Below are 56,926 nucleotides of genomic sequence, written 5' to 3'. Positions count from 1 at the left end.
GGCTCCTCGGCAACGAGTTCACTCAACGTCACCTGGAACACGCGCGCAAGCTCGATCAACGTGCCCACCGACGACTGCCGACTCCCTGACTCGATACGTGAGAGCTGCGTGGTCGACAGGCCGATCCGTTCTCCGAGGGCGGCCAGTGTACAGCCCCGTTCGCGGCGAAGGCTCGCAATCCTGCGTCCGATCCAGTTCTCGTCACTCGGATGGTCTGGCATGAAAGAAATGGTACGCACACCGACATTCTCAATGTTGCCTTATAGGTCACCGAAATTGCCCACAGGGTTGATTTGTCGGTGCCCGCCTGCGATGGTCGATCACGGACCATGGCAATTCGTTGATGGGAGCAGTGGTGACCGATACCGGTTCGGAACACCCGTCGGGCAGCCTGGAAGGTTTCGATCGAACAGCTGTCTCCGTGGTGGGCACGGGTGCCGCAGTGGCAGCAATCGTCCTGCTCGGCCTCGATCTGCGCTTGGTATTCGGCAGTGCCTCGGCGGTGCTCGCCGAAATTCGACAGTCCTACGCCCTCGGCTCCGGTTCGGCCGCACTACTGACCACCGCGCCGGTCCTGTGCCTGGGTGTTTTTGCCGTGGCCGCGACTCGGGCGGTTCGGCGATGGACCGTACCCGTCGTGCTGACCGGATGCCTGATGCTGATTCTCGTCGGGACAGCGCTGCGGGGCGCGCCATGGTGGCCGGTGCTGATGATCGGAACTCTGCTCGCTGGGATGGGCATCGCAGTGGCGAACGTTCTCGGTCCGGTGTTGATCCGACTGCTCTTCCCACACCGAGTCGGATGGATGACGGGGTTGTTCACCGCACTGGTCAGTGCCAGCGCAGGAATCGCCTCGGGAGCCACGATCCCGATCGACTCGTCGGTATTCCACAGCTGGCGAACGACTCTCATGGCCTGGGCGATACCGTCAGTCTTCGCACTGGCGGCCATGGCACTTCTCGCATGGCGGTATCGCCACGTCGACCACGCGACGACCTCCGCGACCCGATCTGCCGCGCCGAGGTGGCAGACCGCTGTTCTGCGATCATCTGTCGCTTGGGCGGTGACCGGATTCATGGGACTGCAATCGCTGCTCGCGTATTCGATGATTGCGTGGCTCCCCACGATCTACCGAGATCGTGGGCTCAGTGCCGAGAACGCGGGATTGCTGCTGACTGCGCTGTCGGTGTCGAGCATCGCCACGGCGCTGACTGTCCCCGTACTCGCCGCCCGCATTCGTCGGCAGAGTGTGCTGGCAATTGCTGTCGTCGCATTGTCCGTCGTGGGATTGATCGGTGTTCTGACAGGCAGTAACGAGCTGGCTCCGGTGTGGGCGATTCTGCTCGGATTCGGTCAGGGAGGCCAACTTTCGCTCGCTCTGACGCTCATCAATCTACGAGCATCGAATACTGCGACGGCAACGAGTCTGTCGACCATGGCGCAATCCATCGGCTACCTCGTTGCCGCAGCGGGACCGGTCGCGGTGGGGGCGATCCACAGCTCGACCGGCTCGTGGACCGCGCCCCTTCTCGCCCTGCTGGCGGTCATGATTCCGCTGACACTGTGCGGATGGCTGGCGGGGCGAGATACACCGGTGACGTCGGTCGATCAGACCGTCAACAAGGATTTGACGGCCAGCAAGTCGACCTGACGAATGACCGGCGGTTCTGCGAGAAGTTCTTGTTGCCGTTCGCGGAGAGATTTCACGATCGTGCCGTGGATGTGATCCTGGCGTCCGTCCTCGTCGGGGAAGGTGTCGTAGATCGCAAATCGATTGTCGTCCAGCTTGATCGCGTACCACGTTGTGGTCCCGGGTTCGTCGACTGCGTGAGCGTGCATTTCGGTCAGCCAGGTTTCCAGAGCATCGACGGTGTCGGGCTTCGCTGTGAGTGTGACCAGAAGGCCGACGTTGCGAGGTGCCACACGGATCGTCGTCGGCGGGGCCTGCTTCGGGGCAGGCTTCGCCGTGGGTCGGAAGGACGCGCCGGGGTGATCGTCCCGTAGCCGCGGTTGTCCGAGCACCAATTCACGTAGAGAGGTGGCCTCGGTTCGGTTGGTGTCGGGAATCAACCCACGACGACGGAGCTCGGGGGTGATCAATTCACCGAAGTCACGGAACGTCTCGAAGTTGGTGACGCGAGCGATGTTGAAACCGTCGACGTCGGCAACCTCGATCCACTCCTCGAAGTGATCGACGATGGTCTTCGGTGAGCCGACGATGCTTGCGCTCATTCCGCCGACGCACAGCCACTCCGCCAGTTTCCTCGGTGTCCATACCAATTCGCTGTCGACGCGAGTGAGCATGTCGCTGAATGCGCGGATGCCGTCGCCTCGGAACTGGTCCAACGGCTTGTCGGGGTCGGCTCCCGAGAGATCGACTCCGGTCCAACCGCCCCACAGTGCCAGTGCGGCATCGACCTGAGCATGCTTCTGGACCTGCAGCAGCTTCTCGTGGGCAAGTTCGTCGGTCTCGGCAACGATGGGGGTGAGCATCATGATGATCTTCAGGCTTCGCGGATCACGCCCCTGCTCGGCTGCGAGCATCCGGTACTGATCGACGATGGGCCGCACATCGTGCGGGTTGACTCCGACGAGGAACACCGCTTCTGCGTGCTTCGCGGCGAACTTGCGGCCCCGAGCCGACGCGCCTGCTTGGAACAGAAACGGGGTGCGCTGCGGCGAAGGCTCACCGAGGTGGGCACCGGGGACCGTGAAGTACTTGCCGGCGTGGTCGATGTCGTGCACTTTGGACGGCTCGGTGTACACGCCTCGCGCGCGGTCGCGCACCACCGCGTCCTCTTCCCACGAGCCCTCCCACAGCTTGTAGCAGACCTCCATGAACTCGTCCGCGATCTCGTAGCGCTCGTCGTGCGAGATCTGCTGCGTCAAACCGAGATTGATCGCTGCACTCTGTTGGTAGGACGTGACAACGTTCCACGCCACTCGCCCCTTGGTGAGGTGGTCGAGGGTCGTCATGGTCTTGGCGAACTTGTACGGCAACTCGTAGGTGGACGAGACCGTCGCCCCGTAACTCAGCGTCTTCGTGGCTGCGGCCATGGCCGAGATCGTCAACAGTGGATCGGCGACCGGAGCCTGTGCGGCGGTACGGAGTGCAGCGTCTCGATTGCCGCCGTACACGTCGTAGAAGCCCAAGACATCGGCGAGGAAGAGGATGTCGAACCCCGCGGCCTCCAACGTCTGCGCCAGTTCCACCCAGTACTCGATGTCGGTGTATCGGTGGGTCTGATCATCGGCATCGGTCCACATGCCTGGGTTCTGGTGCACCACGCACGCCATGTCGAAAGCGCTCAGAACGAGCTGCTTGCGTGCGGTGTCCGGCCCTGCGTTCATGTACGGCTCTTTCGATCGATGTGTCGTGTACGAGGTCGGACCTGCGGTAATCGCAGGAGGCTTCAGGCTTTGGCTGCGATGACGTCGAACGGCTGCACCGTCGGCGCTCGGTCCAGCAGCTCATCGGACAGTCGCGTCAATACCGGATGTGTGTCGGTATCCGATCTGTCCGAATACTCGGAGGAGTCGAAGATTCCGAACTCGGTGTTGGTGATTCGGTACGCGTACCACGTGGCGGTCTTCGGATCTCGAGCCACGGCCCCCAGCGCCTCGCCGAGAATGGCAGCGACCTCGTCCTGCTTTCCGTCTTTTGCGACGAGGTGAATCAGTGTTCCGCTGTTGAGCGCCATACGAGGGGAAAGTCCTCACTGTCGGGCAGACCAGGAGTCCACCACATCGATTCGAGCAGAGCATCAACCCCGAAAGTAACCCGCGCGCACGGACGCGGCCACCCTTCGAATCACTCTGATTCGAAGCCTGGCCACCGTGCACCGGGCGTGCGAAAGCGGATGGTGGCCTAGTCTCGAGGTCGATGCGCATTGCTGTGGTGGAGGACGACGACGGAGTCGGTGACGCGTTGGTGGACGCGTTGACCGAGGTGGGGCATGCCCCTGTTCGCATGCGCCGCGGTGCGGACGTGCTCCTCGGTCATCACCGGATGGACGTAGTGCTACTGGATCTCGGGCTGCCGGACATGGACGGACTCGAAGTCCTTCGTAAGCTACGGACCCTGAGTTCGGTTCCGGTGGTGGTGCTCACCGCGCGCGACGACGAGCGGTCGGTGGTGCGGGCTCTGCGCGCCGGCGCGGACGATTACGTGGTCAAGCCGGCTCGGTTGGGGGAGTTGCATGCGAGGCTCGAGGTGGCGGCGCGGCGTCGGAGCGCGACGATCGATGCCGGCGCAGACAGAGTGGTTCTCGGCGACATCGCCGTCGATCTCGTCGGCCGAGGGGTCGAAGTCGACGGACGAGACATCGCACTGACCACCAAGGAGTTCGACCTTCTGGCTCATCTGGTGACTCGACGCGGCGAAGCGGTCAGCCGGGAGCAGTTGATGGACGCCATCTGGGGTGACGCGTACGTCGCGATTTCGCGGACGCTCGATGTGCACATGACGGCCTTGCGTTCCAAGCTCGATCGGCCGGGCACCATCGTCACCATCCGCGGCTTCGGCTACCGCTGGGACAGTTGACGTGCGCCTGCGTGTACTGATGGTGCTGATGATCTACTCGACTGTCGTCGTGCTGGCGTTGGCGGTGCCGTTGGCTCTGTTGGTGGGCAGGGAGCGGGCCCAGAGATTCACGGAGAACAGGACAGCCGCCGCCACGTTTTTCGCCGATCTGGGTTCGCGAGAGGACTGGTCCGGTATTCCTCGCCTTCAGGAGTCTGTGCAGCGTTACACAAATCTGTACGACGAGGGAATCGCCGTCGTCGACCGCAACGGGCAGGCGCGTGCCTTGTCGGGTCTGGACTTCGACCGCGCCGACGTGCAGCAGGCCATCGCAGGGGCGTTGCGAAATCAGCGGGGTGACCTACCGTCGAGTCTGACTCCGTGGTCGCAGTCGACGGCGTTGATCACTGCCCCGGTCGGCGGGGGAACCCAGGTGGACGGCGCGGTGGTCCTCGAGGCGTCGACTACCCCGGCCCGTCGGGATGTCGGTACTGCCTGGATGGTGATCGCCGGCGGAGCTCTTCTCATTCTCGCAACGGTGGCAGTGATCGCTGTTGCGTTGTCACGTTGGGTTGTTCGGCCACTGACCGCGCTGTCGTCGCGCGTTCACTCGTTCGGTGGCAAGTTCCACGATCAGCTTCCGATCGACGAGGTCCCGAGCGCAGAGCCCGCCGCCTACGATGGGCCGCCGGAGGTTCGCGAACTCTCCCGAGCATTCGACGCCATGGCCGACGACGTGGAGGCAGCCACCGCGGCGCAGCGACGATTGGTGGCAGATACTGCGCATGCTCTCCGTAATCCGTTGGCGGCGTTGAGAATCCGAATCGATGTGCTCGGGATGCGAGTACCCGAGTCGGCAGCCGAAGTGCACCGTCGGACAACCCTCGAGGTCGACCGCCTCAGTGCCGTCGTCGAAGACCTACTCGTTCTCGCGGCCGCCGAAACACCGTCCGGCACCCGATCGACGGCGTGCGACCCCAGCACTGTCATTGCGGATCGGAAGGAGTTCTGGTCGAGCGCAGTGGCATCGGCGGGAATGAGTGTGGACGTCTCGTCGCGAGAGTCCGATGAGGACGGCCGAGTGCCGATGACGGAGGACGACCTGACTCGAATTTTCGATGCTCTGCTGAGCAATGCAACCAAGTACGCAGGGGCCGGTTCGGAAATCGAGATCGGCCGTCGGACATCGGACACCGACGTCACGATGTGGGTGTCCGATACCGGGCCCGGCGTGCCTGACGACGAGCTGCCGAAGGTCGTCGATCGATTCTTCCGGGCGTCGACTGCTCGCGGGGACGGAACCGGCCTCGGTCTGTCCATCGTCCATGCGCTCGCCGAGCGGGCGGGCGGATCCCTCCGGGTCGTGGCGCGTCGACCGTCGGGACTGAATGTGGAGATTCGGCTACCGAGGGTCGTTTCCTAAGGGAGTGTTAGGAATCGCGAAACAGCTTGGTTTCGCGCTGTGCTTGCCGTCACAGTAGGGGGACTTCGGTTGCCGACTGCCAGCCGGCAGCCCACCGCCCGCTGAATGTGGAAGGACCAGAGCATGGCCAACGAGGCCACGTCGATCTCCGGCTCGCCGCGATCGACCCCACCCATCTCGTCTCCCGCCGCCACTCGTCGCGCCGTGTACAACACGTTGCGCGGGTCGTCGGGCAACCTCGTCGAGTGGTACGACGTATACGTCTACACCGTCTTCGCGACCTACTTCGAGAACCAGTTCTTCGACTCGGCCGACAAGAACTCGACGATCTACGTCTACGGCATCTTCGCGGTCACCTTCCTGATGCGTCCGGTCGGTTCGTGGTTCTTCGGACGCTACGCAGATCGCAAAGGCCGTCGTGCCGCGTTGACGTTCAGTGTCTCGTTGATGGCGGCATGCTCGATGGTCATCGCGTTCACCCCCGGGCGGGAGAGCATAGGCGTGTGGGCCGCTGTCATCCTCATCCTGTGCCGTCTGGTGCAGGGGTTCGCCACCGGTGGTGAGTACGGAGCGTCGGCCACTTATATGTCCGAGGCCGCAACCCGTGAGCGTCGCGGATTCTTCTCCTCGTTCCAGTACGTCACGCTGATCGGCGGACACGTTCTGGCGCAGGTGACGCTGTTGCTGATGCAGGTCTTCTTCGAGCGGGAGCAGATCGAGGACTTCGGTTGGCGGATTGCGTTCTTCATCGGTGGCGTCGCCGCAGTGGTCGTCTTCTGGCTGCGCCGCAGTATGGACGAGTCGCTGACCAAGGACCAGCTCGAGGCCGTTCGTAGCGGAGCCGATCAATCTTCGGGATCCATGAAAGAACTGGTCACCAGGCATTGGCGTGCTCTCTTGATCTGCTTCATGGTGACGGCCGGTGGCACCATCGCGTTCTACACCTACAGCGTCAACGCACCCTCGATGATCAAGGCGGCGTACGAGGACCGCGGAATGACCGGAACATGGATCAACCTGTTCGGGCTGGTCTTCCTCATGCTGCTGCAGCCCATCGGTGGGTTGATCAGCGACAAGGTCGGTCGCAAGCCACTGCTCGTCTTCTTCGGCGTCGGCGGGGTGCTGTACACCTACGTACTCATCACCTATCTGCCGTCGGCCACGTCGGTGGTGCAGTCCTTGGCGCTGGTCTGCGTGGGTTACGTCATTCTCACCGGCTACACCTCGATCAATGCCATCGTCAAAGCCGAGCTGTTCCCCTCCCACATCCGTGCACTCGGCGTCGGTTTGGGATACGCGCTCGCGAACTCTGCCTTCGGCGGTACCGCTCCGTTGATCTACCAAGCTGCGAAGAACGGCGGGCACGTCGGCTGGTTCATCCTCTACGTGACGATCGTCATCGCCATTTCGCTTCTGGTCTACATCTTCGTTCTGCGGAACAAGACGGAGACCGTCCTCGACCGGGAGCAGGGGCGAGCCTTCGAGTGAACCGTGACGCCCTAGGGTGTCTGACATGACCCGGCCCGCAGCGTTGTTCTCTCGAAGAACAGCTCTGCGGGCCGCTGTGGTTTCTTCGGTGGCAGCTGCGATGGGAGCCTGCGCATCGGAACCGCCGCCACGGTTGCGTCTCGCCGCGGGCGAGATCGGCGGCTTCTTCTGGGAGTTTGCAGGCTTGTTGGCCGACGGTGCCGCAGAGGCCGGTGCAGCGGATATCGTTCCGTTGACGTCGGCGGGTTCCATCGACAACCTCGGGGCCCTCGGCACCGGACGGGCCGAGTTGGCGCTGACTCTCATCGACGCGGCGTACAGCGATCCCAGTGCAGATCTCGCGGCGGTCGGGTGCGTGTACGAGAACTACTTCCAGGTCGCGGTACGAGCGGACTCCGACATCCGGACCGCAGGTGATCTGCGGGGTCGCCGGGTGAGTATCGGAGCCACGGGGTCCGGTGCGACCATGGTGTCGCAACGTGTCCTCGACGCCGTGGGTGTGTCCGGATCAGCTGCGGTCGAACAGGTGCAGATGCCGATGAGTGCGGCGTCGGATGCATTGGCCGACAACGAGATCGACGCAGTGATGTGGGCGGGTGGATTGCCGACCCCGGCGTTCGCCGCGCCTCGAACCGCGATCCGCTTGCTCGATCTGGGAGCCGTCGTCGCTGATCTGCGCCGCGAATTCGGTACCGCCTACGAGGCGGTGCTCGTTCCGGCGAACGTGTACGGCGAGCATCCCGAGGTGACGACCGTCGGGATTCCGAACGTGCTCTTGGCGCACCCCGAGGTGCCCGATGCTGTTGTCGCGAAACTGGTGGCCGTGCTGCTCGATCGATCGTCCGCACTGGTTCCGGGGCAAGCGGTGGGGAGTCAGTTCCTCGACGCCCGCTCGCTCGTCATGACCGGCAGCATTCCCTTGCATCCCGGGGCCGAACAGGAATACCGCCGACGACACGGGTGAATGAAGGCGCTACGAGCTCACAACCTCGCAGCCAGCCGATGGTAGGCCGCATTCCATCGCAGTGTTTGCTGGAACCCGCGTGTAGTGGTGCTGGAATCGATGGCGAGCAGCTCGACCCCGATCATGTCCGAGAATGCCTCCAGTACGGGCAGACCGATGGCCGTGCTCAGGACAGTGTGGTGGGGCGCGCCGGCCGTCAACCACGATTCTGCCGACACCGACAACGACGGCTGTGGTTCCCACACTGCACATGCGACAGGTAGCTTCGGCAAAGCCTCGTCGGGTTCGACCACGTCGATCACGTTGGCCGTCAGGCGGAATCGCTCGCCGACGTCGGACAGTCCCACGACGACGCCGTGTCCTGGATCGGCTGTGAATCGCAGCCGCACCGGATCCTCGCGTCCGCCGATCGACAGTGGATGGATTTCCAATGTGGGGCGCGACGTCGTGATGGACGGGCACACCTCGAGCATGTGTGCGCCGAGGATCTTCTCCTCACCGGGGACGAGGTGGTAGGTGTAGTCCTCCATGAAGGACGTACCGCCGTCCAGTCCCTCAGCCATCACCTTCATGCCCCGCAACAACATCGACGTCTTCCAGTCGCCCTCGCCACCGAAGCCGTAACCGTCGGCCATCAGTCGCTGCACCGCCAATCCCGGCAACTGACGCAGCCCCCCGAGGTCCTCGAAATTGGTGGTGAACGCCTTGAATCCGCCGTCGGTGAGGAATTGCCGCAGTCCCGCTTCGACGCGTGCGCCGTAGCGGAGGGAGTCGTGCCGGTCCCCGTCTGTGTCCAGACTCGGGGCGATGTCGTAGAGCGATCGATATTCGTCGATGAGCTCGGAGACGGCAACATCACCGACGCTGTCGACTACTTCCACGAGATCGTTGACGCCGTACGTGTTCACAGAGACGCCGAACCGCAGCTGCGCCTCGACCTTGTCTCCCTCGGTGACCGCGACGTCGCGCATGTTGTCGCCGAAACGGGCCAGTTTCAGCGACCGCAACTCGGCCCGGCCGAGTGCCGCACGTGCCCACTGCTCCGCCCGCGTCCGTACCGATGGATTGTCGACGTGGCCTGCGACGGTGGTACGCAGTACGCCGACCCTGGATTCGATGTGGCCGAACTCTCGATCACCGTGCGCAGCCTGGTTGAGATTCATGAACTCCATGTCGATCGTGGACCACGGCAACGACATTCCGGCTTGGGTGTGCAGGTGCAGCAGTGGAACGTCCAGTGCATCGAGGCCTGCAATCCACATCTTGGCGGGGGAGAAAGTGTGCATCCAGGTGACGACGCCGATGCAGTCGTCGGCGGCGTTGGCCTCGCGCATGCACCGCAGGATGGACGAGGCGTCGAGCAGCACCGGCTTCCAGACCACCGAGACGGGAAGGGCCGCATCGAGTTTGTCTGCAATCTCCCGTGATTGGACTGCTACTTGCTCGAGCGTCTCGGGACCGTAAAGGCCTTGGCTGCCGGTGAGAAACCATACTTCGGACATGGAGAATGTACCTTCCGTGGAAAGAGTGAGTGGCGCCGGTCAGCGCTGGCCGTAGACGTTCTGATAGCGGTCGTACAGTGCATCGACCGAGGATCGCGGAATGGGAAGTGGTTGTCCCAGTTGATAAGCCAGGTGAACTGACCGTGCGACGTCCTCGCACATGACGGCTGCCTTCACAGCGGATCGGGCGGATGGGCCCACCGCAAAGACACCGTGGTTCTGCATCAGGATCGCAGGGGACCGACTGTCGGCGAGGGTGTCGACGATGCCGCGGCCGATCGAGTCGTCGCCGATGACGGCGAACGGACCCACCGGAATGTCTCCGCCGAATTCGTCGGCGCACATCGTGGTGACGACCGGAATGGGTTCTCCTCGTGCCGCCCATGCGACCGCATAAGGCGAATGAGTGTGCACCACACCGTTGATGTGGTCGAGATGGCGATAGACGTATGCCTGTGCCTCGGTGTCCGACGACGGCGAGTGGTCGCCTTCGACCACTCGACCGTGCAGATCGCACACCACCATGTTGTCCGGCGTCAGATCGTCGTAGGAGACGCCGCTCGGCTTGATGACCATGAGGTCTCGACCGGGAACGCGCGCGGACACGTTGCCCGCCGTCCACACGACCAATCCGTAGCGCACCAATTCCGCATGCAGTGCGCACACGTCCTTGCGGATTTCCGCGACGACCTCGCGAACATCGTCGACAACTGTCATTTCGCTTCCAGCTTCCTGGTCAGGGCTGCGCGTCGAAGTGATCGCAGCCGGCGCATGGTCGGTACGTCCCGACCGAAGCGATCGTGCAGTTCCAGATAGATCTCGTACAGCGAGTCGTATGCTTCCGAGCGGGCCTCGTCCGGAACGAATGCCCCGCGGCGAACCTTGCCCATCGATTTCGATGCCACCGGCACGTCGGGATAGCAGTCGGCGGCGACTGCAGCATGGATTGCGGAACCCAGGGCAGGTCCCTGTGCGGAAGCGATGACCGACAAGGGCATTCGCAGTACATCCGCATAGATCTGCATCAGCAACGGGTTGCGGGCAAGCCCGCCCGCCACCACGAATTCTTCGACCGGAACGCCGCTGTCGCGGAAGGTCTCGACGATGACGCGGGTGCCGAACGCCGTTGCTTCCAGCAAGGCGCGGTAGGTGTCCTCCGGCCGCGTCGCCAGTGTCGATCCGATGACCAGACCGGACAGCTCGTGATCGACCAGGATCGACCGATTTCCGCTGTGCCAGTCCAGGGCAACCAATCCGTGCTCGCCCACGTCCTGTGTCTGAGCGAGCCGAGTCAGGTGCTCGTGGACCGACTCACCGGCTGCGGCAGCTGCCTCACTGTAGGACGCGGGAACCGAGGTGCGCGTGAACCATCCGAAGATGTCGCCGACGCCGCTCTGTCCTGCCTCGTATCCGAAGGATCCGGCGACGATACCGCCGTCGACCACCCCGCACATACCGGGAACTTCCTTCAGCACAGTCGAACTCATCACGTGACACGTCGAGGTCCCCATGATCGCAACCATCCGGCCCGGTTCCACTGCACCCGCTGCGGGCGCGGTCACGTGCGCGTCGACGTTGCCGACCGCAACGGCGATGCCCTCTGGCAGCCCCGTCCATTCAGCAGCCTCGGCGGTCAACGTACCTGCGCGAGCACCCAAATCGCCCAACGGCTGATCGAGTTTGTCGGCTACGAAAGCGGCGAAGCCCGGTGCCAGCTCGGAGAGGAAGTCCACGGACGGGTAGTGCCCGTCCTGGTAGATCCCTTTGTATCCGGCGGTGCAGGCGTTCCGCACATAGTTTCCGCACAGCTGCCAGACAATCCAGTCGGCTGCCTCGACCCACCGGTCCATGGCCCCGTAGATCTCGGCGTCTTCCTCCAGAATCTGCAGGGCTTTGGCGAATTCCCATTCCGAGGAGATCAAGCCGCCGTAGCGGGGGAGCCAGCTTTCGCCGCGTCGGGCGGCCAGTTCGTTGATGCGATCGGCTTGTCCCTGTGCCGCATGGTGTTTCCACAGTTTGACGTATGCGTGTGGTCGGTCGGCGAATCGCGGGTCTTCGCTCAGCGGGGTGCCGTCCGCGTAGGTGGGCACCATGGTGCATGCGGTGAAGTCGGTCCCGATTCCCACTACCTGTTGCGGGGAGATGCCCGCAGCAGCCATCGCAGCGGGCACCGCGCGGCGGAGGACGTCGCGATAGTCGTCCGGTACCTGTAGAGCCCACGCGTCGGGCAGTCGGACGGCACCGCCCGGCAGAGTTTCCTCGAGCACAGCGTGTCGGTATTCGTGCACGGCAGATGCGATTTCGGCACCATCGGACACGCGGACGACTACGGCACGGCCGGAGAGAGTGCCGTAGTCCACTCCTACCGTGTAGCGGTCACTGGACATGCGATTCTCCTATTTGTGGTGCACTGGTGCTGGACGAGCGGACTACGAGTTCGGGTTCGATGGAGGCCTCGGGCGGGGCGGTGTCGTCGAGTGCCGCGCGCAGGACATCGATTGCGCGTCTGCCGACTTCGGTGAAGTCCTGCCGGATCGTCGTCAGTGGTGGGATCAGGAAAGCGGCTTCGGGGATGTCGTCGAACCCGACGACGGCGAAGTCCTCGGGCACACGACGCCCACTCTCGTGGAATGCACGCAACAGGCCGAGGGCCATCTGGTCGTTGGCGCAGAATGCGGCGGTGACGGTGTGGTCTTCGGCGAGGCGAAGCCCGTTTTCGTAGCCACTGCGTGCGGACCAGTCACCGCGGAGGACCGGAGTCCACGGTAGCCCGGCGTCGTCGAGCGCATCCTGCCAACCTTGTTCGCGCCCTCGCGATTCGGTCCATCCCTGTGGGCCGGACAGATGCACGATGCGCTCGTGGCCTGCCTCGATCAGGTGCCGCGTAGCCAGCCGAGCGCCGCCGATCTGATCGATACCCACGGTCCACGTCGAGGTGGCGGGGTCGCCCTCGACGACGACGACGGGAACGACGGACTCTTCGGATCGGGCGGCGGCCACCGCGTCGTCGGTTGCGGCGATCAACACGATGCCCTCGACTCCTTGGTCGTGCAGGTGATGCAGTGCGCCGACCAGTTCGCCGTGGGTGAGCGTTGCGAGACTGACCGCGCTGACGGAGAATCCAGCGTCACGTGCTGCGCTCTGGACGGTGCGGTGCGTGGTGCTCGGCCCCCAGAAACCGCCCTTGGAGCCGATGATTCCGATCGAGGCGGAGCGCTTGGTGACCAGTGCCCTGGCCGCGCGATTCGGACGGTAGCCGAGTTGATCGATGGCGTTCTGAACTCGGTCCCGTGTTTCGGGACGCAGATTGTTCTGGCCGTTGATCACTCGCGACACCGTCTGGTGAGATACCCCGGCCAGTCGGGCGACGTCGGTCATGACGGGTGCTTTGCCGTCGATCCCCGTGTTGGTCACTTCTTCCTCGCTGTCAGCAGGCGCTGGGCGACGACGAACACGAGGAGCAGCACTCCGATCGTGATGCGCGTCCACCACGAGCTCAGGGTTCCGTCGAATGCGATGAAAGTCTGTATGGCACCGAGGATCAGGACTCCCACCAGTGAGCCGAGGACGTACCCGCGGCCGCCGGTGAGCAGTGTTCCGCCGATCACCACCGCGGCGATGGCGTCGAGTTCCATGCCGACGGCGTTGAGGCTGTAACCCGACAGAGCATAGAACGAGAACAGCAGGCCGGCGAGCGCCGCGCAGAATCCGCTGATGGTGTAGACGCCCACTTTCACGGCCGCCACCTTGAGGCCCATCAGCAGTGCGGACGCTTCGTTGCCGCCGACGCCGTAGACCGAACGTCCGAAACGAGTGCAGGCCAACACGTATGCAGCGATCGACACGGTGATCAGTGCTATGACCACGCTCCAGGTGATCGTGTAGCCGCCGGGTAGTTCGATGACGGCGAAGGCGATGGACGAGAACGTATCGTCGGTGATCGGGATGGATTCGACGCCGATCATGTAACACAGACCCCGGGCGAGGAACATGCCTGCGAGCGTGGCGACGAACGGTTGGATCTGCAGGTAGTGGATCAGTGCGCCCATGACGGTGCCGAGCACGGCACCGCACAGCAACACCACGGCCATGACCAGCAGTGGCGGCCAGCCCAATTGCAGTGTGCGCGCAGCGATCATGGTCGACAGGGCGACGACGGATCCAACGGACAGATCGATTCCGCCGGTGAGGATGACGAAGGTCATTCCTACCGCCAGGACGATCAGGAACGAGTTGTCTATCAGCAGTGAGAGAAACACCTGAGGATCGGCGAAGCCGCTGTAGCGAAACTCTCCGAGTCCGAACAGACCGATGAACAGAGCGAACGTGGCGATGACGGGGAGAAAACGAGACGGTGGGGAGTACCGCTTCACGCGGTCCCAGGCCGACGGCGTGGGACCCGGCGCTGCCGAGGTGGTCGTGGGGGGAGCAGTCATGAGGTCGCTCACGGTCGTACCGCCTTGGAGGAGTCGGTGCGGAACCACGTCCGCAGAGATGCGCGGGCTCGCGGTGACTGCAACAGACAGACCACGATGATGACGACCGCTTTGAACAGGTAGTTGGCCTCGGACGGGATGCCGACATTGGTGATGGTGCGGGTGAGGGTGCCGATCAGCAGGGCACCGACCACGGTGCCGGCGATGGAGAACCGGCCGCCGGTCAGAGCCGTTCCGCCGATGACGACAGCGAGGATCGCGTCGAGCTCGATCCACTGGCCGAGGCTGTTCGCATTCACCGAGTTGGTGTTCGCGGCGATGATCAGACCGGCCATTCCCGAGCACACTGCGGCGAACACGTAGACCGTCCAGACGATCGTGCGTGACTGGACCCCGGCCAATCTGCTCGCCTCCGGATTGATCCCGACGGCCTCGACGAGCATTCCCAGCGCAGTGCGTCGAGTCAGCAGTGCGGTCGCCGCCACCACCGCGAGCGCGATGATCAGTGCCAGTGGCAATCCGAGGAGCGTGCCCGACGCGAGCTTGCTGAACGCCGGGTTGTTGACGGTGGTGATGTTTCCGTCGGTGATCAACATGGCGAGCCCGCGGCCGGCGACCATCAGAATCAGCGTCGCGATGATGGGTTGAATGCCGAAGACCGACACCAGAAGCCCGTTCCACAGACCGAGCAGCAGGCACGCTCCCAGTGCCCACACAACGGCCATGATCATCGTCGTCGTGGCTCCCTCGTCCGGTGCCGCAACAATTCGAGTGCACGCAACCGCGGCAGCGATGACGGCCACTGCGCCGACGGAGAGGTCGATTCCGCGAGTTGCCACCACCAGCGTCATGCCGACGGCCACCAGGATGAGCGGCGCGGAATTGCGCGCAATATCGACGACGTTTCCGAACAGGCCGCCGTTCTCGATCCTGATGTCGAGAAAATCAGGTGTGACAACGACATTGACCACGATCAGGGCGATCAACGCCAGCAGCGGCCAGAGGACGGGCTGAGAGAACGCGGCGCGCACGCGGGCGGGTGCGGTGGCCGACGGTTCGAGGGTGCGGGTCATGATGCGACATTCCTGTCGGTGGTCGGAGTGGTGGCCGCGACGGGCTCGTCGGTGCGGACCCCGGCGGCGATGGTGGCGAGCACGTCGCCGACCGTTACACCGTCATTGATTCGCTCGTCGATCTTGCGGTGATCTCGCATGACCACGATGCGGTCACTGAGACGCAGAATCTCTTCGAGCTCCGCGGAGATGAACACCACCGACATTCCGCGCGCGGCCAGATCGGCTACCAGAGTCTGTATCTGTGCCTTCGCGCCGATGTCGATGCCGCGCGTCGGTTCGTCCAGAATCAGCAGCTCGGGTTCGGTGATGAGCCAGCGGGCAAGGAGCACCTTCTGCTGATTTCCGCCGGACAGATTGCGCATCAACGCGTTCGGGTCGGCGGGTCTGATGTCGAGTGCGGTGATGTACTCCTGGACGAGCGCGCTGCGGGTGGAACGAGGGATGGGACGAAGCCACCCACGCTTGGCCTGCAGCGCGAGCAGCATGTTGTCTGCCACCGTCAGATCGGCCACGACGCCGTCGGCCTTGCGATCTTCACTGGTGAGAGCGATACGCTGGTCAGCGGCCTGGCGTGGGCTACGAATGCGGTGCTTGGTCGAATGCACTTCGATCGATCCGGAGTCCGATCGATCGGCTCCACCGAGCAGGCGAGCGAGCTCGGTACGGCCGGACCCGAGCAGACCTGCGATGCCGACGACCTGTCCGGCGTGCAGACACAGATCGGTTGCTTCGAGTGCGCCCTTGCGGCCGATACCCAGCACTTCCACGACGGGCGTCTGTTCTGCAGGGACGAGTACTGGCTCGCGGCTGTCGAGTTCGCGCAAGGTGTCCAGCTCTCGCCCGATCATCAATTCGACCAACTCGAACTGTGGAGTGTCGGCAACCAGGCGTTCGGAGACCAGCTTTCCGTTGCGCAGGATCGTCATTCGGTCGGAGATACGGTAGATCTGATCGAGGAAATGCGACACGAACACGATGGACGTACCGTCTGCCCGAAGCCGTTCGATGACGGAGTGCAGAGTTTCGACCTCGTCCTTGTCGAGACTCGAGGTCGGCTCGTCCAGAATGAGTACGCGGGCATCGACATCGACCGCACGGGCGATGGCGACGAGCTGTTGCACAGCGATCGGGTGATCGCCGAGTACCGACGACGGCTCGATGTCGAGCCCGAGCCGATCGAGAGTCGTTCGGGCACGGCGGTTCATTGCACGCGTGTCGATACCGCCGATGGCACCCAACAGTTTTCCGGGGAGGCGTCGGGGCTCGCGGCCCAGGAGCATGTTCTCTGCGACAGTCAGATTCGGAAGAAGGTTCACTTCCTGGTAGACGGTGCTGATACCTGCAGCCTGGGCCGCGCTCGGAGTAGCGAACTCGTGTGCGGTTCCGTCGATGGTGACGGTTCCGCGGTCGATCGAGTAGACCCCGGTCAGTGCCTTGATCAACGTCGACTTACCGGCACCGTTCTCACCCATCAGTGAATGCACTTCGCCGGGGAAGAGTCGCAACGACACCCCGTCGAGGGCTCGGACGGCGCCGAAGGTGATGGAGATGTCCTTCATCTCCACGAGTGGAATCGGTTCCGCGGTGGGAACCGGCCCCGCGGTGGGAACGGCATCGGTATGCATGAGTCGACTTTCAGTACTGGCGGTCGGCGAGTACTGCTGCCGCCTGGTCGGGCGTGAACGTGGTCTCCTCGGTGACGACCCTCTTGGGAACGTCCTCGCCCTTGACGACCTTGTCGGTGAGCTCCATCAGCTGCGGTCCGAGAAGCGGGTTGCACTCGACGATGAAGTCGATCTTCTTGTCCGCGAGCGCTTGCATCCCGTCCTTGACCGCGTCGACGGTGATGATCTTGATGTCTTTCCCGGGTACCAGCCCGGCGGCTTCGATGGCTTGGATCGCGCCGAGGCCCATGTCGTCGTTCTGCGCGAAGACGACGTCGATCTGGCCACGGTTGGAGTTGAGGAACGACTCCATCACCTGCTTGCCGCCGTCACGGGTGAAATCGCCGGTCTGTGAGGCAGTGATGGCGATGTTCGACTGGCTGCCGATGGCGTCGCGGAATCCCTCGGCCCGATCGATGGCGGGCGCAGCACCGGTGGTTCCCTGCAATTCGACGACGTTGATCTTGCCGTCGCCGGTGGTATCCGCAGTGGCGCTGTTCTGTACCAGCCAGTCGCCTGCCTTCTTGCCCTCCTCCACGAAGTCGGAGCCGAGGAACGTGGCATACAGAGAATCATCGGTGGTGTCGACGGAGCGGTCGGTGAGGATCACGGGGATGTTCGCGCGCTTGGCTTCCTGCAGAACCGGCTCCCATCCCGTCTCGACGACGGGGCTGAAGGCGATGACATCGACCTTCTGCTGGATGTAGGTGCGGATTGCCTTGATCTGGTTTTCCTGCTTCTGCTGTGCGTCGGAGAACTTCAACTCCACGCCGGCTGCACTGGCTGCGTCCTGGATGGAAGTGGTGTTGGCCGTGCGCCATCCGCTCTCGGCTCCGACCTGGGAAAAGCCCAGCACCGTTGCGCCGTCACCGCCGCCTCCGGCTGCGTCGCCGCCGCCTCCGCTACTGCACGCGCTCAAAACGATCGCACCACTCAGGATGAGCGCGCTCGCCGCGAAAATTGTCTTCGACGCCATGGTGATCTCCTCAATGTCGCCACTCCGCTGTGACGTGTGCAACACAGTGTGAGCGTTAACATCCGATGGCGTCAAGGCTTGGAACGAGAATTTCTACAAAAATTGTGAACGCTCACTCAGGCCTGGAGGGCGGAGAACCTCCACTCGATCACGGATCGGTACGTCCGGCCCGGGCGTAACTCCGCCGACGGGAAACTCGGGTGATTCGGCGAATCGGGGAACAGCTGAGGTTCCAGCGCAATGCCGTCCCCTTGGCGCAGCATCGAGCCGCGCCGGGACACATCGCTGCCATCCAGGAAGTTGCCTGTGTAGACCTGCACGCCGGGCTGATCGGTCCACAATTCCAGTGTCGTTCGACTGCGCTCGGAGCTCAGGATCGACGCACGCCGAAGCCCCGCACCGTCGATGACAAAATTGTGGTCTATTCCCCGGGCGGTCAGCAACTGCGGATGAGTGGCTCGGGCAAGGTCTCCGACCCGTCCGGGCCTGCGCAGATCCAGCGCGGTGCCGTCGACGGAATCGACAGCACCGGTCGGGATTCCCTCGGTGTCGACCGGGGTGTACGTCGAGGCGAACACCTGCAGGGTGTGCTCGTCGATGCCGTGGCCGTCGAGGTCGAAGTATGCGTGCGACGTCAGGTTCACCACCGTCGTCGCGGTGGTCGTTGCCGTCAACTCCAGCCGCGCACTGTCGAGCGTGACGGAGAACTGGGCCCGCGCACGGACTTCGCCCGGGTAGCCCTGATCGCCGTCGGGACTGATCAGCTCGAAGTCGACCGAATCCGGTGATCGGCCGATCACGGTCCAGTGTCGTGAGTCGAAGCCGCCGGTTCCGCCGTGCAGGTGGTTGGTGCCGTCATTGATCGTCAGTTGCACAGGTTGCCCGTCGATCTCGAGCCGCCCGTCCTTGATTCGGTTCGCGAACCGTCCGACAGTGGAGCCGAAATAAGCTGTGGACGAGTGTAATTCGCGCTCACCGGCTAGGCCGACCAGAACGTCGCGTCGTTCGCCGTCACCTCCCGTGACCGACATTCGTTGGAGTGTCGCACCGTAGGGGAGTACCTCTACTTCCACTCCGGGCGCGCTTCCGATGGTGATGGTCTCGTTGTGATCGTCGTCGGTGGGCACCGGTCGACGATAGCGCCGTGGAGCGGTACCGGTCCGCTGATTGCTGCGCACGGCGGGCGGCGCTCTCTGCATTCGCAAGTGCGCATACTATGGTGTGATGCAGGCCACATCGTCCTGCGCTCACTGTCGAATGTGTACGAATTCTGTGAGCGCACAAGCGGTCTCGGTCTGTCGATCGCAGCAGGGCACCGTCGAACAGGAGAAATCGTGGCAGACAACAGAGCAGTGACGTACGCCGGCCCAGGGAAGGTGGAGGTCCAGGACATCGCTTTTCCCGGCCTGGAGCTGACCGATGGACCCGGAGTGAATCCGGCCAATGTCGGTCGAAAATGCGAACACGGTGTGATCCTGAAGGTCGTCTCGACCAATATCTGCGGCAGTGACCAGCACATGGTGCGTGGGCGCACGACGGCACCCGAGGGGCTCGTACTGGGCCACGAGATCACCGGCGAAATCGTCGAGGTCGGACGGGATGTCGAATTCCTGAAGGTCGGAGACATCTGCTCGGTACCGTTCAATATCGCGTGTGGACGTTGTCGAAACTGCAAGGAGCGCAAGACCGGCATCTGCCTCAACGTGAACCCCGATCGACCCGGGTCGGCTTTCGGGTACGTGGACATGGGTGGTTGGGTCGGGGGTCAAGCCGAGTACGTCATGGCACCGTACGCAGACTTCAACCTGTTGAAATTCCCCGACCGGGACCAGGCGTTGGAGAAAATTCTGGACCTGACGATGCTGTCCGACATCTTTCCCACCGGATTCCACGGAGCGGTCACCGCAGGAGTGAAACCCGGTGCGACGGTCTACATCGCCGGTGCGGGGCCGGTCGGCCTCGCTGCTGCAGTCGGTGCGCAACTGCTCGGAGCGTCGGTGGTGATAGTCGGCGACATGAACGCAGACAGGTTGGCCCAGGCGCGAACCTTCGGCTGCGAGACCGTCGACGTCGGCAAGGGTGCACCGCAGGATCAGATCGAACAGATTCTCGGCGTTCCCGAGGTCGACGCCGCGGTGGATGCGGTGGGCTTCGAGGCTCGCGGTCACGGCGGAGATTCGTCCCACGAGGCACCGGCGACGGTACTCAACTCGCTGATGGAGATCACCACGGCTGGTGGTGGCATCGGTATCCCCGGGCTGTACGTCACCGGCGATCCGGGCGGCGTGGACGAGGCTGCGCAGCGTGGCGCTCTCTCGCTCAGCCTCGGTACCGGTTGGGCCAAGTCGCTGTCGTTCGCCACCGGGCAGTGCCCCGTGATGAGCTACCACCGAGAATTGATGAATGCAATCCTCAAGGAACGGGTTTCGATTGCCAAGGCCGTGAATGCCACGGTCATCACGCTCGACGATGCACCGCGCGGCTACCGCGAATTCGACAGTGGTGTTGCGCAGAAATTCGTCATCGACCCGCACGGGATGATCGCCGGCTGACAGCGTCCGACCCAGCAGTCGTTCGAGCCACCATCGCGAGAACGCGACGGTGGCTCGAACGTTTTGCTGCACAGAGTTCGGCAGCCGTTCGGGCCACCTATGCTGGGGTGATGTTCCTACTCTTCGGTTTCGGCAGCAAGCGCAAACACGTCGGAACGGGCGCAACGCGAAACTGCCCGCGGTGCCACAACACAACCCAGTGGGCGAGAATGAAGCAGTACCAGCAATTCACGCTGTTCTTCGTTCCGGTCGCACGCTGGAAGCGCACCGAATTCGAGGAATGCGGAATCTGCGGAGCTGCCACCGAGGTGTGAGGAACGCACGTCACGCCGGTGCCAACACGACCGCCGAGTTGTGTCCGCCCATTCCCAATGACGACTTCACAGTCAATCCCGTTTCTGCCGTGGTGAATCCGTCGAGCAGCAGGGGGTGAGCATCCGAGACCTGCGGGGCCGCGGGAACGAGTCCGCATTCGAATCCCATGACCGCCGACAGGGTTTCGATCGCCGACGCCGCACCCTGGCAATGTCCGGTCAATGGTTTCACCGAATACACCTGCGCGCGGGACTCGAGCACCGATTGCAACATCTCCGTCTCTGCTGCATCGCATTGCGCGGTGCCGGGTCCGTGCGCATTGAGGTAGCGCACCTGGCGTGGTGTGACCCCGGCGTCGGCCAACGCCTCCTCGAAACAGGCTCGTACGTGAGTGAGTGAAGGGTCGATCGAGGTGGCGTGGAACGCGTCGTGGGTCATGGAGCCGCCCAACACTCGGGCGTACGAGGCAGTGCTTCGATTGGACAACACGAAAGCCGTTGCTGCTTCGCCCATTCCGAATCCTCGACTGCCTTCCTGGAATGGCCGGCAGCCCTCCTGGGGCTCCACGTCGACGACGCCGACGCCGAGCTTGACGAAATGATCGATGTTCTCCGGCGTCAGCGACAGATCGGTGGCGACGAACACGACGTCGTCGACGAAGCCGGTATCGAGCCACATCTTGGCGGTCAGCAGGCCGGCATTACCCGATGCGCACATGGCCGAGACATTCATGGCCGGGCCGTGAAAACCGTATTCCTGCATCAACAGCGACACCGGCGTCGACGGCATCAGAGTCAGATAGTCACGAACTCGGCGCTCACCACCGTCCTCCAGGTAGAAGTTTCGCCACTCGTCCACTTCGCCGAGGACGACGGCGTGGATCAGACCGACACGTCGCCCAGGTCGCCAACCACGCGTCATCGCGTCGTCGATGGCCTCGCGAGCGGCCCCACGAAGCGCCCGTCCGAATCGGCTGCCATCGGCGTGGTCTCCGCCGTCGGGTACTTTCGCCAGCCACACCGGATTTTGGCCGGGTCGGGCGCGATCGTGATGCAGGGTGGCTGCCGCCTTGCCCGTGGACAGGCCGTTCCACAGAGCGTCTGTGCCCCAGCCGTAGCCGGACACTGCACCGATCCCGGTGATGTCGATTCCCTGAGTACTCATCTTCGATTTCCGTTTCTATGCGAGGTAATCGAACCGGAGTCGGCTCGCTCCTCGATTTAGCCTCCGAAACCGGTATACGGTCCAGTCGAGAACGGGATGTTCGTTGCATATCGGGCATCGAACTCCACGGAGCCACGATCTGGTGGTTCAATCGGGTGTTGACCGTCTGTCTAGGAACGCGAGGACCGAGCATGGCCCCAGGGGAGCGCGAGAGCGTCGGCGACCCTGACTCGAGTCCCGCGTCGCCTGGATTGGCTGACCGCTACCGGGTTCTAGTCGAGCATTCACCGGACGCGATCGGTGTTCACCGACGTGGCACGCTCGTCTATCTGAACCCGGCCGGAATGCGGTATCTACGCGCCGACACCGCCGACGACGTCATAGGGCGGCCGATCGAAGACTTCATAGCTGCCGAGTCGATAGGGCCCATGTTCGAGCGCATCGCCGCTCTCGGCACTCACGGCACGGCAAGCGCAGCGTCCGAAGCAACGGTGCTTGCACTCGACGGGACGACACTGACCATGGAAGCAGTGTCCGTGCGCACGGTGTGGAACGGCGAGCCGGCGTTCCAGGTCATCCTGCGAGATCTCACCGAGCACAAGGCCGCACAGAAGGCGTTGCGGTATCAAGCCGCCTTGGTCGAGCATGTCAGCGATGCCATCGTCGGTGTCTCGTCCGACGGCCTGGTGTCGAGTTGGAATCCCGCAGCCGAGTCGGTGTACGGCAGGTCTTCGGACGACGTTCTCGGTCGCAGCGTCTCGTACGCAGTTGGCGTTCCGTGCGATCCGGCCTCGATTCTGCGGGCCGGTGGACAACTGTGCGAGTCGCATCGTCGCGGCGACGGCACTGCGCTGGCGGTGGTGGTGTCCGCGGCTCAGATGCCCGACGGCTGGGTGTTGGTGTGCGCCGACCGAAGCGCGGTGCAACGGGCCGAGGACCACTACACCGCGGTGGTCGAATCACTCGAAGCCGGGGTCGTCGTGCTCGATCACACCGGCCGCATCGAGTCGGCGAACCTCGCGGCGAAGACGATCCTCGACCTTCAGGTCGGGGCCGAGACGGCAGCTCGGGCGTCATCCCTCCCATTTCGGGTGTATGGCACCGACGAGAGTCCGATTCACCCGTTCGAGCACCCGGTCGCCGTGACGAGAAAGACCGGTCAGCCGAGCCAAGCGGTGATCGGCGTCGAGCGTCGACGAGACGGCAGGAACTTCTGGCTGTCGTTGACGGCGACGATGCTGACTTCGGGCAGCCAGGCCCCCTCCGTAGTCGCGACGTTCGTCGACATCACCGATGCCTACCGGATGAACATCAAGCTCGAACATGCCGCGACGCACGACGATCTGACCGGGCTGCCGAACAGGCCGCTGATTTTGGCGCGGCTCGACGAAGAGCTGGCCCGGCCGGCTCGCGACGGCGCGATGGCAGTGCTGTTCATCGACCTCGACAACTTCAAGACGATCAACGACCTGCACGGACATATTGTCGGCGACGCTGTGCTCGGCGTGGTTGCCGCGCGTCTGACCAGGGCGCTCCCGGCGGACGCCTTCGTCGGACGAATCGGTGGCGACGAGTTCGTGGCAGTGGTTCCGCATCGAGCGGGCACCGAGGCCGACGATGTGCGTGCCGAACTCGCCTCTCCCATCACGACGGCGGGACGGGTATTGACGGTGACGGCGAGCATCGGTGGTGTCACCGTCGATCGAGACGACAGCCGTAGTGCGTTGGACATTCTCGACGACGCCGATCACGAGATGTACCAATCCAAGACCGTGTCGCAGTATCTTTCGCATCCTTGACCGAACGGTGACAATGTTTCCGCCTGCGACGAAAGTTGTGCGTGGTGCGCATGGGTCGTACATACTGCTTCGGTGATGCCGAACGTCAGAAAGTGTGTAATCGCCGTTCCGATGGTGATCCTCGTCGTGGCCGGGCTCCTGTTCGCCTCTGCGGGCACCGGGGCCGCCGCGCCGTCCGCGTGGCGCTACACGATGGTGGCGTTCAGCAACGACAGCGATCGCGACATGGATGTCTACCAATCCAGCGACGGGACGGACTTCACCACCCTGCAGGCCGGTGCTTACCGACCGCCTACCGGTGTGGTGCGCGACTCGAGCATCTTTCGGCACACCGACGGCATGTACTACGTGACCTATACAACGGGCGGCGGGGCGGACATCGGTCTTGCGCGCAGCACCGATCGTGTCAATTGGACGTTCGTGGCGAACCTTCCGATCCCGTTCTGCTGTCTGCTCCTACCCGGTACCGGAGCAGGTACCGGCTCGGCAGGCTCCTCGGAACTTCCGTCACTGTCGCCGTTCACGACCAAGGCCTGGGCACCGGAGTGGTTCGTCGAGGGTGACCGCGTCAGCATCATCGTGTCGTTGTCTGCCGGCGGAGGGTTCGTTCCGTATCTCATGACGGCGACCGATCCCGGCCTGACGACGTGGAGCTCCCCGGTTCCGTTGACAGGGATCATCAACGACCACATCGATACCACGGTGGTGAAGGCGGGAGCTCTGTACCACGCATTCACAAAGGGCGAGAGCCAGAAGGTCATCGAGCACTGGATCGCACCCTCGCTCGGTGGTCCGTACGTTCTGGACCCCACCTTCCGAGACTTCGGTCCATTGAAGGAAGGGCCCGCCGTCGTCGAGTTGCCCGACGGTACCTGGCGGCTGTACTACGACGACTACACCAACCAGAAGTACTTGTACTCGGACAGCAAGGACTTGGTCGGCTGGTCCGAACCGAAGGAGCTCCCGGGCCTGTCCGGAACCGTGCGCCACATCGGCGTGATGCGAGAGCCGGCCTGACGCACGCTCACTCGTCCGATCCCGAGAGTGCTCTGAGCCCGGCTGCGACGAACTCCCCGGTGGCGTTCGCGGCGTTACGGGCGCCGGCCCCGGTATCGGAACCCGAGAGCGCGCGGTGGGTGATGCCCTCACCGATCACGCCGAGCTTGAAATTGGCCAGGGCCAGGTAGAAGCCCCAATTCTGCAGTTCACGACCCGATTCCACTGCGTACCGTTGTGCGAGGTCGTCGGCCGAGGGATATCGGTCGCTGGTCCATGCCGCGTCCGCGCCCAGGACCGCATCGAACACGGGTTGACGGTAGATGCACATCAGCGCGACGTCGGTGAGGGGATCGCCGAGGGTGGACATCTCCCAGTCGACCACTGCGGCAACAGAACCGACGTCGTCGGCGTCGAGAATGGTGTTGTCGACGCGATAGTCTCCGTGGACGATGGACGATGCCGAGTGCGTCGGTATCGCTGCCTCCAGCGCCCGGTGAAGTCGGTCGACATCGGGTAGATCGCGGGTCTTGACGCTGTGCCACTGACGAGCCCACGTCGCGACCTGACGGGAGACGAAGCCGTCGGGTCGTCCGAAGCTGCCGAGGCCTACGGCAGCGGGGTCGACGGCATGCAGCCTGGCGAGCACCCGGACGAGCTCGGCGGCGTTCGCTGTGACCTGCGTGTCTGTGAGATCGGAAAGATCCTCACGCGTACGGACAACTCGTCCGGGAACGAACTCGACGACGGTCATCGGCGCACCGAGAACCGAACCGTCTCGATCGAAGGCAACCGTCTGCGCCACGGGAACGTCGGTGGATGCAAGAGCCGCGGTGACGGCCCACTCGCGGGCCATGTCGTGCGCCGAGGGCGTGAGCCCGCTGGTGGGCGGTCGACGAACAACCCATGTCGAAGTGTCGTCGTATGCCTTGTAGGTGAGGTTGGAGCGACCACCGCTGATCATCTCGACCGACAACGTGCCATCGAGCTCGATGTTGTTCTTTCGCAGGAACCGTTCCAGCGCATCGCGATTCATTCCCGGCAGTTCGCTCACGACTGTGCCTCCCGCGCGGCGCGCTTGGCGGCACCGATCGTCCGTTTGGCGATGGCCCAGCGGTGTACCTCGGACGGACCGTCGTAGACGCGGAAGGGTCGCACTTCGCGCGAGAGCCTCGCCAGCGGAAGATCGTCCGATACTCCGAGCCCGCCGCACATCTGGATGCTGCGGTCGACGATTCGGAAGATTGCCTCGGCGGCGAACGTCTTGGCGATGGACGTCTCGTTGCTCGCGTGTCCACCCCGGTCCAGCTCGAAGCATGCCTTGATCAACAGTGCGCGGGTGGCCGCGATGTCGATCTCGTTGTCCGCGACCATCTTCTGAACCATACCGAGGTCGCCGAGCTTGCTGCCGAATCCTTCGCGCCGGGCCACCTGTGCCACGGCGATATCGTGGGCTCGCCTGGAGGCTCCGAGCCAGCGCATCACATGGGTCATGCGGGCCGGCCCCAGACGCACCTGGGCGTAGGCGAATCCCTCGTCGACGGCCCCGAGCACGTTCTCGTCGGGCACGAATACGTTCTCGAAGAACACCTCGCAGTGTCCGCCGATCATGGCCTTGTCCAAAGTGCCAATGTGTCGGCCGACCGTGATGCCCGCAGTGTCGGCGGGGGCCAGGAACATCGTGGCACCCCCTCGATCGCCGGGCTTGCCGGAGGTTCGGGCCATGATGATGAAGAACCCGGCTCCGTCGGCACCGGTGATGAACCACTTGTGCCCGTTGATCTTCCATCCACCCACGACCCGTTCGGCTGCGGTGGTCAGGGCTGAGGGATCGGAACCGGCACCCGGTGCGGGTTCGGTCATTGCGAAAGCCGAACGCACGTCTCCGCGTGCGAGGGGCGCGAGAAACTGCTCCTTCTGCGCCGCCGACGCGATGTGCGCGAGCATGTGGACGTTGCCCTCGTCCGGGGCACCGAGGTTCAGTGCGATGGGTCCGAAGAGTGAATAGCCGGCTTCCTCGAACACCGGGGCGCGGTCACTCATCGACAGGCCGTGGCCGCCGTATTCGACAGGCGCATGTGGCGCGAAAACGCCGGCTTCTTTCGCGGCCGCCTGCATCTCGACGCGAAGTCGGTCACCGCCGGCATCGGTGACGTTGCCCAGAAACTTGTCCTCGATGGGAAGCACGTGGTCTCGAGTGAATGCGCGAGTCCGGTCGATCAGCTTCTCGATGTCCGGGTCGTACGTCAGATCGATGGCCACCATGTGCTCCTTTTCAGTACCGACCGAACACTCGCTCGGTTCCTCGAAGGTTGGCACAACTGCCCGCCCGGGTCAAGGAACCCGGATCGGGCCCCTACTCGTGTATCCCGGTCACGGCACCGACCGTCCGTCGGGCGATATCGAGATACACGGCGACCAAGTCGCCTGGTGCCAAGGGTCCATCGGGGCGGTACCACGTGGCGACGCCGACACACATCGTGGTGACGGCGCGACTGGCGTCCCTCGGGTATGGACTGTCGAAAAGGCCTGATGCGACGCCGTCGGCGACGATCGCATCGAGCACACGTTGTTCGTCGTCGCGCTTGGCGATGTACGCGGTGCGATTGGCCGACTCGAGGCTGCGAATTTCCGTCGAGCACACGAAGGCGGCGTCGCGACGATGAATGTGGAACAGCAGCAAGGACTCCACGACCGCGTCGAACCGATCGCTCGGCGATGAACCTGCGTCGGCCTCGGCCGATCGAGTCCGGTCCAGCAATTCGTCCATCGACGCATCCATGATGCCGACCAGCAGGGCCTGCTTCGACGGAAAGTGGTGGTAGAGGCCGGGAACGGACAGGCCGGCCCCCGCAGCGATCTGCCGCACCGACGTCCCGTGGTAGCCCTGCTCGACGAACATCTTCAGCGCCGACGCCAAAGCTGGGGAAAGGCTCGAGCCCTCGTACATTCGCCAGTTGTGGGTCGCGGTCATGCGCTTACCGTAGAGGCTGACTCGAGTACGGTCGGCCCGTACACATTGGGTTGACACGAAAGTTGTGATCCGCAACACTGTTGAAACGCAGACCGAGCGAGTGTTCGGTCGGTCCATCCGGGCCGATATTCTGCTCGACCGAAAGGGCCATCCATGACCCTCGACAGAGCGACCGGGCCTGCAACGGTTCTCGACGCCTGGCGTAGCCGAGTGTCCGATACCCCGGACCGGCCGGCGTTGGCGTACTTCGACGCCGTGCTCACTGTCCGCGAGGTGGACGAGGCATCCGATGCACTCGCCGCGGCCATGATCGATCGAGGAGTGGCGCAGGGCGATCGCGTCGGCATCTATCTGCAGAACATTCCGCAGTACGCCTTGACCTTCCTCGCGCTGTGGAAGATCGGGGCGGTCGCGTTGATCCTCAACCCGATGTACCGCAACCGTGAACTTCGCACCTTGATCGACGATGCAGAACCGATCGCACTCGTCTGCGACGAACACGATCTCGATGCTGTGGGGGCGACGTTGCGCGGCAGTTCGATCCGACTGATCGTGAGCACCAGCGGACTGGACCTGCAGGCACGCAACGACCCGCGAGTCTTCTCGTCCACGTCGCGCGTGACGCCACGGCCCGACGACGATCTGATGGGCCTGATCGACAGCTACCGTGGCCGATCCATCCCCGAGTTCGATCCGCAGCCGGACGATCTCGCGCTTCTGGCGTACACGTCAGGAACCACGGGTCCGCCGAAAGGCGCGCAGATTTCGCATGCGAACGCATTCGCGACTGCTCTCGATTTCGGGGAACGGGCCGGTCTCATCGACGGCGACGTCGTGTTCGCCGTTGCACCGCTGTTCCACATCACGGGTGCGATGCTCGACGCGGCGGTCGCGCTGGTGCGTGACTGCAAGCTCGTCTTCGCTCATCGCTTCGACGCCGCGGTCACGCTGGACGCATTCGTCGAACATCGGGTCACGTACACGATCGGGTCGATCACCGTATTCAATGCGATCTCCGCGGCAGCAGGTTCGACTCGCGCCCACTTCGAGTCGGTGAAGGCGTTGTACTCCGGTGGCGCGCCCATTCCGCCGGCAACGGTCACCGCGTTCGAGTCCGCCTTCGGCTGCTACATCCACAACGCCTACGGAATGACCGAAACCACGGCGGGCGTCATCGCGGTGCCGCCGGGCTCGCGTGCGCCGGTGGACTCCGTGAGCGGATCGTTGTCCGTCGGGTTTGCGCTACCGCGCGTGACGCTACGTACGCTCGACCCCTCGGGGGAGCCGACGGCTGCGGGAATCGCCGGGGAACTGGAGATTTCGGGTCCGCAAGTGGTCTCCGGATACTGGCGCAATCCCGACGCGTCCGAGTCGACGATCCCAGAGGGGCGTCTGCGCACAGGCGACGTGGCGATCATCGACGAACACGGCTGGGTGTATCTCGTCGACCGGCTCAAGGATCAGATCAACGTGTCGGGATACAAAGTGTGGCCCCGAGAGGTCGAAGATGCACTCTACGAACATCCAGCGGTGTTCGAGGCCGCTGTGGTGGGCAGGCCGGATGACTATCAAGGGGAATCGGTGGTGGCATACGTGTCACTCCGACGCGACGCCACCACGACGCCGGATGAACTGATGGCCTTCGCGCGGGATCGTCTTGCCGCGTACAAGCGTCCGAAATCCATCCACATCATCGACGAGCTTCCCAAGACCCAGACCGGGAAGATTCGACGTTCAGCACTCAAACCTGTTCCTGTGGAAAACTATTCGATCGAAAGTGGCACTCCATGACCGTCGGATCATCGCGCGACACCCGCTCTGCACCGGATATCTCCTCACGGAAGAAATCACTGTTCGCCAGCACGATAGGCAACGTACTCGAATGGTACGAGTGGAGCGCCTACGCGGTGTTCGCCCCGTTCATCGCGGCGGCCATGTTCAGTCAGGCCGATCCGGTCTCGGCATTGTTGTCCACGCTGGCGGTGTTCGCCGTCGGATTCCTGATGCGGCCTCTCGGCGGCATCGTGTTCGGACGGATCGCGGACAAGAAGGGCCGTAAGTTCGTCCTCGTCACCACGATGCTCATGATGGCAACCGGCAGCCTGCTGATCGGCATCATGCCCACCTACGGTTCGATCGGGGCTTGGGCCTCGGTACTGCTGTTGCTTGCACGCGTCATGCAGGGTTTCGCGCACGGGGGCGAGTCGGCGACGGCGTATTCCTACGTCGGCGAGATCGCGCCTCCGAACCGACGTGGCATGTGGGGCAGCGTCGCGTTCGTCGCCATCTTCGGTGGATCGGCTCTCGCATACACAGTGGGTGGCGTCATCACCTCCACGCTGTCGGATTCTGCTGTCGGGCAATGGGGTTGGCGTATCCCCTTCCTGCTGGGTGCACTCCTGGCGCTGTTCGCTCTCTACCTGCGCAAGAACATGGACGAGAGCGAGGTGTTCGACTCGGAGCAGAACAAGGTCGAACAAGTACCGATCGCGCGCAAGACCGTCGTGAAGGCGATCGTGTTGATGATCGGAATGACGTCGGGAATCACGGCGGCGCACTACACCTGGACCTCGTACGTCTCGACCTTCGCCATCACGCAGCGCGGGATGAATCCCGACACCGCGTACTGGATGCTCGTCATCGCACAGTTGATAGCCCTGGTGTCCCTACCGTTCTTCGGTCGTCTCTCGGATTCGATCGGTCGACGGCCGATGCTGGCCGCATTCGCCGTGCTGATGTTCGTGCTGCAGGTCCCGCTGACGATGCTGATCTCTACGCAGTGGTGGACACTGCTGCTCCCGTCGACGGTGGCGCTGCTCGTCATCGCCGTCCCGGCCTCGATTCTGTCTTCGACACTGTCGGAGAGCTTTCCCACCCGACTCCGCACGCAGGCAATCGGATTCGCCTACTCGTTCTCGGTAGCGGTGTTCGGCGGAACGGCGCCGTATCTCAACCAGCTGTTCCTCGGGTTGGATCTGGGTTGGGTGTTCGGCGTGTACATCATGTTCCTGGCTGCTCTGACCGGCGTCGCCTGCTTCTTCATGAAGGAGACCAAGGGGATTCGACTCGAGGATGTCTGATCCGTCCCCGGCCGGAGTTTGCTCCTGACGTGGCGTGAGGTTCTACCGTTGCCTGCATGAACAGCAGCGATTCGACCACCTGGGGTATCGGCGACGTGGCCCGTCGGACCGGCGTCACCGAGCGGACCCTGCGTTACTACGAGGAGCTGGGTCTGCTCGCGCCGGTCCGGGACGGGGGAGGCAGGCGCCGGTACGACGGCGGAGATCTCGCTCGGCTGTACCGGATTCGACTGCTTCGAGAATTGGGCACTCCGCTTGCGGACGTCGATCCGGAGGCAGGGGATCTTCACCACCTGACGCGGGAGCATCTGGCCGACCTGGACCAACGGATGGCCGAGCTCGCTCGTGTGCGAGAGCGCGTTCGGGCCGTGGAGGACCGACTCCTTCACGGTGCTCGCCCGGGCGACGACGCCCTGCTGGACCTGCTCTCCGGCCTGTCGACCGACGAGCCCGCGGTCACTCGCCGGACCACGTTGCTGGTCTACCGCGACATCGCAGCAGCCCATTCCTACCTCGTCGACGTGCTGGGGCTGGCTCCCGGACAGATCGAATACGACGGCGACCGAGCAGTCCACGGCGAGGTTCACGCCGGTGACGGTGTTGTCTGGTTGCACCGCGAGGCCCCCGAACATCGGATGGTGTCTCCACTGACCACCGGCGCGGTCACCGCGTCGCTTGCGATCCTCGTCGACGACGTCGATGCCCACCACGCTCGCGTGGCGGCAACCGGGGCAACGATCGACTACCCGCCCACCGACATGCCCTACGGCGTTCGTGAATACAGCGTTCGCGATCCCGAGGGACATCTGTGGTCGTTCCAGACGCCGCTCGTGGAACCGGCGGCGTCCTGATTTCACCGACAACCGTGCCGAATCAGCCGATCGGGGAGCCACGTTGGGCAGTCAGCGCCTCGGTCACCTCGGCCGAGATGGCGGCCTCGCCGAGCGCATTGGGGTGCAACGGCACGAACTGATCTGCGAACAGCAGTGGTTCCACCCACCGCACTCCGACGGGTTGGCATGCATCGTGCCCCTCGGACACCACGGACATGTCGACGAAGGTCGTGTCGGTGTCGGCCGCTGCCTGGCGGATGGCATCGTTCAGCGTGGCCTGGAGGTTGCGCAGATACGGAACGTCGCCGAGTGCGACGGGGACCGACGGTTCGCACGTGCTCGCGGCCGGGATGAGCCATGGGTAACCGATGATGATCACCTCTGCCTCGGGCGAACGAGTATGTATGTCTCGCAACGCCTGTCGAACAGCCGGCAGCGTGCTGTCGAGAATCTTGTCGTCGAAGCTACTTCCGTTCTGCTGCGTGCACGGATCGAATGCACCGGCGTGGGTTGCGAGTGCACTCACGCATGCTGCGATCGCTCCCGAGAACACGCTGTTGTCGTTGCCACCGATCATCGAGGTCACCACATCGGCCGATGGCGATAGTGCATCGAATTGCGCTCGTATGCCCTCGAATTGAGGGGAATCGAAGTCGTCGGTGGCCGCACCGCCGCAGCTGACATCGGTGAGGCTGTAGCCCTGCTCGCGTGCGACGAGATGAGCAAAGTTGCGTTCCGACTGGAGGCACCTCAGTGGCATGTTCGGCGCCAGCGGCAGCACGCCGTTGCCGGCGCTGAAGCTGTCGCCGAGGTTGACGTACTCGATGGGCGACGCTGTTGCATGGGAGGGGATCGCCAGCGCGACACTGACGGACACGACAAGTCCGAGCCCGAACCGCTTTGTCCTGGTGCGCACTACTGACCCCCATGATGGCCGGATATTGCTCGGAATCGTACCGCTGTCCAGCCATGTGAGGATCGAGCGAGGACGACGATCTCGAACGACACGCCGAGGAGATCGCGAAGTGCCCTAGGTTGAGATCCATGAGAACAGCAGATGCCACTCGTCGACGCCTCCTGCTCCTGCTGACCGTGATCGGGTTCGTTGTCCCCAACTCGTTCGTCGTCGCCTACTTCAAGGAGCACGGCGTCAGTCGCGACAGCGCAACCGCATTCTTCGCGGACTGGGTCGCCTCGACTCCCACTCGTGCATTGACCGCCGATCTGGGAATCACGAGCATTGCCTTCGGGGTCTGGTCCCTCTGGGACTCGAAGGACAACGGAGTCAAGCACTGGTGGTTGGTGCCCGTCGGTACCGGTTCTGTGGGGATCTGCTTCGCAGCACCGCTGTACCTCCTCCTGCGTGAGTATTCGCGGTAGTCCTGGTCCATCAGGGCTTACTGCTCCACCGCTTTATGCTCGTGTCCGGTACCGCAGCCGCGCGTGCCCCTCTCCGAAGGACGTGTTCCCATGACCGATGACACGCTGGCCGATTTCGAACGAACCGAGTTCACCGCAGACGGGCGCACGGCGCCTGTCTATCGAATCGGCACCGGGCCGGCGGTCATCGTGATGTCCGAAATGCCGGGCATCACGCCGAGGGTTGCGGACTTCGCGCGGACCGTCGCCGGAATCGGATGTACCGCGATCGTCCCGCATCTGTTCGGCGTCGACGGGAAGGACCCGCTGACCGCACCCCTCGGACTGCTCGGTACCGCTGCCACCATGTCCCGTGCCATGGTGCCGGCGTGCATCAGTCGAGAGTTCACCATCTTGGCCACCGGCAAGTCGTCGCGGATCGTGGTGTGGCTACGTGCTCTGGCGGCCGAGGAACACGAGCGGTGCGGCGGACCAGGCGTCGGTGCCATCGGAATGTGCTTCACGGGCGGGTTCGCCCTGGCGATGGCCGCCGACGATCGATTGATCGCACCGGTGCTGTCGCAACCGTCCCTTCCGTTCGCGGCATCGAAGTCACGCAGTCGTTCCATCGACATCAGTGCCGGCGACCTTTCGAAGGTGAAAAGCCGTTGTGCTGCGGGAGATCTCACTGTTCTCGGTATGCGGTTTCAGGGCGACAAGATGTGTCCCCCTGCACGGTTCGAGTTTCTGAGGGAACAACTCGGCAACGCATTCGTGTCGGTGGAATTGCCCGATTCTGCGTTCAACCCGGAAGCATTCGGGCCGCCACACTCTGTCGTCACGGAAGGACTCATCGACGAGCCGGGTCAGCCGACCCGGCAGGCTTTGGACCAGGTACTCGACCTGTTCCGCAGTAAGTTGCTCGCAACGCCGTGAGGTCCCGCGGCGCGAACACGATGCGAAGCCGAAGGTCGAATTAACGGCTACGGAATGGTGGCCTGCAGAACCGCCTCTTTCCGTCGATCCTGTGGAGTGCTAAGCGCTGTCGTCGGTCGAGTCGGTCCACTGTTGGACCCCACGAGACGATGGCTCCGCGCTCAGCGGTAGAACTTGGAGAGCGGGAAACCAGTGACTCCATATAGGGAAGTGTGTCGTCCATGACCGATGTTGAGAACGTGACCGTATTCGGAACCGGAGTGCTCGGTTCGCAGATCATGATGCAGGCTGCCTACCACGGAAAAACCGTTGTGGGATACGACATTTCCGACGAACTACTTGCCAAGCTGCCGGATCGCTGGGAATGGATGCGCGGATACTACAAGCGTGACCTGAAGACTTTCGACGAGGCGCGATTCGACGAGGCCATCGAATCCATCACGACCACCACCAGCGTCGCCGAGGCCGTTTCGGACGCCGACCTGGTGATCGAAGCAGTTCCGGAGGATCTCGACCTGAAGAAGAAGGTCTGGTCGGATATCGGCGCGTTCGCTCCGCCGAAAACTATCTTCGTGACCAACTCGTCGTCGCTACTGCCCAGCAGTTTCGCCGAGGCCACCGGGCGGCCGGAAAAGTTTCTTGCATTGCACTTCGCCAATCTCGTGTGGCGGTACAACACCGGTGAAGTGATGGCAACTGCTGCAACAGATCCTGTCTACTTCGATGTCGTATCGATCTTTGCTTCGGAGATCGGTCTCGTTCCCGTTCCGGTCCGAAAGGAAATTCCGGGATACGTGCTGAACAGTCTTCTGATCCCGCTGCTGCAAGCAGGAGCCAACCTTTACGTCGGTGGGGTTGCCAATCCGGCGGACATCGACAACGTGTGGCGCATAGCCACCGGGGCACCCGCCGGTCCGTTCCAGATATACGACACTGTCGGCTTCAACGTCGCAGCACATATTGCGCGCGCACACGGTGGCGAGGATCAGGTCAAATTTGCCGACATTCTGCAAAAGGGTATCGACGCGGGAAAGACCGGTCTCGGGGACGGTGAAGGCTTCTACACGTACGACTCCGACGGTCAGCGACTGGATGCTGTCGAGTCGTGGAACATCAACTGAATCGCTCGACCCCGCCTGTCAGAGGTACGGATCCGCCCAGGCGCTGATGATCCGACCGGCACGAGCTGCTTGATTCTTGCCGGTGAGAAGGTGATTGGCCCCCTCGAGCGAAACGAAGCTCCGGGGGTGGCGGGCGGCCTGGAAGATCTCGCTGGCGTTGTCGATCCCTACCGTGTTGTCGGTGGGGGAGTGCATGACGAGTAGAGGTCTCCGCAGGGTGGTGATGCGCTCGCGCAGGTCTGCTTTGCGGACGTCGTCGACGAACTGTCGTTTGAGGGTCAGCGCTTTGCCGCCGGCGTGGAACGGCGCTTCACCCTCGTCCTGGATCCGATGAATGAGTGCGTCGTAGTTGTGCTCGACATGCGCGGGCTGGAACGGGGCGGCGACGATGGCGACCGCTTCGACCGTCGGACAGTCGTGCGCCGCAGCAATGGCCGCCGAGCCGCCGAAGGAATGGCCGACGAGCAACTTCACCTCGCGACCGGTCGCGTTCATGAACTCGACGGCCTTGACGGTGTCGTGCACCTTGTTCGAGAATGAACCGTCGCCCCAGTCGCCCTCGGAGTGGCCCAGACCGAGGTTGTCGAAGCGAAGCATTCCGATGCCGTCGGCCGCGAGCTGCTTGCACATTCGGTTCGCCGCCGGGCAGTCCTTGCCCAGCGTGAATCCGTGAGCGAATACGCCCCACCCTCGCGCCTCACCCTCGGGAACATCGACCACGCCTGCCAAGGTGGGTCCGGTTGCGCTGGAAAACGTGACCTGTTCCGACATACCGGTCATCCTAATGGGATCGACGACTCGGGCTCGAGTAGTCAGGCACGGTCGCGTGTGCGCATGACCACCGACGACGCTGGGTTCAGCCGAGCCGGGTCAACCGAGTTGGCGCAATTGGATCGCAGTATCGAGGGCCAGTCTGTGCCAGGCCGATCGCGGATCACGGCCGGTCAGTTCCTGAGCCCGGCGCAGTCGGTAGCGCAATGTCTGCGGGTGCACCTGTAGTCGAGTGGCGGCAGCCGTTGCCGTACCGGTGGAGATGAAGGCCGAAAGGCCTTGCAGAATATGTTCGTTCGCTGCATCTGTCAGTGGGCCGAGCACGCTACGTACCACCTCGCTCGTGTCCGCGGTGGGGCGCGCGGTCAGCAGTGCCAGCAGCTGACCGTCGCCCTGATCGAGCAGTGCCCGGTCGTCGAACGCGTGATCCGGTGCGGTGTCCAGTGCTTCCGAGGCGAGTCGCCACGAACTGCTGATACCGGCAATGGTCGATCTCTCCACGAGACATCCGCGCAGCAGCAGATCTCGACACGCGAGGTCGGCCTCGGCGCGGTGGATCGATGGTGGCAACAACACGATCGCGCGTTGCTCGCGCCGAGTGCACAAGTAAGTCCGCTGACCCGACGTCGCGGTGCGGTCGGGCGGGACGAGTCCCACAGCGAGAACCAGCGATTCGACGGTGTCGTCGGACATGGGTCGGCCTGGATCGGTCGATTGCACCACGAGCAGATTCGGGTGCGTGGGCAGCTTCAGGTCGAGTTCGCGGGATCGATCCGACACCGTCCCGGGTGAATTGTGTCTGGCAGCCAGCAGGTCGTCGAGCAACGCAGCGTGCGCCTGCGCACGGTTGGATGTGAGCTGTTCACGCGCAACGACGTACGCGCCGATGATCTCCTCGGAGATTGCGTCGAGTGCGTCGAGCACGCCCAGGCCGAGTTCGGCGATGTCCGGTGGTTCGAGTGCATCGAGATACTCGGTTGTCACGTGCCGGACGAACACGCTCGACGCGACTCGATACGCACGCAGCACATCGGCCAGCGGGCGCCCGTCTGCTGCGCGTGCGGTACCTATCGCGCGGAATCTGCTGTGGTCACGGTCGTCGATCGTTCGATCGCCATGCGCCCACAGGGCCATCAACCGCCTCAAGGACCAATACGCGATGGCCTCGACGTCGGCCAACTGTGCACCCTGAAGCGATCGGTAGACCGGGATCGCGTCGCGAATCGCGTGCACCGCCGATGCGACGACGGGGCCCAACTCCGACTCGATCTTCGCGACCACGGCGACCCGCGCTGGGTGCATCGATCTACCTCTCACAATTGTCAGCAACTGATAAATCGTATAGTCATTCGAGTCGATTTGCTTGAGTTCCGGCACCGACGACAGCACAGTCGAGGGAGACAGCCGGGTCGAGCAGAAGAGTGGGGCAATGGACGCAGACGTGATCGTGGTGGGTGCGGGGTTGGCCGGACTGGTGGCAACCGCCGAATTGGCCGACGCCGGAAAGCGTGTGCTCCTTCTCGACCAGGAGCCCGAGCAGAATCTGGGTGGACAGGCGTTCTGGTCACTCGGCGGGCTGTTCATGGTCGACACTCCGGAACAGCGACGCATGGGTATCAAAGATTCGGCCGAACTGGCCTGGCAGGACTGGCTCGGCACCGCGACATTCGATCGGGGTATCGACGATCCCGCCGGCGAGGATTATTGGGGCCACCAGTGGGCACGTGCCTACCTCGATTTCGCGGCAGGGGAGAAGCGGTCCTGGCTGCACGCGCAGGGCGTGCGGTGGGTTCCTGTCGTCGGCTGGGCCGAACGCGGCGGATACCTCGCCGACGGCCACGGCAACTCGGTTCCACGCTTCCACTTGACCTGGGGCACCGGGCCGGGCGTCGTCGCACCGTTCGAGCGTCGTGTCCGCGAGGCCGCGGACAAGGGACTGGTGCGCTTCGGTTTTCGTCATCGCGTCGACGAGTTCGTCGTCAGCGCAGGGGTGGTCGAGGGAGTGCGCGGCGCAATTCTCGAACCCAGCGCAGCCGAGCGCGGTGCGGGTAGTACTCGCGTCGAGGTGGGGCAGTTCGAGTTGCACGCCGGTGCGGTGCTCGTTACCGCGGGCGGTATCGGAGCGAACCATGATCTGGTGCGGGAGAATTGGCCGGCTCGTTTGGGAACGCCTCCGAGATCGCTCATTTCGGGAGTCCCCGAACATGTCGACGGCCGCATGCTGGGTATCACCGAGAAGGTCGGCGGACGTCTGGTCAACAAGGACCGGATGTGGCACTACACCGAGGGCATCAAGAACTGGAACCCGATCTGGAAGAACCACGGAATCAGGATCATTCCAGGACCGTCGTCGATGTGGTTCGACGCGCGTGGTCTGCGTTTTCCGGCCCCCAACTTCCCGGGCTTCGACACCCTCGGGACGTTGAAAGCCATCCAGGACAGCGGGTTCGAGTACTCCTGGTTCGTCCTCACCCAGAAGATCATCGAGAAGGAATTCGCGCTGTCGGGGTCGGAGCAGAACCCGGACATCACCGGTAAGAACCTCAAGCTCGTGCTCGGCCGAGTCTTGCCCGGTGCCAGTGAACCGGTCGAGGCGTTCAAGAAGAACGGCGAGGATTTTGTCGTCGCCGACACCCTCGATGAACTCGTACAGGGAATGAACAGGGTCACCGGCGAGCACCTGATCGACGTGGTCGATCTGCGGCGGCAGATCGAGGCTCGCGACCGCGAGGTCGACAATCCGTTCACCAAGGACTTGCAGGTCTCCGCGATTCACAATTCCCGTCGTTCGCGCGGGGAGCGGATCGCCCGTACCGCGTCGTTGCACAAGATCCTCGATCCCAAATCGGGGCCGTTGATTGCGGTGCGGTTGAACATCATCACCCGAAAGACATTGGGCGGCATCCAAACCGACCTTCAAGGCCGCGTCCTCGACGGCAACGGGCACGCGATCGACGGCCTGTGGGCGGCAGGTGAGATCGCCGGTTTCGGCGGCGGCGGTGTGCACGGGTATCGCTCGTTGGAAGGAACGTTCCTGGGCGGGTGCATCTTCGGTGGCCGGCAGGCCGGACGCGCGCTCGCTGCGCAGGCGTGACGGTGTTCCGACGCTTCGGTCGGCCCCCGCTGCCGGGGCCGTCGGAGATTGCCACCACCGCTTCGGCAACTCCTCGCTCGCCGGTGACGGTGTCGTTCCTCGGTGTCAGCACGGTGTTGTTCGACGACGGTGAATCCGCGATTCTCACCGATGGGTTCTTCTCGCGCCCGTCGCTGGCGAGAACCCTCGTGCTGCCACTTCGTTCCGACATGCGGCGGATCGATGCTGCCCTGCACAGAGCAGGCATCACCTCGCTCGACGCTGTGCTGTGTGCCCACTCGCATTACGATCATGCACTCGATTCAGCGGCGGTGGCTCGGAGAACCGGGGCGGTTCTGGTCGGTGGTTCCTCGACCGGTTTCATCGGGCAGGGTTCGGATCTCTCCGACGACCGCATCGTTTCGGTCGAGAACGGTGAAACGACCGAGCACGGAAATTTCGTCGTCACCTTCTTCGAATCCGTTCACTCGCATCCGGATCGAGCGCACGGGGAGATCGAGCGACCACTGAGCCAGCCCGCTCGGGTGAGCGAATATCGATGCGGTGAGGCGTGGTCGATGCTGGTCGAACACATTCCCAGCGGCCGGACCGCACTCGTCCACAGCAGCGCCGGTTTCCGGGTCGGCATGCTCGATGGAAGCCACGCCGACGTGGTCTATCTATCGATAGGCCAACTCGGCCGGCAATCGCGAGCGTTCATCGAGCAGTATTGGCGGGAGACGGCCTCGGTCGTCGGTGCCCGGCGCGTGGTTCTGACGCACTGGGACAACTTCTTTCGGCCTGTGCACAAGCCCCTGCATCCACTCCCGTACGCCTTCGACGATATGACTGCCTCGGTCGCCGTGCTGGCCGACTGTGCGCGGAGAGACGGAATCGTTCTCGAGCTACCGACGCTGTGGCGACGTGCGGACCCGTGGGCCTGACAGACCGCGTCAGCCCGCCTGATCCTCGATCGAATCGACGATCGTTCGTGCGCACAGAACCGGGTCGTCGATCATCGGAACATGGCCGACGTCCGGCGCGGTGACGAACCGGGCTCGAGGCAGGCGCTGTCGGGCAATGGGGACGAACTCTGCGGGTGGAAAGATGCGATCGTGAGCCGCCCACGCGACGGTGACCGGGCATGGCAGGTCGACGAGCGGGTCCATGCTTTCGCGGGTGTTCAGTAGTTCGTACGCTGCGTCGCACCCGACGAGATCCTGAAACGATCGCACGGCTTGCTGCGGCGTCATGCGCTCTCCATGGACTGCGATGTCGCGCATGGCAATTCGGCGAGCGAGACCGAACCTCATCAGCGCAGGGGCCAGACGACGAGTCGCGTCGGCCAATCTCTTGGTACGGATCAAGGTGGCTCGGCTGGCACCCGGCTTCTCGTCCCTTTCCCACAGTCCCGCAGGTGAGAATGCACAGACCGAGCGTGCGCGTCCCCGTCTCGCCAGTTCGACGGCCATCCATCCGCCCATCGAATTTCCGGCGATGTGTACTGCACCCAGGCCGCGCTCGTCGAGTTCGCGTTCTGCAGCATCGGTGACGGCGGCGATTGTCGCTTCACCGGCGAGCGCCGGGCCTCCACGATGACCGGCCGCGGTGGGAGCAATGACATCGAACCGTTCGGCCAGCAGTGGCACGACGTCGTCCCACGCTGCTCCCGACATGGTGACGCCGTGCAGCAACATCAACACAGGCTTGTCGTTCATCGACCGAAGTGTGCCACGCGTGTCGTCACCTGCGCGGGCAGGGGATCATTCCTCTGCCCGCCTCGTGGGGACCTTCGGTCACAGATCTTCCAGGGCGACCAGGCCGTCCTGTAGTGCTCTGGCGACGAGCGACGCTTTGGTCGGCGCAGCCCGACCGACACCGGCATACTTCGCGCGAATACGGGACAGATGGGTATTCACCGTGCCCAACGCAATATGCAGCACCGCGCACACTTCTTGCTTGGAGTCGCAGCGCAACCAGGCTCCGAGAACTGCGATCTCTCGGGTGGTCAACCCGGGATCGGCGAACTCGACCGGCTCCTGCGGCACCCGAGGCCTACCGTTGCCGGGGTTTGCGGTGGTTCGGGAGCGCACCGCCGACGCGCTTCGTCGAGGCGCAAATCGTTGTGACGGGTGAATCGACGCACCGGACTCGATCTCGAGCGTCATGGTCGTCACCCCTGTGTTCGTGTTCTGCATGGCATCCGACCCCCGCTGTCCGTCTTGGGTGTTTCGATCATCCGACCACGCTTCGAAATATGAAACAACACCACCATGTTCGAGGATCACTACAGAATTGGATATCCATATCTATCGGGCTTTATAGACTTATAAAACTTTAGCGCGAGATGTGTGTTGATATAGTCATCTATCCATCAGGTCGAACATCCGTAGGCGGTTGTCGTTGAGCTCGAGATCCACACCACGCGAACAATTGCTCCGAGCCGGTTCCCGCTTGCTGACCGATCTCGATATGACGGTGCTGGCTCGATCGCTGTCCATTGCAGCGGTGGTGGAAGAAGCAGGACTGTCGCATCAAACCTTCCACAACGCGTATCCAGGCTCTTCCCGCACCGGCGAGCGCGGCGGCAAGGAAGCGTTCATGGAAGAACTGCTCGCACACGTGACGTTGGAGTACTCATCGTCCGATGACGTCGCCGAGCTGCCTTCCTCGGATTTCGCGGCTTATTTCGAACAGCTGACCTCTGGGCTGCTGCGTAGAAGAATGATCGGTGCCATGATCGCCTCCGATCACGCCGGAGCGCGGTCCTCGTTGGCACCTGAGTTCGATGCCATGGATCATGCGGTGGAGGGCACGGTCCGGCGCAAACTTCGTGCTCTCGGTGGTTCGGTGAGAACGCCACTGACGGTGGCCGACCTCTCGACAGTGTTCGTCGCTCTGCTCGACGGGCTTGCCTTCCGTGAAAGTCTCAGCCCGGGAACGATCTCCGCGGAACGGGTGTCCACGGCCATCGATTCGTTGCTGGATTGGGCGGTGGACCCGGTGCACTCGGATCGACGGCAACGCACCAACGAGCAGGTCGATGCTCTGCCGTCGCTCGAATCCCTCGATCCCTCGAGGGTCGACATCGAATCCGACGTCATCGCGGCTACCGAGACGCTGTTCTCGGAACACGGATACTTCTCGGTCACTCTCGCAGACATCGCGTCGGCCTCGTCGTTGACCGTCACCGATCTCAAGCGATTGTTTCCGAGCAAAGTCGACATCATCGTCGCCGCGCTCACCCCCGAGTTCGAGCGTGTACTCCGACTGGGTCGCGCTGATGCTCGTCTCGAAGTGGAACCGGTTGTGGCTCTTAATCGTTCGGTGAATCGTCTGGCGGAATTCGTGGCGAGGAATCGGGCCATGAGCTCGGGAATGTTGCTTGCGTTGAGCTTCGAGCAGTTTCACGAGCCCGGTACCGTCACCACTATCAGGGAACACCTTCCCGTGCCGTCGGCGCTCATTCCGATTCTCGAGAGCGGTCAGCGCCGAGGCGACTTCGCTACCGAGGTGTCCGCAGTCGAATTGGCCACCATGCTCGCCAACAACGTGGTGATCAGATCTGTGACACGATCGGCAGAAGCCCCCGAAGACGTCGCCGACAATGTGCTGAGGGTATTCCTGTCCGGAATACTGTCTCGTTGATCGACGCCTTCCGCGGCGATTACGCCTCGACCGAGCCCGTGTCAGGAACAGGGACGTCGAAGGCCAGCAGAGCCACATCGTCCTGAAGTCCGTCGCCGAACGACGCCAGCAGGGTGGTGAGGTCGTCGACGATCTTCGGAGCAGTGGTGGGTCCCATCTCGGCGACGAAGGTCTCGAGGTTCCCGTTGTCGTCGAAGCGAGTTCGGCCGGGTCCCACGATGGCTTCGGTCAGGCCATCGGTGTAGAACGCCATGACGTCACCGGCCCGCAGTGTCACCGATGCCGACTCGAAGTGAGGCTCGGACAGGGCACCGACGAGCTGCCCGCCGGTAGTGTCGACGAAATCTACTGCAGCATCGTGGGTTATGCGTATCGCGGGTGGGTGCCCGCCGCTTGCGAGGTGTACCACCGCGCCGTTCGGTTGCGGAGTGATGGTGCCGAACACCACCGTGCAGAACCTCGGGTCGTCGCCGTGAAACTCGTGATGCAGAACGGTGTTGAGGTTCTCCAACACCGAGATCGGGTTGCGGTCGAACACTGCCGCGGCCCGCAAGGTGTACCGAGTCAGTGACGTGACGGCTGCGGCACCGGCACCCTTGCCGCTCACGTCACCGAGGAAGAAGCCCCACGTGTCTTTGTCGAGTGGAAACACATCGTAGAAATCACCACCGACTTCGTCGAGGGATGCGGGGTGATAGTGGGCTGCGACGTTCATGCCGGTCGGAGCGGAGAGGATCGGCGGAAGCAGAGTCCGCTGAAGCGTCGACGCCAAGATCTGAACCTGAGTCCGTTCGGCCTCGGCCAACTTTCGAGCTTGCTCAGATGCTCCCAACGCATCCTGGGATCGATCGAGGGCTGCTTCGGCATCGTCCTGAGCCGCCTCGGCATAGATACGGGCGTCGACCAGATCCTTTTCGCGCACGCGGCGTTCCGTCTCGTTGTGCAGTGTCATCGTGACGGTCATCGCACCCGACTCCGAACGAAGTCTGTTGGCCAGCACGGACACCGCGGTGGACGACGCTCGCCCCGGTGCGCCGGTCAGCTGCGCAGCGGTCCCGATCGGCACGTCCGAATCGGATGTGGATGCCGCGTCGAGCAAGCCTGCCAGCACCGGTGCGAACTCGGCACCGAACAGGTCTGCGACCGGGGTTCCCTCCAGCGAGTCGCGGCTGCGGGCAGTGATTCGAGAGGCGGCCACGTTCGCGTACAGAATTCTGCCGCTGGAGACGTCGACCGAGAACACTCCGCAGGGCGCGGAGGCGAGTAGTTCGGCAGCCGAAGCGGTCATGTTCACTCCTCTTGGTCAGGTCGCGCGATGGGATGATCCGGTGGGGCCTGCCGCCGCGAGCGGCTTGCTCCACGCCACTGTCACCACCGTGCCGAGACCGGGTCGATGATCGACCGACAGCTCGTCCGATACCGCGGCGGCCAACTGCAGGCCGTGGCTGCGAGTGGTCGTCGGAGTCGGTGGGTGCCACGTTCCGGTGTCGGAGACAGTCACGGTGAGCGTCTCGTGGTCGTACGCCGCGGTGATCGTCATCGTTCCGGTTTCGGGCGATGCGCAATAGGCGTGTTCGACGACGTTGGCGAGTGCCTCGTAGACCCCGAGCACGATGTCGTCCACCAGAGCGCTGTTCACTCCGAGGTCGAGAACCCACCCGCGCAGCCGTCGACGAAGCGTGGTCGCCGTCGTAGGTTCGGCCTGCGCCGTGTGACTCCAGCGCAGAGGGGCGGACGCCGAATTGCTTTCGGTCACGACCTACGCTCCGGCCGGGGATGTGGTGTCATCGGTCCGCCTCGCCGCTGCGAGCCGACGACTGCACGTGCGCAACGGCGTCAGGGACGCTGGTGAACGTGGCCATCACGCGATCGATCCCGCTGAGTTGCACGGGTCGAACGACGACGCCGTTCACCGCAACCAACGCCATACGCGAGGCGTCCGGCAGTCGATCGCACACGCGTACCAAGACTGTGATCGCGCTCGACGACAGGAAGCTCACGTCGGTCAAGTCCACGACCAGACCACCTTCGGCAGTGTCGGCCGCAGGGAACGCAGTGGCAGACAGCGCAGGGATGGTGTCGAGGTCCAGCTCTCCTCGAACAGTGAGTACGGTCGTCGAGTCGTGCGCAGCCGACACGATCTCGAACGGCCCTCCGGTCGGCTCCTCTGACATTGTTCCGACGTTACCTGTTATCGAGTGCGATTCACGACCGAAAAGTGTCGATCAACAGCCCACCGGCACCGAGCACGTCCAGAACCATGCGCACAGACCGTGCAGGTGCGTACACGGCAATCTTGCCCGGATGCGCGTACGTCGCATCGATGATCGCGTTGGCGACACCCGAGTACATGAACGACACCTGTGCCAGATCGACCACCACCCGATCGGACGTGGACGCGAGGCAGTCGAGGCTGTGGACGAATTCGGCCCGGGTGGACATGTCCAGTTCGCCGAATGCGCGCAGTGTGTCGACCCCGTCGAGATTGCGAACGGTTTCGAGTCGGAAGACGCCTTCGTCGTCGCGGAGGGAGCGTTCCATGGTTGCAGTGCTCGTCAGCATGTCCTTACCTCTTCCCCGAAGCGCTCGCCCCGATCGGTGTGCCCGTGCGGTGCGAAACGCTGAGTTGTTGTGCTTTCAACAATGTCAGTGCCCTATTGCGGAAGGCTCAGTCGAAGATCTCGAATCGGTAACGAAAGATCTCGGTTCGGTAACGCCGTTACCTGGTCAACAATTCGATGAGTGAACTGGTGACCTTCGTCTTCATCCAGCCACGGACGCCGCGCTGCCCGAGTGCTGCCCGAGCAGCGTTGAGGCCTGCTGCCCCGTGCACCCCGCCACCGGGGTGTGCCGATGCTGATCCGAGGAACAGACCCTCGACGGGGGTCTCCGACCGTCCCAGCCCTGGCGTCGGCCGAAATATCAACTGCTGCTGAAGCTGTGCGGTCCCACCGTTCACCGCGCCGCCGAACAGGTTGGGATCGGCCCCGTACAGGTCGCTCGGTCGCTGCACGACCCGGCCGACGATCGAATCCAGAAACCCCGGTGCATGAGCATCGAGAACTGTGTCCACCCGGTCGGCAACGGTGTCGGCCGCTGCATCGTCGACGACGCCTCTCGGCAAATGGGTGTAGGCCCAAGCACTTTCGGTACCTTCCGGCGATCGGCTCCGATCGGCCGTGGTCATCTGGCCGAACAGCATGAATGGGCTTCGTGGAAGGACTCCGGTGGTGAGGTCGGCTGCCCAGTGCACGAGTCCGTTGTCGTCGGCACCGAGGTGAACTGTGCCTGCATCCGCCAAAGACGTCGAATTCCAGGGTATTCGACGGTCGAGGGCGTAGTTCACCTTCACCACCGGGGTGTCCCACTCGAAGGTGCGCAGGTCGTCGTGCACTCGACGCGGCACCGCGTCGAACGGAAGCAGTGAGCCGTACAGCGCAGGTGCCGATACATCGGCGACGATTGCCCGGCGCGCGCGGAACGTGTCTCCGGCGGCAGTGTGCACGGCACGTGCTCGGCCGCCGCGAACGTCGATCGATTCGACCAGCTGTCCACATTCGAGCGCGGCACCCGATGCTGCCCCTCGGCGAATCAGAGCGCCGGTCAGCGCCGATGATCCACCGACCGGGGCGGGGTAGCCGACGTCCTGCGCGAGCATCGTGAGCAGGTATCCCATCATTCCGCTCACGGGGGCATCGGTCGGCACGTCACCGTGCATGGCATTGCCCAGCAGCAAGCAACGCGCAGCTTCGCTGTGGAACAGCTCGTGCGCCATGACCCGGGCGGGCAGGGCCGCGAATCGCACGAAACGCAGTGTTTCGGGTACTCCGAGGGTGCGGACCAACCGTGCAGCAGGTGCCACGGGCGGAAACGGTCCGAACAGTGAATCGAGAAGCGGCTTGCGAATGCGTTCCCACTGCTCGAAGAGCCGCAGCCAGGTATCGCCGTCTCGCGCGTCGTGTTCGGACAGCATCGCTGCCGTGGTCTCGACGTCGTGATGGACGACCGGAGCGTCGGTGTCCTGTGCCGACCGTGCATGGCCGTACACCGCGGGCGAATGCGACCACTGCAGTCCGTGTCGTTCGAGCTCGAGTGCGGTCATGGCAGGCGATGCAAGCGCCATCGGGTAAAAGGCACTGAAGAGGTCGCTGGTGAACCCCGGAACCAGCTCGGCGCTGCGCACAGCTCCACCCGGGTGCTCGGCGGCCTCGAGTACCACCACGTCCCAGCCTGCGTCGGCCATCGCTGCGGCCGCGACCAACCCGTTGTGACCGCTGCCGATGACAATCGCGTCGACCTCGGTGGTGGTCATCGGGAAGTGCTCCTCTGCTCGGTCGTGGTCTTCCTGGTAAGGACTGTACCGACGACGTACAGTGCGACCCCCACCGCGAGGAGCAGTCCGGCGCGCAGCCACGTTGCTCCCGACTGTTGGGTGAGCAGTACAGCACAGGTGATCAGCGCGAGGACGGGAAGTGCTGTGGGCGTTCGGAAATGGTCGGTGTCCGCGCGATCGCGGCGTAGCACGAGCACTGCGACGTTGGTGCTGACGAAAACGAACAGCAGTAGCAACACCACGGTTTCGGCCAGTGCCGCAACAGACCCGGTGGTGCAGAGAACCATTGCGACGACGGTGGTGGCCACGATGGCAGTCCACGGTGTCTTGCGTCCGGGGAGAACTTTGGCCAGCGCTCCGGGGAGCAAACCGTCGCGCGCCATCCCGAATGTCAAGCGGGACGCCATGATCATCGTCAGCAATGCGCCGTTGGCCACCGCGACGAGCGCGACGAGGCTGAACACCCACGGTGGGATACCGGCGTCTGCGGCGGCGACGACCTCGAGCAGCGGGCCGGTCGATTGCGCCAACGTGTCGGCAGGCACGACGGTCGAGACTGCCAGCCCGACGAGCACGTACACCACGCCGGCCGCCGTGACGGCACCCAGTAGGGCTCGTGGGTAGACCCGTCGCACGTCCTCGACTTCCTCGGCGATGTTCGCCGATGTCTCGAAGCCCACGAACGAGTAGAACGCGAGCAGGGCCGCCCCGAGCACGGCCAGCGTCGGGGTTGTCTCGTCGGTGAATTCGAGGACGCGAGACGGCACGCCGTCTCCGCGGCTCAGTACGAGTCCGGCAAGGGCGATGACGACCACCAGCCCGGATACCTCGACCACCGTCATGACGAGGTTGGCCCGGAGAGATTCGGTGATTCCGCGCGCGTTGAGCAACCCGACCAGCAGTAAGAAGACCACTGCAGCGGGTACGGCCGGCACGTCGAGGAACACGCCCAGGTAATCGCCCGAAAAGGCAAGCGCCAGCCCGGCGGCACTGGTGACGCCTGCGGCAAGCATCGAGAACCCGACCAGGAACGACACGAGCGGTTTTCCGTACGCCCGTTGCGCGAACACGGCTGCGCCGCCCGCTCGTGGGTACTTGGTGACCAACTCCGCGTACGACGCTGCGGTGAGCAGTGCCATCAGCAGGGCGACGAGCATGGGAAGCCAGATGGCTCCGCCTGCCTCACCCGCGATCTCGCCGACGAGAGCGTAGATTCCGGCACCGAGCACATCGCCGAGAATGAACACGAACAGCATTTTTCCCGAAACTGCTTGTCGCAGTGGAGTTTTGCTCACGGTGCGGTGGACCGCTCGGCCAGGAGTGCAAGCCTGCGCAACGCCTCGGCGTTGCGCAGATGCGCGAGAACATGTTGTATGCGGTCCGGTACCAGATCGAACGGTGCTGTTACCGCGTGTTCGATGATCTCGATGCGGCATCCGGTGGCTATCGGGTGCAATCGCACTGTGATCGAGGCCTTTCCGAACGGCAGTGCACGCGCCTCGAGCTGGAGTTCACGACCGGCGTGCATTCCCACCGATCGGGTCACGTCGCTGAGTACCGCGGGCCAGGCACCGACAGAATGATGGATCGAGCTTCCGGCAGCGGGCCAGTTGCCGTCGACGGCGCGAATTCGGGAAGCACCGACAACCCATGTCGCGTAGCTCCATCCGTTCGCGAGAACGTCCCACACGTCGTCGCAGCTGGCTGTCGTGTTCCTACTAGTGGGCACGGTTCGGCCTCCGAACTCTCGTCGTGTCGCACGATCACGGATCGCGCGCCGCTGCTCCTGGGCTCGAAGTCGATGTACTGCGCGGCATCGGGTCGTCGGGAAACGATCCGAATCGGTCGTATGCCCCGAAACAGCCGGACCCAATCGGATGTCGACCACCTGATTCGCGGTCGATCCCGGATTGTCATACTGAGTGCATGTCGACAATTGCGTATGTCATTGCAGGTTCGGAAGCTACCGGCGGAGCCGGGTTGCAGGCCGATCTGAAGACATTCGAGCGTCTCGGGGTCTACGGCGTCGGTACGATCACTTGCATCGTGTCCTTCGACCCGAAGTCGGGCTGGGGTCATCGATTCGTTCCGATCGACAGTTCGGTCATCGCCGATCAGATCGAAGTCGCCACTGCCGCACACGATCTCGATGTCGTCAAGATCGGCATGCTCGGTACCCCGGGCACCGTCGACACGGTGGCCGATTCGTTGCGTCGGCAGTCGTGGCGGCACGTTGTGGTCGATCCGGTGTTGATCTGCAAAGGCCAGGAGCCCGGTGCCGCGCTCGACACCGACAATGCCCTCCGGCGCGAGATTCTTCCGCTGGCCACCGTGATCACCCCCAACCTGTTCGAGGCGCAGACACTGTCCGGGATGAACGAGATCACCACCGTCGAGGAGCTCGGCGAGGCCGCGAAGAGAATTGCCGACCTCGGACCTCGCTACGTGGTGGTCAAGGGTGGTGCCGGACTACCCGGCGGCGAGGCTGTCGATGTCGTGTACGACGGGTCCGATCTGACCGTGCTCCGTGCTGCCAAAGTGGGCGAAGAGCGCGTGTCGGGTGCGGGCTGCGTATTCGCCGCAGCCATCACCGCGGAGTTGGCCAAGGGCGCGGACGTGCTCGACGCCGTTGCGACGGCCAAGGACTTCGCGCATGCAGGCATCGTCGGCCGGCTCGCGAGCCGTGCTCCGTTCGCTGCCGTGAGTTGGCATGACTGATCGTTCGATCCGACGTCAGGTTTACCGCCGGTGGCTAGCGGGCAGCCGACGCGGACGGTTCGTCTCGAGTGGGACGAACGGTCCGTATCCGGAGAGGATCCACATGGCATACGAGAACTCGAGCGAATCCGACGCCGGGGCAACCGACGACGATCGGACGACCCGCGGTCACGCGGGTGAGGCAATCGTCGACACGCGCAACTGGCCCGGCTACATCTGCATCGGAGTGGCGTTGGTGAGCCTCGGCCTCACTCTCACCGCGGCAGGTTATGAATTCACCGGGTGGGTGTGGATCGGGGCGATCGCTGCGCCGGTTCTACTCGTGGCCGGGATTGCCCTGGTCCTCCTCGAGCGCAAGCGCGTCAAGGCTCGGGAAGGCAAGTCGCTGACCGACCCGGCTGGACATTGATCGACCCGACCTCGATCGTTGCCTTCACGGCCGGTGCAGCCGGGCGACGTACTCTTCGGCGGGCCTAGCGCAGGGCGTGCTGGGACTTGCGTTCCTTCTTGCCCTGCGACTTATCGGCTCGCTTCTGCGCAAATCTGCCGGCCGACTTGAGTCCCTTGGACACGAAGTTGTCTTTCCCCGTTCGCTTTTCGAGGCTTTGCCCGGCGAAGGCCAAGATGCGCGCGAGGATGGGAAGCCCGATCGCGACGATGAGATAGCGGTACAGGTACTTGCGTGCCAGCAAGGGAAGCATCGGAAGGATCCTCTCGTGTGGGAGTCGGTCAGCGGACTGCGCGTCGTACCTTCAGTGCGGCGGTAGCGGTCAGCGTGATGACGGCACCCACGACGGCTGCGCCGAGCAGCGAGACCCCTTGGCCGAGATCGAAGTTCCAGCCCAGGAAGTTGATCGTGGTGTGCACGGTGTTCTGCAGTACGAAGATCACCAGTGCTGCAACCAGCACGAGCGTGATGAGCAGGGCGAGCTTCGAGGCGAATCCGCCGCGGCGCTTGGTGGTGGTGGTGGTGTCGGTCGATGTGGTCATGAGGGGTTTTCCGTTCTCCAGCGTGAAAGTGGGATGAAGTGCAAGTGCCGCCGATCATCGAGATCGGCGGCACTCGATGCGTTGGGGTGGTTACTTGAAGGTGTCCTTGATGTTCTCGCCGACCTTCTTCACGCCTGCCGAACCCTGATCCTTCTTGCCCTCGGCCTCGAGGTCCTTGTTGTTCGTGGCGTCGCCCACAACTTCCTTTGCCTTGCCGATGGCGTCTTCTGCTGCGTTCTTGGCCTTGTCGATGAAGCTCATGGTGTTCGCCTTTCAGGTGGCTGTGAATGTTGGTAACGGATAGATAGTCGGTTTCCGCGTGCAAAAGCAAACGCCGCTGTGATGTAGCTCATAGCGCGGTGGCGTTCGGTCGGATGATCAGGTGAGGGAGACCAGCTCGGTGATGTCGTCTTGGGGGAGCTCGCCGTCGACCACGGCGGTGACCACGGAACTGTTCAGCGTGATGGCACCCTTGTGGTTGTCCAGGAATGCGGTGTCGGCAGCATCGCGACCGACCGAGATCCGCACCAGCGTCGAGCGGGGGGCGAGGCAAGTGGCATCGACAACACGCCATTGGCCGCCGACGAACGCCTCGGCAACAGCATGGAAGTCCATTGGATCGCAGCCGGGTGCGTACACCGCCACCAGGCGGGCCGGAACGTTGACCGCACGCAGCATGGCAACCACGAGGTGTGAATAGTCCCGGCAGACGCCCTGCCCGGCGAGTAGCGTGTCGACAGCCCCGTCGATCGGATCACTGCTTCCTGGAACGTAACTCAGCCGAGCGCCGACCCACGCGGAAATCTTCGCCAGCAGTTCCTCGGAGTCCGCGTAGTCGCCGAATTCCGTGGCGGCGAAACCGTAGAACTTGTCGGCCTCGGCGTACCGACTCGGTCGGAGATAGAGCGACATGTCGTAATCGGTGACCGGTGCCGGGGTGGTGTTACCCAAAATCGTGGCGTCGTACGAAACCTGAAGGTTGCCGACATCCGCGGGCATGACGTGAATCCGATTGCCGTGCGGCCCGCTGACTTCCTTCGCCTCGATGGGGCTGCCGTCGAGGACGAAGGACAGTGATTCGGTGACCGTCGTGCCCGGGTGCGGAGCAATCGCGATCTGGAATTCGAGTGTGGTGGCGGCGGTGATGTCTACGTCGAGGCGCGCGGATACGTCACGTTTGAGCATGGGGACTCCTGGCAGGTGGCGGTGGGTGAACCTGCTGCCAGTACCCGTATCCGACGAAACCAATCGCGCCGCGTCACGGAGTGATCAGCGCCACCCCAGTGCAGGGGCCACGTCGCTGAGCAGTGTCTCCAACACGTGAGCGCAGTAGTCCACGCCAAGCTGGTTCGGCACGGTGAGCAGGAGAGTATCCGCGGCGGCGATCGCCTCGTCGGCGGCGAGTTCTTCGATCAGTCGATCGGGCTCACCCGCGTAGGTCTTGCCGAACCGCGCTTTGCCGCCGTCGAGGTAGCCGACTTGGTCGTCGCCAGTGCCCTCCCGGCCGAAGTAGGCGCGGTCGAGATCGTTGACGATCGGAAAGATGCTGCGGCTCAAGGACGTTCGCGGCGCGAAGTCGTGTCCGGCGTCGCTCCACGTCTTGTGGAATCGCTCGATCTGCTCGGCCTGCAGCTGATGGAACGGCACACCGGTGTCTTCGCTGAGCAGGGTCGAACTCATCAGGTTCATGCCCTGGCGTGCTGTCCACTCCGCCGTCTCGCGGGTGCCGGCACCCCACCAGATGCGCTGCCGCAAACCGGGGGAGTGCGGTTCGAGGCGCAGTAGTCCGGGCGGGTTGGGAAACATCGGCCGTGGATTGGGCTGCGCGAAGCCCTTGCCTTCGAGGAGGTCGAGGTAGATACGGGTGTGCTCGCGGGCCATGTCGGCATGATCGGAGCCCTCGGCCGGGGTGTAGCCGAAATATCGGTAACCCTCGATGACCTGCTCGGGCGATCCTCTGCTGATCCCGAGCTGCAGCCGCCCACCCGAGATGAGATCGGCGGAGCCCGAATCCTCGGCCATGTAGAACGGGTTCTCGTAGCGCATGTCGATGACGCCGGTGCCGATCTCGATGGTGCTCGTCCTGGCACCGACGGCAGCGAGCAGAGGGAACGGCGACGCGAGTTGGTTGGCGAAGTGATGGACGCGGTAGTACGCGCCGTCGGCACCCAGTTCTTCGGCTGCGACCGCGAGGTCGATCGACTGCAGCAGCACATCCGACGCCGATCGCGTCTGTGACTGCGGGGACGGGGACCAGTGACCGAAGGACAGGAATCCGATCTTCTTCATCACGTGCTCTTTCGTTGAAGGATCAACTACATTCACTGTACTCAGCGTGCGTCGGGGTGAATTCATTCCCGGCTCGGCTGCTACGCGCCGATTCCTGCTGTCAGCAATTTCGCCAGTTCGAGGTAGGCATCTCCGTCACTGAGGCCGGTCAATCGGAACACTTCTCGCGTCTGAATTCGGACCATGACCGAGGATGCGACGTCGCCGACGAAGGCCGCGTGCACATCACGCACCTCACCACTGGCCACGCCTTCGCTGATCAGCTCCTGGACGCGTCGTGCGGCGATCGCGGTGTTGCGCTCGTACACCGAACGGGCCGACTCGAGCGATGCCAGATCGGTCATGAACTGTTCGGATGCCGATTCGAGAGCTGCGCCGACGGCGGTGAGGTAGGTGGTGATGCGATTGCGGGTGCCGTCCACCTCGGCGACGGCATTTTCGACCTGTGTGGTCATGGACTTGAAGTAGTGGACCGTGGCTCCGCCGACGAGCTGATCTTTGCTGGACGCCAGGGTGTAGAGGGTGGACTTGGAGCAGCGAAGCCGTGCCGCGATGGTGTCGAGAGTCAGGTGCGCAAATCCCTCCGCCAAGAACAGGCTCACGAGTTGGTCGAAGAGCTCGGAACGGCGCGCCGTGGCGTGCGAGGTCACGGGTGCGTTCACACCAAGGATGGTACTGCATCGACTTGTGCAGTACTGTGCATCAGTACTGCGGATCACCCTGCAGTACTGATGCTGAAAAGTCCCGGAGGTTGTCCGTGCCCGTCGATCGCCTGTTGCCCACCGCCGAAGCACGTGACCTCATTGCGCTCACCCGAGATGTGGCGGACAAGATTCTCGACCCGATCGTCGACGAACACGAACGCCGTGAGACCTACCCGGACGGGGTGTTCGCGACGCTGGGCGAGGCTGGGCTGCTGAGCCTGCCGTACGCCGAAGAATGGGGTGGCGGCGGCCAACCGTACGAGGTCTACCTGCAGGTTCTCGAAGAGCTGGCATCACGTTGGGCCGCAGTTGCAGTGGCGGTGAGTGTGCACGGTCTGGCCTGCTATCCCATGATGGCGTTCGGTACCGATCAGCAGAAGGCCGACAAGCTCCCCGACATGCTCGGCGGCGGACAGATCGGCGCGTACTCGCTGTCCGAGGCCCAGGCGGGTTCGGACGCCGCCGCACTCGGTTGCAAGGCCACCGCAACCGACGGTGGCTACACGGTGAACGGATCGAAGGCCTGGATCACGCACGGCGGTGTGGCTGATTTCTACAACCTTTTCGCCCGCACCGGAGAAGGCTCGAAGGGGATCTCGTGCTTCCTGGTTCCGAAGGGAACCGAGGGCTTGAGCTTCGGCAAGCCCGAGGAGAAGATGGGGTTGCATGCGATCCCGACGACCTCCGCCCACTACGACGACGTGCACGTACCCACCGAATGGCGAATCGGAGCGGAGGGCCAAGGGCTGCAGATCGCCTTCAGTGCGCTGGACGCCGGAAGACTCGGAATTGCCGCTGTCGCCGTGGGAATCGCTCAGGCAGCACTCGATGATGCTGTGAAGTACGCGCAGGAACGCACTGCGTTCGGCAAGAAGATCATCGACCATCAGGGGCTGGGCTTCGTACTGGCGGACATGGCGGCTGCGGTCGATTCCGCCCGCGCCACCTACCTCGATGCCGCCCGCCGCCGGGACGCAGGACTTCCGTACTCCCGCAATGCTTCTGTGGCAAAACTGATCGCCACGGACGCAGCCATGAAGGTGACCACCGATGCGGTTCAGGTGTTCGGCGGTTACGGCTACACCAGGGACTTCCGCGTCGAGCGATACATGCGCGACGCCAAGATCACGCAGATCTTCGAGGGCACCAACCAGATTCAACGGCTCGTCATCGCGCGATCGCTCGCAACCAACTGACGATCCGAACCCGGCTTCCACACAACGTAGGGGACATCTGCATGACGACAACCGAACCCGATATCCATACCACTGCGGGTAAATTGGCCGATCTTCGTAAACGTCTCGCGGGTGCGGAGCATCCTTCGGGTGAGGCGGCGGTGGAGCGGGTCCATGCGAAGGGCAAGTTGACTGCGCGGGAGCGGATCACGGCGTTGCTCGACGAGGGTTCGTTCGTCGAGCTCGATGCGTTGGCGCGGCACCGGTCCCAGAATTTCGGGTTGGGTGAGAATCGGCCCCTCGGTGATGGTGTCGTCACCGGTTACGGCACGGTCGATGGCCGTGATGTGTGTGTGTTCTCCCAGGATGCGACCGTCTTCGGTGGCTCGCTCGGGGAGATCTACGGCGAGAAGATCGTCAAGGTGATGGATCTGGCGGTCAAGACCGGGCGGCCGTTGGTGGGGATCAACGAAGGTGCCGGTGCCCGCATCCAGGAAGGTGTCGTCTCTCTCGGGTTGTACGGGGAGATCTTCCACCGCAACGTTCGTGCGTCGGGGGTGATCCCGCAGATCTCGCTGATCATGGGCCCCGCCGCCGGTGGGCATGTGTATTCGCCGGCGTTGACCGATTTCGTGGTCATGGTCGATGGCACCAGTCAGATGTTCGTCACCGGCCCCGATGTGATCAAGACCGTCACCGGGGAGAACGTGACGATGGAAGAGCTCGGTGGCGCGACGACGCACATGGAGAAGTCCGGGGTCGCGCATTACGTCGCGTCCGGCGAGCACGACGCCCTCGACTACGTCCGTGATCTGCTGTCGTATCTGCCGAGCAACAATCGTGCCGACGCGCCGCGGACAGTTCCGTCGGATCCTGTTCTCGGGGCGATCGAAGACAGTCTGACGGCGGAGGATCTCGAGCTCGATACGTTGATCCCGGATTCGCCGAACACTCCGTACGACATGCACGAGGTGATTCGCCGGATCCTCGACGACGACGAGTTCCTCGAAGTCCAGGAGGGGCGGGCCCGCAACATCATCGTCGGGTTCGGGCGGGTCGACGGCCGGTCGGTGGGGATCGTGGCCAACCAGCCCACCCAGTTCGCGGGCACGCTCGATATCGATGCCTCGGAGAAGGCGGCCCGGTTCGTGCGCACGTGTGACTGCTTCAACGTTCCGATCATCACGTTGGTCGATGTGCCCGGGTTCCTGCCCGGGACCGACCAGGAATACAACGGCATCATTCGTCGTGGCGCGAAACTGTTGTACGCCTACGGTGAGGCGACGGTCGGGAAGATCACCGTCATCACCCGCAAAGCGTACGGCGGGGCGTACGACGTGATGGGGTCCAAGCACATGGGAGCCGACGTCAATTTGGCGTGGCCGACCGCGCAGATCGCGGTCATGGGGGCCTCGGGTGCGGTCGGGTTCGTGTACCGCAAGCAGTTGCTCGAGGCAGCGACCAACGGTGAGGACGTCGACGCGTTGCGTCTGACACTGCAGCAGGAGTACGAGGACACGTTGGTCAACCCGTACGTCGCTGCCGAACGCGGCTACCTCGATGCCGTCATTCCGCCCAGTCACACTCGCGGCCAGATCGTGACCGCGCTACGTCTGCTCGAACGCAAACAAGTCACCCTGCCACCGAAGAAACACGGAAACATTCCCCTATGAGCGGCGAAGCGAATCACGACGCAGTGAGCGGCGAAGCGAATCACGACGCAGTGAGCGGCGAAGCGAATCATGTTGCAGCGTCGGGTAGTTGGTTGTTTCGAGGATGTCCGACCGACACCGACATCGCCGCTGTTGTTGCTGTGTTGTCCGCTGCGCAGCCTTCCGTGGTCGAACAATCTCCGCCGGCCCTCGATCTGTGGGGTCGACCCGAGGATATGCATCGGTATGGAATCGCCGGTGCCCCAGCTCTTTTCGTCAATGCCCGATACGGCCAGTGAAGGAACTCGACAATATGACCACGTCCAATTCTCATCGGAAGATCACCAAGGTTCTTGTTGCCAATCGTGGTGAGATCGCGGTGCGGGTGATCCG

56 protein-coding genes and 1 pseudogene (1 of these 57 cut by a window edge) are annotated in these 56,926 nt (G+C 63.5%); 23 read left to right on the top strand and 34 right to left on the bottom strand.

All coding sequences use genetic code 11. The annotated features are described in order from the left end of the window. Nucleotides 1-221: the 5' portion of a helix-turn-helix domain-containing protein gene (locus tag O4220_RS23625; protein ID WP_269607971.1), read on the bottom strand. The gene continues 334 nt to the left of window position 1, outside the view; 221 of the gene's 555 nt are visible here — the first part of the coding sequence; it begins with the start codon at nt 219-221; its stop codon lies off the left edge, out of view. A gap of 134 nt (nt 222-355) precedes the next feature. Here O4220_RS23625 and O4220_RS23620 point away from each other — a divergent pair, with 134 nt between their 5' ends. Beyond that, nucleotides 356-1,651 carry a CynX/NimT family MFS transporter gene (locus O4220_RS23620; protein ID WP_269607969.1) on the top strand — a complete coding sequence of 432 codons (1,296 nt, stop codon included), beginning with the start codon at nt 356-358 and terminating at the stop codon, nt 1,649-1,651. A gap of 305 nt (nt 1,652-1,956) precedes the next feature. Here the strand turns inward: O4220_RS23620 and O4220_RS23615 are convergent. Both O4220_RS23615 and O4220_RS23610 read right to left on the bottom strand, forming a co-directional pair. After that, a pseudogene (locus tag O4220_RS23615) lies at nt 1,957-3,351 on the bottom strand (LLM class flavin-dependent oxidoreductase); the annotation flags it as partial. Between the two features lie 62 nt (nt 3,352-3,413). Continuing rightward, a complete protein-coding gene (locus O4220_RS23610) occupies nt 3,414-3,701 on the bottom strand; it encodes a hypothetical protein (RefSeq protein WP_269607968.1) in 288 nt (95 codons plus the stop codon). 182 nt (nt 3,702-3,883) lie between these two features. Here O4220_RS23610 and O4220_RS23605 point away from each other — a divergent pair, with 182 nt between their 5' ends. From O4220_RS23605 to O4220_RS23590, 4 genes are all read left to right on the top strand, one after another. Next, nucleotides 3,884-4,543, top strand: a complete 660-nt coding sequence (locus tag O4220_RS23605) for a response regulator transcription factor (RefSeq protein ID WP_269607966.1) — start codon at nt 3,884-3,886, stop codon at nt 4,541-4,543. A 1-nt stretch (nt 4,544) separates the two neighbouring features. Then, the gene (locus O4220_RS23600; protein WP_269607965.1) at nt 4,545-5,945 is read left to right on the top strand and encodes a sensor histidine kinase; all 1,401 of its coding nucleotides are present in this window, start codon (nt 4,545-4,547) and stop codon (nt 5,943-5,945) included. 123 nt (nt 5,946-6,068) lie between these two features. Then, complete coding sequence (locus O4220_RS23595) at nt 6,069-7,433, top strand: MFS transporter (protein ID WP_269607964.1); 1,365 nt, start codon at nt 6,069-6,071, stop codon at nt 7,431-7,433. A gap of 25 nt (nt 7,434-7,458) precedes the next feature. Then, nucleotides 7,459-8,397 (top strand): TAXI family TRAP transporter solute-binding subunit, encoded by a 939-nt coding sequence (locus O4220_RS23590; RefSeq protein WP_269607963.1) that lies wholly within the window; start codon nt 7,459-7,461, stop codon nt 8,395-8,397. Between the two features lie 17 nt (nt 8,398-8,414). On the opposite strand, the gene araA is transcribed toward O4220_RS23590, so the two are convergent. From araA to O4220_RS23545, 9 genes are all read right to left on the bottom strand, one after another. Then, nucleotides 8,415-9,899: an L-arabinose isomerase gene (araA, locus tag O4220_RS23585; RefSeq protein WP_269607962.1), complete on the bottom strand. Its 1,485-nt coding sequence runs from the start codon at nt 9,897-9,899 to the stop codon at nt 8,415-8,417. 39 nt (nt 9,900-9,938) lie between these two features. Beyond that, nucleotides 9,939-10,616: an L-ribulose-5-phosphate 4-epimerase gene (locus tag O4220_RS23580; RefSeq protein ID WP_269607961.1), complete on the bottom strand. Its 678-nt coding sequence runs from the start codon at nt 10,614-10,616 to the stop codon at nt 9,939-9,941. Beyond that, a complete protein-coding gene (gene araB, locus O4220_RS23575) occupies nt 10,613-12,286 on the bottom strand; it encodes a ribulokinase (protein ID WP_269607959.1) in 1,674 nt (557 codons plus the stop codon). The genes O4220_RS23580 and araB overlap by 4 nt, the downstream gene beginning before the upstream one ends. Then, nucleotides 12,276-13,313, bottom strand: a complete 1,038-nt coding sequence (locus O4220_RS23570; RefSeq protein ID WP_269607958.1) for a LacI family DNA-binding transcriptional regulator — start codon at nt 13,311-13,313, stop codon at nt 12,276-12,278. Before O4220_RS23570 ends, araB begins: the two co-directional genes overlap by 11 nt. Continuing rightward, nucleotides 13,310-14,347, bottom strand: coding sequence for a galactofuranose ABC transporter, permease protein YjfF (gene yjfF / locus O4220_RS23565; RefSeq protein ID WP_269607957.1), 1,038 nt, complete (start codon nt 14,345-14,347; stop codon nt 13,310-13,312). Before yjfF ends, O4220_RS23570 begins: the two co-directional genes overlap by 4 nt. Beyond that, a complete protein-coding gene (locus O4220_RS23560; RefSeq protein ID WP_269607956.1) occupies nt 14,344-15,408 on the bottom strand; it encodes an ABC transporter permease in 1,065 nt (354 codons plus the stop codon). Before O4220_RS23560 ends, yjfF begins: the two co-directional genes overlap by 4 nt. Then, nucleotides 15,405-17,036, bottom strand: coding sequence for a sugar ABC transporter ATP-binding protein (locus O4220_RS23555; RefSeq protein WP_269607955.1), 1,632 nt, complete (start codon nt 17,034-17,036; stop codon nt 15,405-15,407). Before O4220_RS23555 ends, O4220_RS23560 begins: the two co-directional genes overlap by 4 nt. A gap of 10 nt (nt 17,037-17,046) precedes the next feature. Next, nucleotides 17,047-18,051 carry an ABC transporter substrate-binding protein gene (locus O4220_RS23550; protein ID WP_269607953.1) on the bottom strand — a complete coding sequence of 335 codons (1,005 nt, stop codon included), beginning with the start codon at nt 18,049-18,051 and terminating at the stop codon, nt 17,047-17,049. 116 nt (nt 18,052-18,167) lie between these two features. After that, nucleotides 18,168-19,178, bottom strand: coding sequence for an aldose epimerase family protein (locus tag O4220_RS23545; protein ID WP_269607952.1), 1,011 nt, complete (start codon nt 19,176-19,178; stop codon nt 18,168-18,170). Nucleotides 19,179-19,385: 207 nt separating this feature from the next. Here O4220_RS23545 and fdhA point away from each other — a divergent pair, with 207 nt between their 5' ends. After that, complete coding sequence (fdhA, locus tag O4220_RS23540; RefSeq protein ID WP_094617013.1) at nt 19,386-20,603, top strand: formaldehyde dehydrogenase, glutathione-independent; 1,218 nt, start codon at nt 19,386-19,388, stop codon at nt 20,601-20,603. A gap of 110 nt (nt 20,604-20,713) precedes the next feature. Continuing rightward, nucleotides 20,714-20,917 (top strand): zinc-ribbon domain-containing protein, encoded by a 204-nt coding sequence (locus O4220_RS23535; RefSeq protein ID WP_269607951.1) that lies wholly within the window; start codon nt 20,714-20,716, stop codon nt 20,915-20,917. Nucleotides 20,918-20,927: 10 nt separating this feature from the next. On the opposite strand, the gene O4220_RS23530 is transcribed toward O4220_RS23535, so the two are convergent. Next, nucleotides 20,928-22,082 (bottom strand): beta-ketoacyl synthase N-terminal-like domain-containing protein, encoded by a 1,155-nt coding sequence (locus O4220_RS23530; protein WP_269607950.1) that lies wholly within the window; start codon nt 22,080-22,082, stop codon nt 20,928-20,930. 191 nt (nt 22,083-22,273) lie between these two features. On the opposite strand from O4220_RS23530, the gene O4220_RS23525 reads away from it, so the two are divergent. Together O4220_RS23525 and O4220_RS23520 are read left to right on the top strand one after the other, a co-directional pair. Next, a complete protein-coding gene (locus O4220_RS23525; protein WP_269607949.1) occupies nt 22,274-23,881 on the top strand; it encodes a bifunctional diguanylate cyclase/phosphodiesterase in 1,608 nt (535 codons plus the stop codon). A gap of 111 nt (nt 23,882-23,992) precedes the next feature. Continuing rightward, nucleotides 23,993-24,898: an arabinofuranosidase gene (locus O4220_RS23520; protein WP_269607948.1), complete on the top strand. Its 906-nt coding sequence runs from the start codon at nt 23,993-23,995 to the stop codon at nt 24,896-24,898. A gap of 7 nt (nt 24,899-24,905) precedes the next feature. On the opposite strand, the gene O4220_RS23515 is transcribed toward O4220_RS23520, so the two are convergent. From O4220_RS23515 to O4220_RS23505, 3 genes are all read right to left on the bottom strand, one after another. Continuing rightward, complete coding sequence (locus tag O4220_RS23515) at nt 24,906-25,931, bottom strand: phosphotransferase family protein (protein WP_269607947.1); 1,026 nt, start codon at nt 25,929-25,931, stop codon at nt 24,906-24,908. Next, nucleotides 25,928-27,139, bottom strand: coding sequence for an acyl-CoA dehydrogenase family protein (locus O4220_RS23510; protein WP_269608076.1), 1,212 nt, complete (start codon nt 27,137-27,139; stop codon nt 25,928-25,930). Before O4220_RS23510 ends, O4220_RS23515 begins: the two co-directional genes overlap by 4 nt. A gap of 94 nt (nt 27,140-27,233) precedes the next feature. Then, nucleotides 27,234-27,851 (bottom strand): TetR/AcrR family transcriptional regulator, encoded by a 618-nt coding sequence (locus O4220_RS23505; RefSeq protein ID WP_269607946.1) that lies wholly within the window; start codon nt 27,849-27,851, stop codon nt 27,234-27,236. A gap of 153 nt (nt 27,852-28,004) precedes the next feature. Between O4220_RS23505 and O4220_RS23500 the strand changes: the two genes are divergently transcribed. From O4220_RS23500 to O4220_RS23490, 3 genes are read left to right on the top strand one after another with little or no spacing between them, the layout of a single operon-like run. Beyond that, nucleotides 28,005-29,642, top strand: coding sequence for a class I adenylate-forming enzyme family protein (locus tag O4220_RS23500; RefSeq protein WP_269607945.1), 1,638 nt, complete (start codon nt 28,005-28,007; stop codon nt 29,640-29,642). Continuing rightward, complete coding sequence (locus O4220_RS23495; RefSeq protein WP_269607943.1) at nt 29,639-30,931, top strand: MFS transporter; 1,293 nt, start codon at nt 29,639-29,641, stop codon at nt 30,929-30,931. Before O4220_RS23500 ends, O4220_RS23495 begins: the two co-directional genes overlap by 4 nt. A gap of 56 nt (nt 30,932-30,987) precedes the next feature. Continuing rightward, nucleotides 30,988-31,782: a MerR family transcriptional regulator gene (locus tag O4220_RS23490; RefSeq protein ID WP_269607942.1), complete on the top strand. Its 795-nt coding sequence runs from the start codon at nt 30,988-30,990 to the stop codon at nt 31,780-31,782. Nucleotides 31,783-31,804: 22 nt separating this feature from the next. Here the strand turns inward: O4220_RS23490 and O4220_RS23485 are convergent, their stop codons facing one another. Continuing rightward, nucleotides 31,805-32,641 (bottom strand): SGNH/GDSL hydrolase family protein, encoded by an 837-nt coding sequence (locus O4220_RS23485; RefSeq protein ID WP_269607940.1) that lies wholly within the window; start codon nt 32,639-32,641, stop codon nt 31,805-31,807. Nucleotides 32,642-32,808: 167 nt separating this feature from the next. On the opposite strand from O4220_RS23485, the gene O4220_RS23480 reads away from it, so the two are divergent. The 3 genes from O4220_RS23480 to O4220_RS23470 all read left to right on the top strand — a co-directional run bounded on the left by O4220_RS23480 (nt 32,809) and on the right by O4220_RS23470 (nt 35,180). Beyond that, entirely contained in the window at nt 32,809-33,144 is a 336-nt protein-coding gene (locus O4220_RS23480; protein ID WP_269607939.1) for a DUF2834 domain-containing protein, read from the top strand. Between the two features lie 90 nt (nt 33,145-33,234). After that, on the top strand, nt 33,235-34,059 hold the full coding sequence (locus tag O4220_RS23475; protein ID WP_269607937.1) for a dienelactone hydrolase family protein: 825 nt from the start codon (nt 33,235-33,237) through the stop codon (nt 34,057-34,059). A gap of 221 nt (nt 34,060-34,280) precedes the next feature. Further along, entirely contained in the window at nt 34,281-35,180 is a 900-nt protein-coding gene (locus O4220_RS23470; protein WP_269607936.1) for a 3-hydroxyacyl-CoA dehydrogenase, read from the top strand. Between the two features lie 18 nt (nt 35,181-35,198). Here the strand turns inward: O4220_RS23470 and O4220_RS23465 are convergent, their stop codons facing one another. Together O4220_RS23465 and O4220_RS23460 are read right to left on the bottom strand one after the other, a co-directional pair. Continuing rightward, nucleotides 35,199-35,951 (bottom strand): alpha/beta hydrolase family protein, encoded by a 753-nt coding sequence (locus tag O4220_RS23465; protein WP_032377170.1) that lies wholly within the window; start codon nt 35,949-35,951, stop codon nt 35,199-35,201. A gap of 99 nt (nt 35,952-36,050) precedes the next feature. Continuing rightward, nucleotides 36,051-37,253: a helix-turn-helix domain-containing protein gene (locus O4220_RS23460; RefSeq protein WP_269607934.1), complete on the bottom strand. Its 1,203-nt coding sequence runs from the start codon at nt 37,251-37,253 to the stop codon at nt 36,051-36,053. 127 nt (nt 37,254-37,380) lie between these two features. On the opposite strand from O4220_RS23460, the gene O4220_RS23455 reads away from it, so the two are divergent. Together O4220_RS23455 and O4220_RS23450 are read left to right on the top strand one after the other, a co-directional pair. Further along, a complete protein-coding gene (locus tag O4220_RS23455) occupies nt 37,381-39,045 on the top strand; it encodes an FAD-binding dehydrogenase (protein WP_269607933.1) in 1,665 nt (554 codons plus the stop codon). Then, nucleotides 39,042-39,968, top strand: a complete 927-nt coding sequence (locus O4220_RS23450) for an MBL fold metallo-hydrolase (protein WP_269607932.1) — start codon at nt 39,042-39,044, stop codon at nt 39,966-39,968. Before O4220_RS23455 ends, O4220_RS23450 begins: the two co-directional genes overlap by 4 nt. Nucleotides 39,969-39,977: 9 nt before the next feature. Here O4220_RS23450 and O4220_RS23445 read toward each other — a convergent pair whose 3' ends face one another. Both O4220_RS23445 and O4220_RS23440 read right to left on the bottom strand, forming a co-directional pair. Further along, a complete protein-coding gene (locus tag O4220_RS23445) occupies nt 39,978-40,742 on the bottom strand; it encodes an alpha/beta fold hydrolase (protein WP_269607931.1) in 765 nt (254 codons plus the stop codon). A 78-nt stretch (nt 40,743-40,820) separates the two neighbouring features. After that, entirely contained in the window at nt 40,821-41,192 is a 372-nt protein-coding gene (locus tag O4220_RS23440; protein WP_269607930.1) for a LuxR C-terminal-related transcriptional regulator, read from the bottom strand. Nucleotides 41,193-41,427: 235 nt separating this feature from the next. Between O4220_RS23440 and O4220_RS23435 the strand changes: the two genes are divergently transcribed. After that, nucleotides 41,428-42,672, top strand: coding sequence for a TetR/AcrR family transcriptional regulator (locus tag O4220_RS23435; RefSeq protein WP_269607929.1), 1,245 nt, complete (start codon nt 41,428-41,430; stop codon nt 42,670-42,672). 19 nt (nt 42,673-42,691) lie between these two features. On the opposite strand, the gene O4220_RS23430 is transcribed toward O4220_RS23435, so the two are convergent. From O4220_RS23430 to O4220_RS23400, 7 genes are all read right to left on the bottom strand, one after another. Further along, the gene (locus tag O4220_RS23430) at nt 42,692-43,960 is read right to left on the bottom strand and encodes a PP2C family protein-serine/threonine phosphatase (protein ID WP_269607928.1); all 1,269 of its coding nucleotides are present in this window, start codon (nt 43,958-43,960) and stop codon (nt 42,692-42,694) included. 15 nt (nt 43,961-43,975) lie between these two features. Further along, on the bottom strand, nt 43,976-44,428 hold the full coding sequence (locus tag O4220_RS23425; RefSeq protein WP_269607927.1) for an ATP-binding protein: 453 nt from the start codon (nt 44,426-44,428) through the stop codon (nt 43,976-43,978). Nucleotides 44,429-44,456: 28 nt separating this feature from the next. Continuing rightward, the gene (locus tag O4220_RS23420) at nt 44,457-44,846 is read right to left on the bottom strand and encodes an STAS domain-containing protein (protein WP_269607925.1); all 390 of its coding nucleotides are present in this window, start codon (nt 44,844-44,846) and stop codon (nt 44,457-44,459) included. 31 nt (nt 44,847-44,877) lie between these two features. Further along, nucleotides 44,878-45,234, bottom strand: coding sequence for an STAS domain-containing protein (locus O4220_RS23415; RefSeq protein ID WP_269607924.1), 357 nt, complete (start codon nt 45,232-45,234; stop codon nt 44,878-44,880). Nucleotides 45,235-45,391: 157 nt separating this feature from the next. Continuing rightward, entirely contained in the window at nt 45,392-46,984 is a 1,593-nt protein-coding gene (locus O4220_RS23410; protein ID WP_269607923.1) for a phytoene desaturase family protein, read from the bottom strand. Next, entirely contained in the window at nt 46,981-48,300 is a 1,320-nt protein-coding gene (locus tag O4220_RS23405; protein WP_269607922.1) for an APC family permease, read from the bottom strand. The genes O4220_RS23410 and O4220_RS23405 overlap by 4 nt, the downstream gene beginning before the upstream one ends. Beyond that, nucleotides 48,297-48,734, bottom strand: coding sequence for an SRPBCC family protein (locus tag O4220_RS23400; protein ID WP_269607921.1), 438 nt, complete (start codon nt 48,732-48,734; stop codon nt 48,297-48,299). The genes O4220_RS23405 and O4220_RS23400 overlap by 4 nt, the downstream gene beginning before the upstream one ends. Before the next feature lie 197 nt (nt 48,735-48,931). On the opposite strand from O4220_RS23400, the gene thiD reads away from it, so the two are divergent. Further along, nucleotides 48,932-49,723: a bifunctional hydroxymethylpyrimidine kinase/phosphomethylpyrimidine kinase gene (thiD, locus tag O4220_RS23395; RefSeq protein WP_269607920.1), complete on the top strand. Its 792-nt coding sequence runs from the start codon at nt 48,932-48,934 to the stop codon at nt 49,721-49,723. A 103-nt stretch (nt 49,724-49,826) separates the two neighbouring features. Next, a complete protein-coding gene (locus tag O4220_RS23390; RefSeq protein ID WP_269607919.1) occupies nt 49,827-50,132 on the top strand; it encodes a hypothetical protein in 306 nt (101 codons plus the stop codon). A gap of 64 nt (nt 50,133-50,196) precedes the next feature. On the opposite strand, the gene O4220_RS23385 is transcribed toward O4220_RS23390, so the two are convergent. The 6 genes from O4220_RS23385 to O4220_RS23360 all read right to left on the bottom strand — a co-directional run bounded on the left by O4220_RS23385 (nt 50,197) and on the right by O4220_RS23360 (nt 53,664). Continuing rightward, entirely contained in the window at nt 50,197-50,424 is a 228-nt protein-coding gene (locus tag O4220_RS23385) for a hypothetical protein (protein ID WP_032377158.1), read from the bottom strand. 28 nt (nt 50,425-50,452) lie between these two features. Continuing rightward, complete coding sequence (locus tag O4220_RS23380; RefSeq protein ID WP_269607918.1) at nt 50,453-50,713, bottom strand: lipopolysaccharide assembly protein LapA domain-containing protein; 261 nt, start codon at nt 50,711-50,713, stop codon at nt 50,453-50,455. A 90-nt stretch (nt 50,714-50,803) separates the two neighbouring features. Beyond that, a complete protein-coding gene (locus O4220_RS23375) occupies nt 50,804-50,974 on the bottom strand; it encodes a CsbD family protein (RefSeq protein WP_027495724.1) in 171 nt (56 codons plus the stop codon). Between the two features lie 117 nt (nt 50,975-51,091). Next, entirely contained in the window at nt 51,092-51,898 is an 807-nt protein-coding gene (locus tag O4220_RS23370) for a transglutaminase-like domain-containing protein (RefSeq protein WP_269607917.1), read from the bottom strand. Between the two features lie 84 nt (nt 51,899-51,982). Further along, nucleotides 51,983-53,002 (bottom strand): LLM class flavin-dependent oxidoreductase, encoded by a 1,020-nt coding sequence (locus O4220_RS23365; protein ID WP_269607916.1) that lies wholly within the window; start codon nt 53,000-53,002, stop codon nt 51,983-51,985. A gap of 80 nt (nt 53,003-53,082) precedes the next feature. Beyond that, on the bottom strand, nt 53,083-53,664 hold the full coding sequence (locus O4220_RS23360) for a TetR/AcrR family transcriptional regulator (RefSeq protein WP_230074079.1): 582 nt from the start codon (nt 53,662-53,664) through the stop codon (nt 53,083-53,085). A 95-nt stretch (nt 53,665-53,759) separates the two neighbouring features. Between O4220_RS23360 and O4220_RS23355 the strand changes: the two genes are divergently transcribed. Genes O4220_RS23355 through O4220_RS23345 form a run of 3 tightly spaced genes read left to right on the top strand, consistent with a single transcriptional unit; the run spans nt 53,760 to nt 56,832 of the window. Further along, nucleotides 53,760-54,902 carry an acyl-CoA dehydrogenase family protein gene (locus O4220_RS23355; protein WP_269607913.1) on the top strand — a complete coding sequence of 381 codons (1,143 nt, stop codon included), beginning with the start codon at nt 53,760-53,762 and terminating at the stop codon, nt 54,900-54,902. Nucleotides 54,903-54,943: 41 nt separating this feature from the next. Continuing rightward, nucleotides 54,944-56,554 (top strand): acyl-CoA carboxylase subunit beta, encoded by a 1,611-nt coding sequence (locus tag O4220_RS23350; protein WP_269607912.1) that lies wholly within the window; start codon nt 54,944-54,946, stop codon nt 56,552-56,554. Then, nucleotides 56,551-56,832, top strand: coding sequence for an acyl-CoA carboxylase epsilon subunit (locus tag O4220_RS23345; RefSeq protein ID WP_269607911.1), 282 nt, complete (start codon nt 56,551-56,553; stop codon nt 56,830-56,832). The genes O4220_RS23350 and O4220_RS23345 overlap by 4 nt, the downstream gene beginning before the upstream one ends. The last annotated feature ends 94 nt before the right edge of the window (nt 56,833-56,926 follow it).

The organism is Rhodococcus ruber (genome assembly GCF_027270735.1).
GTDB classification, from domain to species: domain Bacteria; phylum Actinomycetota; class Actinomycetes; order Mycobacteriales; family Mycobacteriaceae; genus Rhodococcoides; species Rhodococcoides rubrum_A.
The sequence above is the reverse complement of the archived record's forward strand: the minus strand, read 5'-3'. Positions and strand labels throughout refer to the sequence as shown.

Bases quoted from the DNA above. Each gene is read 5' to 3' on its own strand.
- O4220_RS23460 (WP_269607934.1), bottom strand. From the start codon at position 37,253: ATGCACCCAGCGCGGGTCGCCGTGGTCGCGAAGATCGAGTCGGAGTTG.
- O4220_RS23550 (WP_269607953.1), bottom strand. From the start codon at position 18,051: ATGGCGTCGAAGACAATTTTCGCGGCGAGCGCGCTCATCCTGAGTGGT.
- O4220_RS23350 (WP_269607912.1), top strand. From the start codon at position 54,944: ATGACGACAACCGAACCCGATATCCATACCACTGCGGGTAAATTGGCC.
- O4220_RS23495 (WP_269607943.1), top strand. From the start codon at position 29,639: ATGACCGTCGGATCATCGCGCGACACCCGCTCTGCACCGGATATCTCC.
- O4220_RS23525 (WP_269607949.1), top strand. From the start codon at position 22,274: ATGGCCCCAGGGGAGCGCGAGAGCGTCGGCGACCCTGACTCGAGTCCC.
- thiD (WP_269607920.1), top strand. From the start codon at position 48,932: ATGTCGACAATTGCGTATGTCATTGCAGGTTCGGAAGCTACCGGCGGA.
- O4220_RS23390 (WP_269607919.1), top strand. From the start codon at position 49,827: ATGGCATACGAGAACTCGAGCGAATCCGACGCCGGGGCAACCGACGAC.
- O4220_RS23465 (WP_032377170.1), bottom strand. From the start codon at position 35,951: ATGTCGGAACAGGTCACGTTTTCCAGCGCAACCGGACCCACCTTGGCA.
- O4220_RS23440 (WP_269607930.1), bottom strand. From the start codon at position 41,192: ATGACGCTCGAGATCGAGTCCGGTGCGTCGATTCACCCGTCACAACGA.
- O4220_RS23505 (WP_269607946.1), bottom strand. From the start codon at position 27,851: ATGACCGCGACCCACAACTGGCGAATGTACGAGGGCTCGAGCCTTTCC.
- O4220_RS23365 (WP_269607916.1), bottom strand. From the start codon at position 53,002: ATGAAGAAGATCGGATTCCTGTCCTTCGGTCACTGGTCCCCGTCCCCG.
- O4220_RS23385 (WP_032377158.1), bottom strand. From the start codon at position 50,424: ATGCTTCCCTTGCTGGCACGCAAGTACCTGTACCGCTATCTCATCGTC.
- O4220_RS23490 (WP_269607942.1), top strand. From the start codon at position 30,988: ATGAACAGCAGCGATTCGACCACCTGGGGTATCGGCGACGTGGCCCGT.
- O4220_RS23415 (WP_269607924.1), bottom strand. From the start codon at position 45,234: ATGCTGACGAGCACTGCAACCATGGAACGCTCCCTCCGCGACGACGAA.
- O4220_RS23375 (WP_027495724.1), bottom strand. From the start codon at position 50,974: ATGAGCTTCATCGACAAGGCCAAGAACGCAGCAGAAGACGCCATCGGC.
- O4220_RS23520 (WP_269607948.1), top strand. From the start codon at position 23,993: ATGGTGATCCTCGTCGTGGCCGGGCTCCTGTTCGCCTCTGCGGGCACC.
- O4220_RS23410 (WP_269607923.1), bottom strand. From the start codon at position 46,984: ATGACCACCACCGAGGTCGACGCGATTGTCATCGGCAGCGGTCACAAC.
- O4220_RS23345 (WP_269607911.1), top strand. From the start codon at position 56,551: ATGAGCGGCGAAGCGAATCACGACGCAGTGAGCGGCGAAGCGAATCAC.
- O4220_RS23555 (WP_269607955.1), bottom strand. From the start codon at position 17,036: ATGCATACCGATGCCGTTCCCACCGCGGGGCCGGTTCCCACCGCGGAA.
- O4220_RS23605 (WP_269607966.1), top strand. From the start codon at position 3,884: ATGCGCATTGCTGTGGTGGAGGACGACGACGGAGTCGGTGACGCGTTG.
- O4220_RS23370 (WP_269607917.1), bottom strand. From the start codon at position 51,898: ATGCTCAAACGTGACGTATCCGCGCGCCTCGACGTAGACATCACCGCC.
- O4220_RS23380 (WP_269607918.1), bottom strand. From the start codon at position 50,713: ATGACCACATCGACCGACACCACCACCACCACCAAGCGCCGCGGCGGA.
- O4220_RS23445 (WP_269607931.1), bottom strand. From the start codon at position 40,742: ATGAACGACAAGCCTGTGTTGATGTTGCTGCACGGCGTCACCATGTCG.
- O4220_RS23580 (WP_269607961.1), bottom strand. From the start codon at position 10,616: ATGACAGTTGTCGACGATGTTCGCGAGGTCGTCGCGGAAATCCGCAAG.
- O4220_RS23535 (WP_269607951.1), top strand. From the start codon at position 20,714: ATGTTCCTACTCTTCGGTTTCGGCAGCAAGCGCAAACACGTCGGAACG.
- O4220_RS23530 (WP_269607950.1), bottom strand. From the start codon at position 22,082: ATGAGTACTCAGGGAATCGACATCACCGGGATCGGTGCAGTGTCCGGC.
- O4220_RS23590 (WP_269607963.1), top strand. From the start codon at position 7,459: ATGACCCGGCCCGCAGCGTTGTTCTCTCGAAGAACAGCTCTGCGGGCC.
- O4220_RS23500 (WP_269607945.1), top strand. From the start codon at position 28,005: ATGACCCTCGACAGAGCGACCGGGCCTGCAACGGTTCTCGACGCCTGG.
- O4220_RS23595 (WP_269607964.1), top strand. From the start codon at position 6,069: ATGGCCAACGAGGCCACGTCGATCTCCGGCTCGCCGCGATCGACCCCA.
- araB (WP_269607959.1), bottom strand. From the start codon at position 12,286: ATGTCCAGTGACCGCTACACGGTAGGAGTGGACTACGGCACTCTCTCC.
- O4220_RS23470 (WP_269607936.1), top strand. From the start codon at position 34,281: ATGACCGATGTTGAGAACGTGACCGTATTCGGAACCGGAGTGCTCGGT.
- O4220_RS23560 (WP_269607956.1), bottom strand. From the start codon at position 15,408: ATGACCCGCACCCTCGAACCGTCGGCCACCGCACCCGCCCGCGTGCGC.
- O4220_RS23610 (WP_269607968.1), bottom strand. From the start codon at position 3,701: ATGGCGCTCAACAGCGGAACACTGATTCACCTCGTCGCAAAAGACGGA.
- O4220_RS23480 (WP_269607939.1), top strand. From the start codon at position 32,809: ATGAGAACAGCAGATGCCACTCGTCGACGCCTCCTGCTCCTGCTGACC.
- O4220_RS23420 (WP_269607925.1), bottom strand. From the start codon at position 44,846: ATGTCAGAGGAGCCGACCGGAGGGCCGTTCGAGATCGTGTCGGCTGCG.
- araA (WP_269607962.1), bottom strand. From the start codon at position 9,899: ATGTCCGAAGTATGGTTTCTCACCGGCAGCCAAGGCCTTTACGGTCCC.
- O4220_RS23455 (WP_269607933.1), top strand. From the start codon at position 37,381: ATGGACGCAGACGTGATCGTGGTGGGTGCGGGGTTGGCCGGACTGGTG.
- O4220_RS23475 (WP_269607937.1), top strand. From the start codon at position 33,235: ATGACCGATGACACGCTGGCCGATTTCGAACGAACCGAGTTCACCGCA.
- O4220_RS23430 (WP_269607928.1), bottom strand. From the start codon at position 43,960: ATGACCGCTTCGGCTGCCGAACTACTCGCCTCCGCGCCCTGCGGAGTG.